A 57671-nucleotide genomic window follows, 5' to 3' on the forward strand; every position below is an offset into this window, starting at 1 on the left:
GGCGATCGCTCGCGCGCTGGCCATCAAGCCCAGCGTGCTGTTGCTCGACGAACCGCTCGCCGCGTTGGACGCGCAGTTGCGTCACTCGATGTTGGGTGAACTGCAAGCTCTGCGAAAAGCGTTGCCCGACACGGCAATGCTGTATGTGACGCACGATCAGGCCGAGGCGCTGGCGCTGGCCGACCGGATCGCGGTGATGCGCGATTCGCGTCTGGTCGACATCGACACTGCCGAAAACCTGTGGCGGCGTCCACCCACCGACTTCACCGCTGGGTTCCTCGGCGGCGCAAACCTGGTGCCCTGCACGGTCAATCACGTCACCGGCACCGCCGCACTGGTCACCGCCGGCGACGCCACCTTGCGTGCGGAAGCTCCGCAACCCGGTGTGGGACTTGCTGATTGGGCACCCGGCGACGACGCCCTGCTCTGCATCCGCCCGCACACGATCACGATCTGCAAGCCCAGCGAACGAGATGCCATGCGCGCCACGGTATCGACTTCGGTGTGGCGTGGTGCCACGACCAGAGTCGAACTCTCGGTCGACGGGCTATCCGATGCGCTCGCCGCCGATGTGGCGGGGCATTTCACGGCGGAGATCGGCGCCGTCGTCGGAGTCAAGCTCCCGGATCCAGCGGGAGTGCTCATCCCGCGCGCAGTCGGTGACACAGCCACCAATTCCGGGAGCGCGGCATCGTGAGTGCCGTCGTTCTCGAACGCCCCGATGCGTCCCAGCCGACCAACGCACCACGGCGTTCGTGGCTGCCGATCCTGTGGACCTTGCCGCCCGTGCTGGTCGTGCTCGGCATCGCCGGCTATCCGATCCTGCGGGTGCTGACCGAGTCCACCCAAACCCCGACCGGCCGCGGCACCGAAGTCTGGACCTCGGTACTCGGCTCGGAAGCATTCCGAGAAGCCTTGTGGCGCACGGTATCCATCGCCGTCTGCGCCACGGCGGGTTGCCTGGTCCTTGGCACCTTCCTGGCGATCGTGTTGGCTTTCGTCCCGTTCCCCGGATCGGGTGTGGTCGGCAGGCTCATCGACACGATCCTGACGCTGCCGTCGTTCCTGATCACCCTCGCCTTCACCTTCCTCTACGGAACAGCGGGCGCGGTGAACGCCCTGATCGCCGAATTGACCGGCGCCACAACACCTGTCATCGACTTCCTCACCACCCCCCTCGGCGTGATCCTGGCCGAGATCACCTACTTCACCCCGTTCGTAGTGCGCCCGGTGCTCGCCGCCTTCGCGCAAATGCCGCGCGAACAACTCGACGTAGCAGCAAGTCTGGGCGCCTCACCCTGGCGAGTCCTGCGCCAGGTGATCCTGCCCGAAGCCTGGCCCGCACTCGCCGCAGGCGGCTCCCTGGTCCTGCTGCTCACCCTCAACGAGTTCGGCATCGTGCTGTTCACCGGCGCCAAGGGCGTCATCACCCTGCCCGCCCTGATCTACACCCGCGGCATCATCACCTTCGACCTCCCCGGCGCGGCCGTGCTCGCCTCGGTCCAGGTCCTGCTGTCGCTGAGCCTGTACCTGGTCTACCGGTTCGTCTTCGCCCGCTTCATCGCCCGCCCGAAGGGGGACTGATCATGCTCGTCTGGACGCCACGCGGAAAAGCCCTGGTACTGGGCGCCTTCGCCCTGGTGGTCACGGTGGTCTTCATCGCCCCCATCGCCACCGTGATCGCCGCCGCCCTGGCAGGCAGCTGGACCGGCCCCCTGCCCTCGGACCTGGGCTTCACCAACATCGGCAACGCCCTGACCGGCGAACAGGCCGCCAGCCTCTCGGTCAGCCTACAAACCGCCCTCCTAGCAGGCGCGATCTCCCTGATCCTGGGCACGTGGGCAGCCCTGGCCTCCCGCGAAGCCCCCACCTGGCTACGCCGCCTCACCGACGCCGTCTTCCACCTCCCCGTAGCCGTCCCCTCGGTAGCAGTAGGCCTAGGCGTCCTCATCGCCTTCAACGAACGCCCCCTGCTCCTCGGCGGCACCAAATGGATCGTCATAGTCGCCCACACCGTCCTGGTCCTGGCCTACGCCTTCAGCGCAGTCTCCGCCGCCCTCGACCGCCTCGACCCCGCCTACCGCCAAGCCGCCGAATCCCTAGGCGCAGGACCCGTTCGAGTCCTCTGTCAAATCACCCTCCCCCTCCTACTCCCTGCCCTAGGCGCCGCCGCAGGCCTGGCAGTAGCCCTGTCCATGGGCGAACTCGGCGCCACCATCATGGTCTACCCCGCCACCTGGAAAACCCTGCCCATCAGCATCTTCGCCCAAACCGACCGCGGCGAAGTCTTCGACGCCGCAGCCGGAACGACGGTGCTCGTGGTGGTCACCTTGATCGTGCTGGTAGTCCTCGGCCGCGTCCGAGGACGTGCCGCCGTCCGCTGATCCGGCTCGATGCGCGGGTCGCGCCAGATCAGCACCGGCCTGCGGGTGCGGCGGCCCAGAGTCGAATGCGCATCGAGTGGGCCACGCTGAGCGCCCACTATTCGCACAAACGGTGCGATTCTCGCCCGAAATTCGAAGTTGTGGGCGCTCAGCGTGGTGTGACTACCCGAACGCCCCAGCACCGACCGCAGCAAGCAAGCCCTACGACGATCCGCAGGCTGTGAGCGCGGCGTCCTTCGCGGTGAAGTAGCGGGTCTGGGCTGTAGTGACCACGGCCGAATCGCCGGACCCCAGCGCCAACTTGTTCAGTTCGGTGCCGAAAGCGTGTGCGGCGGAGGCATATTCGGTCAGGGCGGTGTTGAGACTGGTCGAAACCTTGTTGGCGGCCAATGCGGTGTCGACCTTGTCGCCCGAGTCGTCGAGTGCGGTCGCCGCGTCCTGGGCGGCGGTCCGCGAGGCCGCACGGTCGTCCTTCTCGTCGAGTCGGCGTTTCAACGCGTCGATCTTGAGTTTGACCTGCAGCGCACTGGTCAGAAACGGCCCGCACACCGCCCCCTGCGCGGCCCTCGCCTTCGACGACGACGTAGCCGCCGCAGCGCTGACCGAGGTGACATGCGCCGCCCGATCGGCCTCATTGACAGTGGCCTGCCCGCTCACGGTATCCGCGCATCCGACGGTGATGAGACCGCCGAAAACCGCCACTACCGCCAAGACCAAACCAGCAATACGCCTGTTCACCGAACCCCCACGTCGAGTGCCCACAATCCCGATCCCGTTGTGCGACAAGCACGCCACCGCCGCGCCCGAGCAGAATACAGGCAAGTCCGCGCCCGAACCGCACCGATCACGCCACCGACTACCGCTCCCGTTCGTCACGAGTAGCGAAGTGTTGTGAGTGTGGATAGGGATCCACAGCAGCGCCGCTTCTGCGCGGACACGGTAGCACTGGCGTAATCGACCACTTCGTCGCCGAATTGGCGGAAAACGGGCCGGATGGTGGGCGAAGTGGTCGATTACGCCGGGCTAGGCGTGGGCGGTCGGCGAGGGGTGCCTGGGTAGCTGCAGGAGTTCTAGACTCACGCTATGACAGCGTGGATCGAGGTTCTGACAGCGCTTACTGATGGTCCTGACCTGCCTGTTCATGGCACTATTCGGGAGGTTGCTCCCGCGGATCGGGCTGAGCGGTCCGTCTCGGTCGGGTCGCGAATGCCCATGATGGTCGTTGCCCGGGACGGATGTCGCGTGTGGCGAAACGGGGAACGGCTGCGGGTCGATCAGGAAGATGGGCGGCCGATCTTCATCACCGATGGGGTCAAGGCGTGGGATTTCACCGCAGATCCTGAGCGTCCCCGCGTCGGTCCACCTGACCGCGTTCGTTACCTCGGGCGGAATCAGTTCCTGTTGCGGCGACGCGATGCGGCGGACTGGGCGGGGGAGGATTTCACCCGGCCTGTCGGTCCGGTGGAAGAGGTCGAGTTCGTCGGGAGGGCGTGTTGGACTGTCGAGTTGGCTCCGCCTCCGAACAAGCCGACGCCGCTGCGGATTTGGGTAGACATCGAGTCGGGGCAGATGCTCGGATATCGGTCCGAGGAGGCTGGTGTGGGGGCGCAGTTCGTCGACCTTCACGTGGGCGAGGACATCGACGATGCGCGGTTCGTGTGGAACGGTCCGGTCTACACGCCGGAGCAACACCAGCAGATACAGAGGGAGCAGTTCGAGGCGGTGAAGCGTGCGCAGACTGAATGGTTTGCTGAAACAGTCACTGCTGCACCGATTGTGGTGCGCGTGCCGATCGACTTCACGCCGGATGCCGTGCCGTTCAGTGATCCCGAGTCAGGGGCCTTCGACGCCATGAACCGGAACACGTCGATCTCCCGCCGCCCGCGCAGTGAGGAAGGGTGGGCTCCCCGTTCGGGTGTGCTGCAGTATGTCTGGTCCACCCCGAATTGGGACTGGGCGGCCGCCGCGCACGACGCCGACCTCGACGACGAGGCGATCCGCGATCTCCAACAGACCCTCCATCCCGACGATCCCGTCGACCGGCAGCAACGCATCGATCCACCAGGGCGAGGCAGAGTCGGCTGACCATGTACTGCGCAACCTCCGATCGCATCGAGAAACGAGGAGACCATGAGCACGACAGTGACCGACGAACAGATTCAAGCTTTGGCTGCGACTGCGAAACCGTTCAGTCTGGTGCTGCTTCGGTGGACCGCGGAGCGGACGATGGACGGTGCGGACGCCACTGAACTCGAGCATCAGCGGCGGATGGTTTCGCTGCGCGCCGACGGGGTGATCGTGGTTCTGTGTCCGGTGGGCTCCGATGACCTGGCCGGGGTTGCGATCATGATCGGGCCTGTCGAGGAGGCGGCCGAGATCATGGCCGGGGACCCCTGCGTGCTGGCCGGAATGATGACGTACGAGGTGCATTCGTGCCACGGCTTTCCCGGAGACGCTGTCCCCGCATGAACGCCGTGCTGGGTTGGCGTGCATTGTCGGTGGGGCGGTTTACGCTGGGCGCGTGTCGGTACTTCCACTGATTTTTACCGCGGGCTGGGCTAGCGGGATCAATGCGTATGCGGTGGTGTTTCTGCTCGGGTTGTTCGGGCGGATCGGGTGGGCGGGGGAGGTGCCGCCGGGGTTGCAGCGCACTGATGTGCTCGTGGCCGCTGGGGTGTTGTTCTTGATCGAGGCGGTGGCGGACAAGATTCCGTATCTCGACTCGTTTTGGGACGCGGTGCACACGGTGGTGCGGCCTGCGTCGGGGGCGATCGTGTCGGGTTTGATTGCGGGGCAGGATGATTCGTTACCGACGATGTTTGCCGCGGCGGTGGGTGGGACTACGGCGTTGCTCAGTCACATCGTCAAGGCGGGGACTCGGATGGCGATCAATACTTCGCCGGAGCCGGTGACCAATATTGCGATGAGTACTGCTGAGGACTTCACCGTCGGTGGTGTTATCACCTTGGCGGTGTTCTTTCCGGTGTTGGCGGCGGTGATCGCCGCTGTCCTGCTGGCGATCGGTTTATCGGTGGTCTATCTGTGCGCCAGTCGAATCCGCCGGTACCTCCGACGAAGGAGGGAACGCGACGGTGCGCGGAAGGCCGGCATCGATCCCGCCGTCGAATAATTCCGGGCGTCGGGGACCGATCCCACCACTTCCGCGCAGCGCGCAGGCGACTGTCAGAGCACTGACAGCCGCCTGCGACGAAACACCTGCGGTCGGCGCGAGTTTCACCGCACCTGCGGCGCCACCTTCGTCCCCAACAGGTCGATGCTGTGCAGCACCTGCTCGGGCGGCAGCGTCCCCACGCTGGTGTGCAGCATGAAACGGTCCAGCCCGAGCGTGTCGCGGACCTGCGCGATCTTGTCGGCCACGTAGTCGGCAGTGCCGACGAACAGGGAACCGCTGGGTGAGCGAAGGCCGTCGAACTGTTGGTGCGTCATCGGGCCCCAACCGCGTTCACGGCCGATGGTCGACATGGCCAGGGCGTACGGCTCGTAGAACTCGGCGACAGCCTGCGCCTCGGTGTCGGCCACATAGCCGTGCGCGTGCACCGCCACCGGCTGCTTCTCGTGGCCGCCTTCGGCCAACGCCCGGTGATACAACTCGACCAGCGGCTTGAACCTGGCAGGCTCGCCGCCGATGATCGCGATAGCCAACGGCAAGCCGAGCAACCCGGCGCGAATCACCGATTCGGGACTGCCACCGACCGCGATCCACACCGGTAGCGGCCGGTCGTCGGTGCGCGGGTACACCGTCGCGTCGTGCAGCGGTGCACGGAATCGGCCCGACCACGTGACCGGCGATTCCTCACGCAGACGCAGCAGCAAAGCGAGCTTCTCTTCGAACAGCGCGTCGTAATCGGACAGCTCGTACCCGAACAGCGGGAACGACTCCGTGAACGACCCGCGCCCCGCCATCAACTCCGCGCGCCCGTTCGACAGCCCGTCCAGCGTCGCGAAGTCCTGATACACGCGCACCGGATCGTCGGAGCTGAGCACGGTGACCGCGCTGGTCAGCTGGATGCGCTCGGTGCGCGCGGCGGCCGCGGCCAGTACGACGGCGGGGGAGGAGGCGGCGAAATCCTTGCGGTGGTGTTCGCCGACGCCGTAGACATCCAGACCCGCGGCCTCGGTCGCCACGGCCTCGTCGACCACCTGACGCAGCCGCACGGCGGCGGTCGGCGCGGGCTGGTCGCCGGTGGGGTACAGCTCGGCGAAGGTGGTGAGCCCCAGTTCCATGGTGAACCCTTTCTGCGGTATCCGGTCACCTTCTAAACGGACCGCAGTCCGATAACATTCCCGCGCGCAGTTGTGGATGTATGCGGATTATCTATGACGAAACTATAGTGGGCGGTATGACCGCTCTGGCGCCCACGCGCAACGAACCCGACCTGTCGTTCCTGCTCGACCGCACCAGCCACGTCCTGCGCACGCAGATGGCGGCGGCGCTGGCCGAGATCGGGCTGACGGCCAGGATGCACTGCGTGTTGGTCCACGCGTTGGAAGCCGAGCGCACGCAGGCGCAGCTCGCCGAACTCGGTGACATGGACAAGACGACGATGGTCGTCACCGTCGACGCGCTGGAGAAGGCGGGCCTGGCCGAACGCAAACCGTCGAGCACCGACCGCCGCGCCCGCATCATCTCGGTGACCCCGAAAGGCGCGGAACTCGCCGCCCAGAGCGCGGAAATCGTCGATGACGTCCATCGGGGCGCGCTGGATTCGCTACCGAAGGCGGAGCGCGAAACCCTGCTGCGTGCATTGAATCTCCTGGTGGAAGGCCCTTTGTCGACGCTGGTCGAAGCCGCGCCCGCGCGTCGCGCCCGGCAATAGTCCGTTAGAGATTGTCTGCAACGAAACTATCTAGTAGTGTCACTCTTGTTCGAGACGAGCAGGAGATGACCCATGACGAAGTCCCAGCGCACCGCCCTCGCGGTGCTGTCGGCAGCGATGCTGATGACCATCCTCGACGGCAGCATCGTGACCGTTGCCATGCCGGCGATCCAGGAAGACCTGGGCTTCACGCCCGCCGGTCTGAGCTGGACCGTGAACGCGTACCTGATCGCGTTCGGCGGACTGCTGCTGCTCGCAGGGCGCCTCGGTGACCTGATCGGCCGCAAGACGATGTTCGTCACGGGCAATATCGTCTTCACCGCCGCCTCGGTGCTGGCAGGCGTCGCGACCACTCCCGCCGTGCTCGTCGCGGCACGTTTCCTGCAGGGTGTCGGCAGCGCGATCGCCGCCTCGGTGGTGCTCGGCATTCTGGTGACGATCTTCACCGAACCACGCCAACGCGCAACGGCCATCGGTGTTTTCAGCTTCACCGGCGCCGCGGGCGCCTCGATCGGCCAGGTGCTGGGCGGGGTGCTCACCGACGCGTTGAACTGGCACTGGATCTTCCTGATCAACGTGCCGATCGGCGTGGTGACCGTGCTCGTCGCGCACAAGGCCCTGCCCGCCGATCGTGGTCTGGGCTGGTCCGCCGGTGCTGATGTGTTGGGCGCCGTCCTGGTCACCGCCGGTCTGATGCTGGGCATCTACACCGTGGTCGAGGTCGAACGCTACGGCTGGGTCTCGACGCACACCCTGGGTCTGGGCGCACTGGCCGCCGGGTTGCTCGCCGCGTTCGTCCTGCGTCAGGCCACTGCCGCAAACCCGTTGCTGCCGCTGCGAATCTTCCGCTCCCGCACCGTCTCCGGCGCCAACGTGGTGCAAATGCTCACGCTCGCAGCGATGTTCGCCTTCCAGATCATCGTCGCGCTGTATCTGCAGAAGGTGTTGGGCTACAACGCTTTACAGACCGGCTTGGCCATGCTGCCCGCCGCTATCGCCATCGGCGGAGTGTCGCTGTTCGCTTCGGCTCGCCTGATCACCCGCTTCGGTGAGCGCGCGGTCCTGATTGCCGGTCTCACGCTACTGCTGGCCGGAATGTCCTGGCTGACCCGGCTGCCCGTGGACGCCACCTACCTGACCGACGTGCTGCCGGTCATGGTGGCCATCTCCGGTGGCGGCCTGGTCCTGCCCGCCCTGACCGCGCTGGGCATGTCCGGCGCCGAGGCCGACGACGCGGGCCTGGCATCGGGGCTGTTCAACACCACCCAGCAGGTCGGCATGGCGATCGGTGTCGCGGTCCTGTCGACCCTGGCCGCCGCGCGGACCGGCACCGACCTGCTAGCAGGCGCGTCCAACGCCGAGGCTCTGACCAGCGGTTACCGGCTGGCGTTCACTGTCGCGGCCGGTCTGCTCGCCGCCGCCTTGATCATCAGCGCCACCGTGTTGCGCAAGCAGGAAAGCACCGATAAAGCGCCGACAGTCGAGCCGGTCCCGGCCGTGTGACGCGACGAATCGCGGGGATCCACCCCCACGGTTCACCCCCCGGGTGGATGTCCGCCCGGGGGGTTCGGTGGTGTCCTCGAAGAATGCTGACCGATCGCACGACGTTGACCCAATTCCTCATCGAAGAGCGCCGCCGCTATCCCGGTTCCAGTGGTGAGCTCAATTCCCTGATCCTCGACGTCGCGTTGGCCTGCAAGGCGATCTCCAAGCGCATCGCCTCGGGCGCGCTTACAGGGGTGCTCGGCCATGCCGGGGTGGTGAATGTGCAGGGTGAGCAGCAGCAGAAGCTCGATGTGGTCGCCAACGACCTGTTCCTGCGCGCGAACGAATGGGGCGGCCAGCTGGCGGGGATGGTGTCGGAGGAACTCGACGACCCGTATCCGATCCCGCCGGACTACCCGCGCGGAAAATACCTACTGGCCTTCGATCCCCTGGACGGCTCCTCCAATATCGACGTGAATGTCGCTGTGGGCAGCATCTTTTCGATCTTGCGGGCCCCGACGCCCGGCACCGACGCGACACCGGAGGACTTCCTGCAGCCCGGCACCGAACAGGTCGCCGCGGGCTACGCGATCTACGGTCCCGCAACGCAACTCGTGCTCACCGTCGGCACCGGCGTGCACGCGTTCACCCTCGATCCCGAACTGGGTGAGTTCTTCCTGACCGGCCAGAACCTGCGCCTGTCGGAGTCCACCTCGGAATACGCGGTCAACAGTTCCAACCGGCGCTTCTGGGAACCGGCCGTGCGCCGCTACATCGACGAGTGTCTAGCAGGTGCGACGGGCCCGCGCGAGAAGGATTTCAACATGCGCTGGGTAGCGTCGCTGGTGGTGGAGACGCACCGAATCCTTACGCGCGGTGGCGTTTTCCTGTACCCGCGCGACTCCAAGGACCCGTCCAAGCAGGGTCGGTTGCGGCTGCTGTACGAGGCCAACCCGATCGCGTTCCTGATCGAGCAGGCCGGCGGTCTGGCCTCGACCGGGCGGGAACGGATTCTCGAGATCGCCCCCACCGAACTGCATCAGCGGATCGCGTTCATCTTCGGTTCGCGTGACGAGGTGGCCCGGATCGTGAAGTACCACGCCGAGGCGCCCGAAGAGCCCGACGGCCAGTGGAGTCCGCTGTTCGGTCTGCGCGGTCTCTACCGTTCCACCACCTGAGGAGGAGTTTCATGTCCGCCAAGCACCCCGTCGTCGCCATTACCGGATCATCCGGTGCCGGAACAACTTCGGTGATGCGCACGTTCGATCAGATCTTCCGCAGGGAAGGCATCGATGCCGCGTATGTCGAGGGCGACAGCTTCCACAAGTTCGACCGGGTCGGCATGAAGGAGGAACTGGCTCGGGCCCTGGACGAAGGCGACCACACCTTCAGCCACTTCGGTTCCGAAGCCAACCTGTTCGAGGACCTGGAGAAACTGTTCCGCGGCTATGGCGAGAACGGGACCGGCCGCGTGCGAAAGTACCTGCACGACAAGGAAGAAGCCGCACCGTACAACCAGGAGCCCGGAACGTTCACCCCGTGGGAGGACATCCGTCCCGGCACCGACATGCTGTTCTACGAGGGCTTGCACGGTGCGGTGGCCAACGACCAGGTCGACGTCGCGCAATACGCGGACCTGCTCATCGGGGTGGTGCCGGTGATCAACCTCGAGTGGACCCAGAAGTTGCACCGCGACAAGGACAAACGGGGTTACTCCACCGAGGCGGTGACCGAGACGATCCTGCGCCGCATGCACGACTACGTGAACTTCATGTGCCCGCAGTTCTCCCGCACCCACGTGAATTTTCAGCGGGTCCCCGTGGTGGATACGTCCAATCCGTTTGTTGCACGGACGATCCCGACACCCGATGAATCCATGCTGGTGATCCGGTTCGCCGACCCGCACGGCATCGACTTCCCATACCTGCTGTCGATGCTGCACGACTCGTTCATGTCCCGCCCGAACACGATCGTGTGCCCGGGCGGGAAAATGGACCTCGCTATGCAGTTGATCTTCACGCCGATGCTGTTGCGGCTGATGGAACGCAGCCGCTCCCGCCGTTGATAATTCGACGACCACCTCATGCGAGGTGGTCGTCGAACCATGTCACCAGTTCCGGGTCATCGAGTCCGTCGGCGACCAGGACCGCCGCGGATAGGTCGTCGGTGCGTGTGTAGGCGTTCTGTGCCGCCACGCACCGCAGTCCGGCAGCCACGGCGGATCGAACACCGTTAGCTGAATCCTCCACGGCCACAACCTGATCAGTGGACAGCCCGGTCTGGATCAACACGTCCAGGTACACCGCAGGGCTCGGCTTCAAGATGGGCACTTCGGTTCCCGTGGTGACCGTGTCGAACGGGTCACCGAACGCGTGCTTCAGCAACGGTTCGACCCAGGCTCGGGTGCCGGTGGTCGCGACATGCAACCGGACACCGCGCGCCCGCAGCCGTTCGATCAGTTCCCGCGCGCCCGGACGGGCACGGATGCGCCCGTCCGAAGCCATCTGCCGCATGATCCGAGTCTTGTTGCGGTGCAACTGTTGTGCCAGATGCCGGGCCTGCCCGGCGGGCATACCGTGCTGTTCGAACCAGAAGGTCAGCCGCTGCGCGCCGCCGGCGACCTTCAGCAGGTCCCCGTACTCGTCGACGTCCCAGCGGTCGGGTAGCCCCGCCTCGGCGAAGGCCGTGTTGAAGGCCACCCGATGGCCGTCTCGTTCACTGTCGACCAGCGTGCCGTCGACATCGAAGATCACTGCGCGTAGTTCGGTCATGGTGTGCCGTGCAGGTATTCGCGGATACGGTCGAGCACGGCCGCCACGGTGAAGCCGTGATGGGCCATGACTTCGTCGCCGGGACCGCTGTGGCCGAACTCGTCGATACCGATCGCCAGGTCGACCAGACCCGCCCAGCCTGCCGTGCTGCCGGCTTCGAGGCTGATCGTGTGCGCGGCGGGGTCGGGGGAGAAGCGGGAACGGTCCAGCGCCGACACCACCCGCACGGTGAATCCCTCGGCACGCAACTGCTCGGCGGCGGCCGCTGCCAACGCGACTTCCGAACCGGTAGCGACGATTTCGACAGAGCTGGCACTCGGTGCATCGGTGATGTCGAGCTGAGGCAGTGACTGGCGCGACAGGATCAACGCGGTGGGCCCATCGGTGCGGGTCAGCGCGAGTTCCCACGCGAGGGCGGTCTCGGCATCGTTGGCCGGTCGCAACACCTGCAGACCGGGGATCACCCGCAGCGACTCGACATGCTCGACCGGCTGATGCGTCGGCCCGTCCTCACCGACCGCGATCGAATCGTGCGTGAGCACATAGATCACCGGCTGTTTCATCAACGCCGACAACCGCAGCGCCGGCCGCAGGTAGTCGGCGAACACCAGGAACGTGCTCCCGAACACCCGGAACCCACCGTGCAGGCTCATCCCGTTCAGAATCGCGGCCATCCCGAACTCGCGGATACCGAAAGCGATAGCGCTGGAAGCGAAGTCATCGCGCGAGATCACGTCACCACACACCGTCCCCGTCGACCCGGCGAGATCGGCCGACCCGCCGACCAACTCCGGCATGGTCGACAGTGCCGCGTTCAAACACGCCTGCGACGACTGCCGGGTGGCACGAGGTGCGCCCGCGACGACGGATTCCAGTGCAGGCAACAGTGTTTCAGGCAGCAGTCGTGCATGAGCACGTCGGAACTCCGCGGCTCGTGAAGGCGCAACAGCGTCGAAAGCCGCGAACTCGTCGAGCCAGGTCGCGTGCTCCTCACCGCCCAGAGCCGCCAGCGCCGCACACGTCGCGGCAACCTGCTCGGGTACCGAAAAGGGCGGAAGCGACCATCCCGCAAGCTCTTTGGCCTGCGACAGCCGCTCGGCACCCAACGGCGCACCATGCGCCTTGGACGTCCCCGCGACACCGGGTGCCCCATGACCGATCACCGTGCGCACCGCCAGAAAACTAGGCCGAGGATCACCCTTAGCCCGTGTCAGAGCAGCGTCGATCGCCTCGATATCGGTCCCATCCGAAACCACCTCGGTATGCCACCCATACGCCGCGAACCGCGCCACCTGATCATCACTACACGACCGCCCGACAGCACCGTCGATGGTGATCTCGTTGTCGTCCCACAGCACGACCAACCCGCCAAGACCCAAATGGCCTGCGAAAGAAGCGACTTCGTGACTGACACCCTCCATCAGACACCCGTCACCGACGATCGCATAGGTCCGATGCCCGGTGATCTCGGGATACCGGGCAGCAGTCATCCGCTCCGCCAAAGCCATCCCGACCGCCATCGCCAACCCCTGCCCCAACGGCCCGGTCGTGCATTCGACGCCGGGGGTATCCCCGTACTCCGGGTGCCCCGGCGTCGCCGAACCCAACTGCCGGAACCGCCGCAACTCCGAAACAGGCAAGTCATACCCGAACAGGTGCAGAAGCCCGTACAGCAACGCGGACCCGTGCCCGGCGGACAGCACGAACCGGTCCCGATCAACCCACTGCGGGTCGGCCGGATCATGCCGCAGATGCCGACTCCACAGCGTCCACGCCATCGGCGCCGCCCCCATCGGCATTCCCGGATGCCCGGACTGGGCGGCCTCCACCATGTCGGCGGCGAGGAACCGCAGCGTGTCCACGGCCAGCCGGTCGGTCTGCACCGACGGGACGAAAGCGATATCGGTCATCGGACTGCCTCTCCCGACGTGGTGGCGGCATCGCGCAAACGCTTCACCGCGGCCGCTTTGCCCTCGGAATACCCGTACATCCACGACCCCGAAATGAACACATCAGCCCCCGCCGCAGCCGCGCCACCGATGGTGTCGGCGGTGATCCCGCCGTCGACTTCCAGCTCGATGGACCGCCCCGACTCGTCGATCATCCGCCGCAACTGCGCGATCTTCGGCTCGACAGCCGGAATGTAGGCCTGCCCGCCGAAGCCCGGATTCACGGTCATGGCCAGGATCAGATCGGTCTCGGCCAACACGTGGGCCACGGTTGCGGCGGGCGTGTGCGGGTTCAGCGCGACCCCGCTGCGCGCCCCGAGATCGCGGATCCGCGCCAGGGTGCGATGCAGGTGCGTGCAGGCTTCCGCGTGCACGATGATCAGCTCGCACCCGGCGTCGATGTACTCGGGCAGCAGCTCGTCGGGGTTCACCACCATCAGGTGCGCCTCGAACCCGACGGTGCTGTCCGCGCGCGTGGACGCGATCACCGCGGGGCCGAACGTGAGGTTGGGGACGAACACACCGTCCATCACGTCCCATTGGATCCGGTCGACGCCGGCCGCGCACAGATCACGCACCTCCTCACCCAGTCGAGCGAAATCTGCGGGCAACACCGAGGGCACTATGAGCGGCCGGGGGACTGGGGACTGCGGCATGGCACGGCCTTTCTGATCGGGTCCGTTCATCGGACCGCACCGGCGCACCTTCGGGGCTCCCCCTCGGGGGTGGAGGTCCGGGTGAGATCTCGTCAATGCCGGTAGCGCGGACTCCCGCCCGCCGTAGGGTGGAGGGATGCCGGAGTTACCTCCGACCCCGTTGAAGCTTGTGCTCGTCGACGATCACGAGATGGTGCTGCACGGGCTCGACGCCATGCTCGGCCACTTTCCCGACGAGGTCGTGATAGTCGGCCAGTCCACCACCGACACCGCCGCGTTGCGGATGGTCGCCGAGCATCGACCCGACATCGTGCTGTGCGACGTGCGCATCGGCAAGGCCAGCGGCCTGGATCTGTGCCGGCAGATCACGCTGCAATATCCCGACACCAAAGTCGTGCTGCTGACCGTCTACGACGACGAGCACTACCTGTATCAGGCGCTGCGCGTGGGCGCCTCGGGCTACATTCTCAAACGCGTGGACGGGCGCGAACTCGTCGCCCAGCTGCGGCGCGTGCAGGACGGGGAGACGGTGGTCGACGCGTCGCTGGCCGGTCGGGTGGCGTTGGCGGCGGCCAGGCTCAACGCCGGGCAGTTCTGGTCGGGGGCGCACCTGGGGCTGACGCAGCGTGAGTCGGAAGTGTTGGGGCTGTTGGTTTCCGGTCACTCGAACCGTGCCGTGGCGAGCAAGTTGGTGGTCAGCGAGGACACCGTGAAAACCCATATTCGTGGGCTGTATCGCAAGCTGGGGGTGTCCGATCGCAGTGGGGCGATCGCGGTTGCGTTGCGGGAGGGGCTGTTTCGGTGAGTTACGCCGGTGGGGCGGTTCCTACGGCGGCGGAGCTCGCGCCGCTGCTGGGCGCTGACGGTGTGCTGCTGTACGCGATCGACGGCCAGGATCTCAGCATCGTCGACATGTGGCCGGTGCATCCGTCGGCGAGTTCGCTGCGACTGCAGGTGGGGTTCGGGGTGACCGGGCTGGTCGCTCGTACTCGCAAACCCGTGCTGATCGACAACGATTCGCCGCGAAATGCTCTGCACCGCAGGCTGTTACGACTGGACCCGCACCAGACCCTCGCGCGCATGTGCCTGCCTTTGCCGGGACTGGAAGGCGAGATAGTCGGCGTGCTGGCGGTGCACCGCGATCCGCGAAATCCCTTCGGCCAGCAGGATTTAGACGGCGCGCAGCACTACGCCGCCGTGCTCGGCCTGTGGTTGCACGCGCAGCGCCTGTTCCGCACCGTGCATCGTCAACGCACCGAACGCGACCGTCTCGTCGAGCAGGCGATCACCGCCCAGGAAGCCGAACGCCGGCGCATCGCCTTCGACCTGCACGACGGCGTCACCACCGCCCTGGCCTCGATGTCGTTCCACCTGTCCGCCGCCGATCTCACCGTGTCCGAGCTGGTCGCGCACGTCGACGTCACCGACGAGGCCAGCCTGCGCGACCTCGCCCGCGCCCGCGCCGAACTGGTCAGCGCCCGCGAGCTCGCCGATTTCGCCTACAACGAGACCCGCGCCGCCATCTCCGGCCTGCACAGCCTGGTCCTGGACGACCTCGGACTGGTCGCGGCGATCGAATCGTTGGTGCGCACGGTCAGCGGCGACGGGCCACCGGAGATCGAATTCCTCGTCGACCCCACCGCCGCCATCGACGACATCCCCGACCACGCGGCCGCCACGCTGTACCGCATCGCCCAGGAGTCACTGGCGAACGCGGTGAAACACGCTGGGGCGCAACGAATCGTGGTGTCTCTGCGCCGGGTCGGCGATTCGATCGTGCTCGGATGTTCCGATGACGGCGAAGGTTTCGACCACGCCGAACGTCGCGCGAACCGTGCCGCCGACCTCGACGGCGAACAACACTTCGGCCTGACCTCGATCGCCGAACGCTGCGCCATCATCGAAGCCTCGCTGCGCGTGGAGTCGATGCAGGGGCGCGGCACCACCGTCCTGGTGGAGCTGCCCGTTCGCTCGCCGGGGCTTTTCCCCTAGCGTCCCTAACTCCACCCCTCCGCGCCCCCAATTGCGGTTTTTGGTCGTGACCTGCGGAAAGACCCGTCATACCCTGGAATGAGATCACCGACAGGTCCCCCCGGTCGGACTCCCAGAAAGGGGTAGGTACATGACCGATCCGAGCACCCCGATGCAGCGCCACGCCGCCCGGATGCAACGCGCCCTACCCCAAGGATGGCTGGTCGACATCGTCGAAGAGCCGATCCCCGGGGGAGTAGGCACGCGACCCGTATTGCGGTTACGCCCGCCCAGCGCCTTCGTCGCCCGACTGTTCGGCTATTCCGCCGCAGCCTGAGCCGCGGCTGCGCAGTTGTCGAGCAGAACCCCTTGCGCGGCAGTGACTTCGGCCGGCGAACCGGCCCACGTGTGTAGCGCGGCACTCACGAGCGCGCGACCGAACGAGAACGTCACCGGCCACGGCCGACGATCATCCGCGGCGAGCGCACTGAGAAATGCGCACACGTTCGCGGTCGGATGTCCGCCCGACAGGAACGCGATCCCGGCCACTTCGGCAGGAACGTGTTCGTTCAACACCGCGAACGTGGCCGCCGCGACCTCGGCCGCGGGAACCGGCGTGGCGTCCAGCCCCGGCGTGACGAAGTTCGGCTTCAGCACGATCCCGCTCAACTGCACCCCCGCATCGACCAGCGCCTCGAACACCGCGCCCAACGCCAGCGAGGTGGCCGCCGCCGACGCCGCGAGGTCGTGGTCGCCGGTGCACAGCACCTCGGGCTCCACGATCGGCACGATGCCGTGTTGCTGACACAGCGCCGCGTACCTGGCCAGGGCCTGCCCGTTCGCCCGCGCCGAGTACGGCGTGATCGTGTGCACGTCGAACACCGCCCGCCATTTCGCGAACGCGGCACCGCGCTGCGCGTACGACGCCAACCGCGCACCGAGCCCGTCCAAACCCTCGGTGATCAGCGCCCCACCCTGACCCGGCAGCGGTGACGTGCCGGTATCGACCTTGATGCCCGGCAGGATCCCGAGTTCGCGCGCCGCGATCGGGAACGGTCGCCCGTCGGCGAGATCCTGGCCGAAAGTCTCGTCGCACAGGATGATTCCGCTGATGCACTGCGACAGGTCGGCGGCGGTGAGCAGCAGTGCGCGATAGTCGCGCCGGGCGGTCGCGCTGGCGGCGATCCCCTCCTGTTCCAGGCGCGATGACATGGTTTTGATCGACTCGTCGGCGGCGAGGATGCCGCGGCCGCCGCTGGTCAGCTGTCGGGCGATATCGGCGAGGGCGGTGGCGGAAAGTGTCGTCATGACGACCAGCATCGCGGCACCGGCGCGCGCCGTCCTCACCCCTTCGGGCGAGAGCGGGTGTGAAACGCGGCAGCGCCCACCTGGTCCGGATCGCACAGATGGGCCACGAACAACCGGGTCGCCGAGGTCGGTTCCGGGGTCGTGCAGACGTGCCACGGCCGGTCCAGGGGTGTTCCGGGCAGGTCGTAGGCGACCAGTTCGCCCGAGGCGAGTTGCTCGCGCGCGGCCTCCTCGTGCACGAGGGTGACCCCGAGTCCCTCGCGCGCGGCGGCCACGGCGGCGCCCGAGGTGCCGAGGGTGAGCAGCGGGGGCGCGGCCTGCAGCCGGCTCAGCAACGACAGCGCGGTATCGCGCGTTCCGGACCCGACACCGGTCAGCAGCCAGGGGAGCGTGAGCGGGTCATCGAGCAGTCCCGGCCGCCCGACCAGCAACAACCGGTTCGCCCGCCGCGCCGCCGTGACCAGCCCGGACCCCGTCGGCGGCCGCCCCGCCAACGCGATATCGAAGACATGATCGGCCGCGCGCGCGAACAGCTCCCCGCGCGTGAGCACCGACAGCGACAGCTCGACATGCGGATGCGCCTGTGCGAACGACGCCATCAGCGCGGGCAGCACGTACTCACTGGCCGTGGCCACCGCCCCGATCCGCACCCGCCCCCGGTCCGCATCGTGCACCGCCCCCGCCGCCTCGGCCAGCAGTCCGAGCAGTTTTCGCACATACCCCGCGAAGATCTCACCCGAATCCGTCGCCACGATCCCACGCCCGGACTTCCCGAAAAGCCTTGTGCCCAAAGCCTCTTCCAGCGCGGTGATCGCCGCCGACACCGCAGGCGGCGTGACGTGCAGCGTTTCCGCCGCCGCCCGCACACTGCCGGTCTCGTACACGGCGAGAAACGTGCGCAACCGACCCCAGGTGGCGGCGGCGGGCAGGTCCGGGCTGGCGAACATAGTTCAATTATGCCTTAACAGTTCACAGGAAACATTCCATTGTCGTTGAACAATCGCGCCCACACACTGGAAGAGCTTCTCCAGGCGTGACCGAAAGGAACGGCGATGACCACGATCGAGAACGAGGGACCAGTCACCAAAGAACGCTGGGATCCGGGCGTGCAGAGTTACGCCGGAATGGGTTACTGGAACCCCGATTACGTCCCCAAAGACACCGACGTGCTCGCCGTATTCCGTGTCACCCCGCAGGACGGCGTCGACCCCATCGAGGCCGCCGCCGCCGTAGCAGGCGAATCCTCCACTGCCACTTGGACTGTCGTGTGGACCGACCGGCTCACCGCCAACAGCCACTACCAGGCCAAGGCGTACAAGGTCGACCAGGTTCCCGGCCGTCCCGGCGAGTACTTCGCCTATATCGCTTACGACATCGACCTTTTCGAGGAAGGCTCCATCGCGAACCTGACCTCGTCGATCATCGGCAATGTCTTCGGCTTCAAGCCGCTCAAGGCACTGCGCCTGGAAGACATGCGCATCCCCGTCGCCTACACCAAGACCTTCCAGGGCCCCGCCCACGGCATCGTCATGGAACGCGAAATGCTCAACAAGTACGGTCGACCGCTGCTGGGCGCCACCATCAAACCCAAGCTCGGCCTGTCGGCGCGCAACTACGGGCGCGTGGTCTACGAGGCCTGTCGCGGTGGACTGGACTTCACCAAGGACGACGAGAACATCAACTCCCAGCCGTTCATGCGCTGGCGCGACCGCTTCCTCTACGCGATGGAGGGGGTGAACCGGGCAATGGCCGAAACCGGCGAGATCAAGGGCCATTACCTCAACGTCACCGCCGGCACCATGGAGGAGATGTACCGGCGCGCCAACTTCGCCAAGGAACTCGGCAGCGTCGTGGTGATGATCGACCTCACCATCGGCTACACCGCCATCCAGTCCATGGCGCACTGGGCGCGCGAGAACGGCGTGCTGCTGCACCTGCACCGGGCCGGCCACTCCACCTACACGCGCCAGAAGACCCACGGCGTGAGTTTCCGCGTGATCGCGAAATGGTCGCGGCTGATGGGTGTCGACCACGTGCACGCGGGCACGGTCGTGGGCAAGCTCGAGGGCGACCCGGCCACCACGCGTGGTTTCTATGACACGTTGCGCGACAACGACGTTCCCACCAACCTGGGCAACGGCATCTTCTTCGATCAGGACTGGATCTCCATGCCCGGCGTCATGCCGGTGGCCTCCGGCGGCATCCACGCCGGCCAAATGCACCAGCTGCTCGACCTTTTCGGCGACGACGTGATCCTGCAGTTCGGCGGCGGCACCATCGGCCACCCCTACGGCATCGCCGCGGGCGCCGAAGCCAACCGGGTCGCCCTGGAAGCAATGGTCAAGGCGCGCAACGAAGGTCGCGATCTGCTGCTGGAAGGCCCGGGCGTGCTGCGCAACGCGGCCAAGCACTGCGCACCACTGCAGGCGGCCCTGGACACCTGGGGCGACATCACCTTCGACTACACCAGCACCGACGCGCCCGACGTGGTGGCGACCCCGGTGCCCTCGATCTAAGGGACACCCGATGAAACTGCGCTACGGCACCTTCTCCTACCTGCCCGACCTGACCGACGACGAGATCGCCGCCCAGGTGAAATACGCGCTCGACCACGGCTGGCCGGTCTCGCTGGAATACACCGACGACCCGCACCCCCGCAACGTCTACTGGGAGATGTGGGGACTGCCGATGTTCGACCTGACCGAACCCGACGGCGTGCTCGCCCAGCTCGCGGACTGCCGAGCCACCTTCCCGCAGCACTACATTCGCCTGCTGGCCTACGACGCGACCCTGGGCCGACAGTCCACCGCGATGTCGTTCCTGGTCCAGCGCCCCGCGCACGAACCGGGCTTCTTGCTCGAACGCGTGGAGGGACCCGACCGCACCCAGCGGTACTCGGTGAAGTCCTACGCCACCGCCCGTCCCACCGGCGATCGGTACACGGGCGAGTGAACTGATGGACACACCAAAGGGATTCGGGTTCCACCGGCCGGGCGTGCACGGCGCGACCGACACCGCCGTCGAGGAAGAAGCGCGCGAACCCGCGATTCTCGGCGACGACGAGGTGCTCGATCTCTCGGCCGACGAGGCCGCGGCCAGGGTGACCGACACCCTGGCCGCACTCGACGCCGAGCTGGTCGGCCTGGCCGCGGTGAAACGCCGCGTCCGCGAGATCGCCTCACTGCTGCAGGTCGACCGGGCCCGGCGCCGGTTCGGCCTGACCACCACACGACCCACGCTGCACATGAGTTTCACCGGCGGCCCCGGCACCGGCAAGACCACGGTCGCCCTGCGGATGGCGGCGATCCTGCACGCCCTCGAGTACATCAGGGCGCCGCGCGTGCACACCGTCACCCGCGACGACCTGGTCGGCCAGTTCATCGGCCACACCGCACCCAAGACCAAGGAGGCGATCGCGCGCGCCGCGGGGGGCGTGCTGTTCATCGACGAGGCCTATTACCTGTTCCGGCCGGAGAACGAACGCGACTACGGGCAGGAAGTCATCGAGATCCTGCTCACCGAGATGGAGAACGAACGCGGCGACCTGGTGGTGATCTTCGCCGGCTACCCCGACCGGATGGCCACGTTCTTCTCCGCCAATCCGGGCCTGAGTTCCCGTGTGCCGCACCATCTCACGTTCGAGGACTATGACCATGCGGAGCTGACCCAGATCGCCGGTCTGATGGTGGAGTCGGAGGGGTTCGCCTTCGACGACGACGCGCACAAGGCGTTCGCGGAGTACCTGACGTTGCGGATGCAACAGCCACGGTTCTCCAACGCGCGCAGCGTGCGCAACGCCATCGAACGCTGTCGACTGCGGCAGGCACGACGGCTGGTGGCGCTGGACCGGCCGCTGGGCAAGGCCGACCTGATCACGCTGACCGCCGAAGATGTCTACGGCAGCAGCATTTTCGAGTAATCGCAAGGAAAGTGGGCGGCCCGATAACCTGTACCTATCAGGCGATCGGGCTTTCCACTTTGACATCGGTGAGCATTGTGAGAAGCCTTTGATCACAGATGTCGAACTGAAAAGAAGCTGATACATGACCTCGATCGAGGACCCCGAAGACGATCTGCGCGTGACCCCGCCCAAGACCTGGGCGGTTGGCGTACCCGCGGTAGTGCACGCGATCGAATACTCGCTGTCGCAGAACTCCCCGGCCCGCACGGCGCTGACCCTGCTGAACATCAATCAGACCAAGGGATTCGACTGTCCGGGGTGCGCGTGGCCGGAGCCGAAGAACCGGCACCTGAACGAGTACTGCGAAAACGGTGCCAAGCACATCAACGACGAGGCCACCACCCGTCGCGTGACCCGGCAGTTCTTCGCCGAGCATCCCGTGGCCGAGCTCGACACCATGTCGGACTACTGGCTCAACCAGCAGGGCAGGCTCACCGAGCCGATGGTGAAGCGCCCCGGCGCCACCCATTACGAGCCCATCGGCTGGGACGAAGCCCTCGATCTGATGGCCCGCGAACTGCGCTCCCTGGACACCCCCGACCAGGCGCTGTTGTACACCTCGGGTCGGCTCAACAACGAGGCCGCGTTCCTGCTGCAACTGTTCGCGCGCGCGTACGGCACCAACAACCTGCCCGACTGCTCGAACATGTGCCACGAGTCCAGCGGGTCCGCGCTGCAGCAGACCATCGGTGTCGGCAAAGGCACTGTATCGCTTGACGATATCTACGAAGCGGACCTGATCTTCGTCGTCGGCCAGAACCCCGGCACCAACCATCCGCGGATGCTGTCGGCGTTGGAACAGACCAAACGCAACGGCGGCAAGATCGTGGCGGTGAACCCGCTGCCCGAGGCCGGGCTGATCCGGTTCAAGAACCCGCAGAAGGCGCGCGGGGTGATCGGGCGCGGCACCGAGATCGCGGACATCTTCCTCAAGATCCGGCCCGGCGGCGACCTCGCGCTGTTCCAGATGCTGAACAAGCTGCTGCTGGAAGCCGAGGACGCCGCGCCGGGCACCGTGCTTGACCACGAGTTCATCGCTTCGCAGACAACAGGTTTCGACGAGTTCTCCGCGTATGCCAGGCAGGTGAGTTGGGAACACACGCTCACCGCGACCGGTTTGACCCGCGAAGAGATCGAGGCCGTGCACCAGCAGGTGCTGGGCAGCAAGAAGATCATCGTGTGTTGGGCGATGGGTTTGACCCAGCACAAGCACGGTGTGCCGACCATTCGCGAAGTGGTCGACTTCCTGCTGCTGCGCGGCAACCTCGGCCGACCCGGCGCCGGGGTGTGTCCGGTGCGCGGACACAGCAATGTGCAGGGCGACCGCACCATGGGTATTTGGGAGCGGGTGCCGCAGTCGTTCCTGGACGCGCTGGGCAAGGAGTTCGACTTCACCCCGCCCGCCGAGCACGGGCTGGACGCGGTGGATTCGATTCGGGCCATGCGCGACGGTACGGCGAAGGTATTCGTCGGTGTCGCAGGCAATTTCGCGCGCGCCACGCCCGATAGCGACGTCACCGAGGCCGCTTTGCGGAAGTGCTCGCTGACGGTGCAGATCTCCACCAAGCTCAACCGCTCACACACGGTGTGCGGGGAGACGGCTCTGATCCTGCCCACGTTGGGTCGCAGCGACCGCGACATCCAGGCGACCGGTGAGCAGTTCTACACCGTCGAGGATTCGATGAGCCAGGTCCGCACGTCGCGAGGACGTCTGGATCCGGCCTCGCCCGACCTGCTCAGCGAGGTCGCGATCATCTCGCGGCTGGCGCGCGCCACGCTGGGGGAGCAGTCCACGATTCCGTGGGAGGAGTTCATCGCCGACTACGGCACCGTGCGCGACCGGATCTCGCGGGTCGTGCCGGGGTTCGAAGATTTCAATGCCCGCGTCGGACAGCCGGGCGGAATGCTGTTGACCAATCCGGTCAACGAGGGCATCTACAACACTGCCAGCGGTAAGGCCGAGTTCACCTGCAACGGGTTCGACATGATCGAGCCGCCGCCGGGATATCTTGTGCTGCAGTCACTTCGGTCGCACGACCAGTGGAACACCATTCCGTACGCCGCCAACGATCGCTACCGCGGCATTCACGATGCGCGTCGGGTGGTGATGGTCAACCCGGACGATCTCGCCGAACGTGGCATCGCCGACGGGGATGTCGTCGACATCGTGAGCATCTGGGAGGACGGGACCGAGCGGCGGGCGGAGAAGTTCGTCGCGGTGGGGTATCCGGCCAGTCGCGGATCGGCGGCTGCCTACTACCCGGAGACCAACGTGCTGGTACCCCTGGACAGTGTGGCCGACATCAGTAACACGCCGACCTCCAAGGGCATCATCGTGCGCTTGGAACCGGTTGTCTGATACCGCATTTCGGCCCGATCGCCATTGATCGGGCCGAAACGGTGGCCTACATGACCGCGTGCTGCGCCAGGCGCATCGCGCCCGTGTAGACATTCATGGACGAGCCGCGCAGGAAACCCACCAGCGTCAACCCGTTGTCGTGTGCCAGATCCACGGCCAGCGACGACGGCGCGGACACCGCGGCCAGCATCGGAATGCCCGCCATCAGCGCCTTCTGCACCAGCTCGAACGAGGCCCGACCGCTCACCATCAGGATCGTGCCGCGCAACGGCAGCATCCCCGACTGCAGCGCGTACCCGATCACCTTGTCCACGGCATTGTGTCGGCCGACATCCTCACGCAGGCACAGCAATTCGCCGTACCCGGTGAACAGCCCGGCCGCGTGCAAGCCGCCGGTGGTGTCGAAGACCCGCTGCGCGCCGCGCAACTGTTCGGGCAGGGTCGACAACACCCCGGCGGTGCTCTGCATCGGATCGTCGGCGACCGACCAGGTCGTGTGGGTGCGCACCGCGTCCAGGCTGGCCTTACCGCACAGCCCGCACGAGGACGTGGTGTAGAAATTGCGTTCCAACGAGGCATCGGGCGGGGCCACGCCGGGCGCGAGCACCACGTCGACGATGTTGTAGGTGTTGCTGCCGTCGTCGGTGGCGCCCGCGCAGTACCGGATGGTGGCGATGTCGTCGGGCGACCGCACCACCCCTTCGCTGACCAGGAAACCCGCCGCCAGATCGAAATCCGCACCGGGCGTGCGCATCGTGATCGTCAACGGTGTGCCGCCGACCCTGATCTCGAGGGGTTCCTCGGCGACCAGGGTGTCGGGCCGTTCGGAGTACTGACCGTCTCTGATGCGCAGCACCCGTCGCCGCGCGGTCACTCGCCCCACTGTGTACTCCATTCTCCCGAAGCCGGCTCCGGACGTGCGGTGCTCGTCAGCGGACGGGCACTTCGAGCAGTTCGGCGGTGGCCCGCACGTGTGCGTCGCAGGTCGCGCCCGCACGGATCACCTGGTCGCGCAACTGGTCTCGCATCCGCGGGTCCCAGTACTTGCGAATATGGGTGGCCATCACCGACGCCGCCTCCTGCTGCGGCAGGTCACGGAACTGGGCGGCGATCTCGGTGGCCAGCCGCATCGCCTCGGGCAGGTGCTCGCGATGCGAGGCGTCGCGCAACGGCGAACCCAGGGCCACCTGCACGGCGGTCACCTTGTATTCGGGGCAGTTGGTGGCCCAGTCGGAGTTGTCGGTGGTCACGACATTGGCCCCGGTGGTGGGGTAGTGGAACGTCGTGTACACCACGCCCGGCGGCATTCGATCGGAAATCACCGCGTGCAAACGGGTTTCGCCTGCCCGGCTGGCCAGGCTCACCTGAGCGCCGTCGGTGATGCCGCGGACCTCGGCGTCGTGCGGGTGGATTTCGAGGATGTCCTCGGCGTGCCACACCACATTGGCGGTGCGGCGAGTTTGCGCACCCACGTTGTACTGGCTCAGGATTCGGCCCGTGGTCAGGATCAGCGGGAACCGGCGGGTAGCCCGTTCGCTGGTCGGCACGAACGTGGTGGTGACGAATCTGCCCTTGCCACGCACGAATTCGTCGACATGCATGATCGGTGTTCCGTCGGGCGCGGTCGCGGTGACCGGCCACTGCAGACTGCCCACCTGATCCAGCTTCGCGAACGACACTCCAGCGAAAGTCGGTGTCAGCGCCGCGATCTCGTCCATGATCTGACTGGGATGGTCGTAATCCATCGGGTAACCCATGGCCTTGGCGATCTCGCACGGAATCTGCCACTCGTGCTTGCCGGTGGCGGGCGCCATCACCGGACGCACCCGGTTGATCCGCCGCTCGGCATTGGTGAAGGTGCCGTCCTCCTCCAAAAACGAAGTGCCCGGCAGGAATACGTGCGCGAACTTCGCGGTCTCGTTGAGGAACAGGTCCTGCACCACCAGCAGATCCAGTGCCGCCAGGGCCGCGAACACGTGCTTGGTGTTCGGGTCGGACTGGGCGATGTCCTCGCCCTGCACATACAGGCCACGGAACGTGCCGTCGATGGCCGCGTCGAACATGTTCGGAATCCGCAGGCCCGGTTCGGCGGAAATCGGTCGCCGCCACAGGCTTTCGAACACCTCGCGCACCGCATCGTCGGACACGTGCCGGTAGCCGGGCAGTTCGTGCGGGAACGACCCCATATCGCACGAGCCCTGCACATTGTTCTGCCCGCGCAGCGGGTTCACGCCCACCCCGTCGCGGCCGATATTGCCGGTGGCCATGGCCAGGTTCGCCATGCCCATCACCATCGTGGAACCCTGGCTGTGCTCGGTGACACCCAGGCCGTAGTAGATCGCGGCATTGCCGCCGGTGGCGTACAGGCGGGCGACCGCGCGCAGGTCCGCGGCGGGGATGCCGGTGAGGTCGGCGACGGCTTCGGGACTGTGTTCGGGCTGGGCGATGAACCGCGCCCATTCCTCGAAGTCCTCGCAGCGGCTGTTCACGAACTCGGTGTCGACGAGGCCCTCGGTGACCACCACGTGCGCCAGGGCGTTCACCACCGCGACATTGGTGCCCGGCCGCAACGGCAGGTGGTACGCGGCCTCGATATGCGGCGAGCGCACCAGGTCGATGCGACGCGGATCGATTACCACCAGCTTCGCGCCCTCGCGCAACCGTCGCTTCATCCGCGACGCGAACACCGGGTGCCCGTCGGTGGGGTTGGCGCCGATCACCACGATCACATCGGCCTTCGCGACCGACCGGAAGTCCTGCGTGCCCGCGGACTCACCGAAGGTCTGCTTGAGCCCATATCCGGTGGGGGAGTGGCACACTCGCGCACACGTGTCGATGTTGTTGTTGCCGAACGCCGCGCGCACCATCTTCTGCACGACATACACGTCCTCGTTGGTGCAGCGCGAGGAGCTGATCCCGCCGATCGCACCCGCACCGTGACGATCCTGGATGGCGCGCATCCTCTCGGCGACGTAGCCGATCGCGGTGTCCCAGTCCACGACTCGCCACTCGTCGGTGATCTTTTCGCGGATCATCGGCTCGAGCATCCGGTCGGGGTGCGTGGCGTAACCGAACGCGAAGCGGCCCTTCACGCAGGCGTGGCCCTCGTTGGCGCCGCCGTTCTTGTCCGGGACCATGCGCACCAGTTCGGTGCCGCGCAGTTCGGCCTTGAACGAGCAGCCCACACCGCAGTACGCGCAGGTCGTCGACACGGTGCGCGTCGGAATACCCAGCTGCACTACGGATTTCTCCTGCAGCGTCGACGTCGGGCATGCCTGCACGCACGCGCCACACGAAACACATTCGGAGTCCACGAACGACTCGCCCACTCCCGCGGACACTTTGGAGTCGAACCCGCGGCCCTCGATAGTCAGCGCGAAGGTGCCCTGGATGTCACCGCACGCGCGCACACAGCGCGAACACGCGATGCACTTGGACGGATCGAAGTCGAAATACGGGTTGCTGGTGTCCTTTTCGAGGTCGAGGTGGTTCTCACCCTCGTACCCGTAGCGGACCTGACGTAGCCCCACCACGCCTGCCATGTCCTGCAGCTCGCAATCGCCGTTCGCGGGGCAGGTCAGACAGTCGAGAGGATGGTCGGAGATGTAGAGCTCCATGACACCCTGACGCAGCTTCTCCAGCTGCGGTGTCTGGGTGCGCACCCGCATCCCCTCGGTGACCGGGGTCGTGCACGACGCGGGCGTGCCACGTCGGCCGTCGACCTCCACCAGACACAGCCGACACGAGCCGAACGCGTCGAGACTGTCGGTGGCACACAGTTTCGGAATGTCGATACCGGCCAGGGCGGCGGCGCGCATCACCGAGGTGCCCTCGCCGACTGTCACCGGCAGGCCGTCGATTTCGACTGTTATTGGCGTGGCATCGACTGGTGGAGCCGGCGTGCCGAGATCTCTGTCTGGTAGGAGTGTCATCAGGTCTCCTCGGGTGGTGCGGGGGTGAAGTCCTCCGGGAAATGCAGCAGCGCGCTGCGTACCGGGTTGGGGGTGAGTCCGCCCATCGCGCACAGGGATCCACTCACCATGAGGTCACACAGGTCGTTGAGCAGGGCGAGGTTGCCGTCGGTATCGACACCGCCGGTGATGCGGTCGATCACCTCGACCCCGCGCACCGCGCCGACCCGGCACGGGGTGCACTTGCCGCACGACTCCTCGGCACAGAACTGCATCGCGAAACGCGCCATCCCGGCCATGTCGACGGTGTCGTCGAACACCACGATCCCGCCGTGCCCCAGCATCGCGTCAGCCGCGCCGAACGCCTCGTAATCCGTTGGCAGGTCCAGTTTGTCGGCCGGCAGGTAGGAGCCCAGCGGCCCGCCGACCTGCACCGCGCGCACCGGCCGACCCGAACGGGTGCCGTTGCCGTACCTGTAAACCAGATCGTGCAGCGAGATACCGAACGCGGACTCGAAAACCCCGCCGCGCGCGACGTTTCCGGCCAGCTGGAACACTTGGGTGCCACGCGAACGGTCGACACCCAGTGCCGCGTAAGCCTTTCCGCCGTCGGCGAGGATCGCGGGCACGCTCACCAGGGTGAGCACATTGTTGACCGCGCTCGGCTTGCCGAACAAGCCGCTGATCGCGGGGATCGGCGGTTTCGGGCGCACCATGCCGCGTTTGCCCTCGAGGCTTTCCAGCATCGAGGTCTCCTCGCCGCAGATGTAGGCGCCGCCGCCGATCCGCAGGTGGATGTCGAAAGCGAAACCGGTGCCGAGAATGTCGGTGCCCAACCAGCCCTGGTTGCGGGCGATCTCGATGGCCTGTTCGAGCACCGAGGCCGCGTCCGGGTATTCCGACCGCAGGTAGATGTAGCCTTCGCTCGCGCCGACCGCGTACGCGGCGATGGTCATGCCTTCCAGCAGGCTGAAGGGGTCGCCCTCCATCACCACCCGGTCGGCGAAGGTGCCGCTGTCGCCCTCATCGGCGTTGCAGCACACGAACTTCAGCGGACCCTCGGCGTCGGCCACGGTCTGCCACTTGATCCCCGCCGGGAACCCGGCGCCGCCGCGCCCACGCAACCCGGACTCGGTGACTTCCTCGATCACCTGTGCGGGGGTGAGCTCGAACGCGCGGCGCAGCCCGGCCAGGCCGCCGTGTGCCACATAGTCGGAAGGCGACAGCGGATCGGTGACGCCGACGCGAGCCAGGCACAGCCGCTGCTGCTCGCGCATCCACGGAAGATCTTCCACCACACCGTGATTGAGCTCATGTGGCAGCCCGTCGAGCATGCCCAGTTCGACCAGGTCGTCGATGTCCTGGGGCCGCACCGGCCCGAAACCCACACGCCCACGGTCGGTTTCGATCTCGACCAAAGGTTCCAGCCACAGCATCCCGCGGGTGCCGGTGCGCACCACCGTGATCTCCCGGCCGATCCGCGACGCCGCCGAGTACAACCCGATCACGACCTCGTCGGCCCCGACCGAGGCGGCGGCGGAGTCGCGCGAGACATAGACCTTGGTGACCTTGCTCATTCTTCCTCCGCCAGCACGATCTGCGCGACGCGGTCTCGGTCGAGCCGGCCGTATACCTGTCCGTTGATCAACGCCGACGGCCCCAGCGCGCAATTGCCCACGCAGAACACCTGATCCAAGGTGATCCGGCCGTCGGGAGTGGTCTGCCCGGTCTTGGTGCCCAGCCACTGCTCCAGGTCACCGGCCAGCTGTTCCGAACCCACCGACCGGCAGGCCTCGGCCCGGCACACCTGCACACAGACCCGACCCACCGGCTCGGCGCGGAAGTCCTTGTAGAACGTCACCACGCCGTGCACGTCGGCCCGCGAGAGATTGAGTTCGGTCGCGACCAGACCGACGACCTCGGGCGGGATATAGCCGAGCAGATACTGCAGGTCGTGCAGGATCGGTAGCAGCGGCCCGCGTTCGTCGCGGTGCTTGTCGGCCACCGTGCTGACCAGGTCGGCCAGCTGTCCGGTCGTGTCTTGCATCGGGTCCCCTCTATCCGCTGAAGAGTTTGAGTGCGGCTTTCACCGCGTTGAAAATCCCGTAGGCCAGCGGTATTCCGACCGCGAGCCAGGAGATGACCAGCTGCGTGCGGTAGCTGTGCGGTGCGGGAGTGTGTGTTTCGGTCATGATCGGAGCTCCTTACGTGCGCGCCAAGGGATTTCAGGTGCGAACCGCGGCCGGCGGGGCGGCACCATCGGCGGCGTCGGTGACCGGCTGCTTCTCGTGCCAGCGCGCGGCGACCGGGCGGACCAGCAGGTTCGCGCAGAACCCGACGGCCAACACACCGACCATGATGAACAGTGCGGGTCGGTAGTCGCGGGCCATCAGATGACCCGGTTCGCCCTGGGCGTCCAGCACCCGGTTCACGATCAGCGGCCCGAGCACACCCGCGGTCGACCAGGCGGTGAGCAGTCGACCGTGGATCGCGCCGACCTGGAAGGTGCCGAACAGATCGCGCAGATACGCGGGCACCGTGGCGAAACCGCCGCCGTAGAAGGAAATGATGATCACGCACAGGATCACGAACAGCGCGGTCGCGTTCGAACCGATCAGCGCCAGCGTCAGATACGCGGCCATGCCCACACCCAGGTACATCATGTACGTGGGTTTGCGGCCCAGATAGTCCGAGGTGCTCGACCACACGAACCGGCCCGCCATGTTCGCCACCGACAGCAAGCCAACGAACCCGGCCGCCACCGACACGCTCACCGTGGACACGCCGTCGCCGTTGCGGAAGAAGTCCTGGATCATGTCCGCGGCCTGCTCGAGAATGCCGATGCCCGCGGTCACGTTGCACAGCAACACCACCCACAGCAACCAGAACTGCGGCGTCTTGATCGCATTGGCCGCGGACACATTCGCGGTGGTCACCATCGGCTTCGCCGCGATCGACTTCGGATCGAAGCCGTCGGGCTTCCAGCCCGGCGCGGGCACCCGAACGGTGAACACACCCAGCATCATCACGATGAAGTACGCGATGCCCAACGTGATGAACAGTTTCATCACCGCGTCGCCACCGGCCGCGGCACCGCCGAAGCGCGCCAACAGTTCCCGCGACAACGGCGCGGCGACCATCGCGCCACCACCGAAGCCCATGATCGCCATACCCGTTGCCAGACCCGGCCGGTCGGGGAACCACTTGATCAGTGTGGATACCGGCGAGATGTAACCAAGGCCCAAACCGATACCGCCGATGAAGCCGTAACCGAGATAGACCAGCCACAACTGTTCGGTGGCGATACCGGCCGCGGCGACCAGGAAGCCCGACGACCAACAACACGCCGAGGCGAACATGGTCTTGCGCGGGCCCACCCGGTCCACCCAGGTGCCGAAGATCGCCGCCGACAGCCCCAGCATCACGATCGCGATCGAGAAGATCAGGCCGATCGCGGTGAGACTGGAATCGAAATGCTTGACCAACGCGTCCTTATAGACGCTGGTCGCATAGGCCTGACCGATGCACAGATGGATGGCCAACGCGGCCGGTGGAATCAGCCACCGGCTGTAGCCGAGGGGAGCGATCGTGTGCTCCCGGTCCAGAAAAGTAAGCGCAGGCACTGCGCACCTCCTCGAGGTGTCCCTCAGTAATGGGTCACCGGTGCGGTGGCTGTGGCGAGGCGGCACAAAACACCGACGGCGTTGCGGCCATCGGTGTTTCGACGTCGAACCCTGCTCATGATCACCTGCCGGTCAGCGGGCCGCGCTGCGCCGCTGATCGCGCCGCGCCGTCCCGTGCTGTGAATAGTGCGGCCGCAGTGTGATCAGCGTCAAAGTTTCATTTTCGATGAATTGATAAGCGTCAGTTATCAGAAATCGTGTGTGAGCACGCGCGCCAGACCGCGGTCCAGCTCACCGGCGATATCGAGTTCGCCGACCGTGTCCACCAGCGTGCGCGCCAGGATCGACCGGGGGTCCTTACCGGCCAGTACCAGTCCCACATGGAAGGATCGGCGCGGCTGCGGCATCGACAGCAGCTTGGCTCCCCGCGGGATGTCGAAACTGTGCAACCACGCGTGTGGGATGACACTGGACAGTCCCATCGACTCTAGATGAGCGTAGATCGCGGAAACAGTGTCTGTCTCGACCACCGGTTCGATCCGGGCGCCCGCCTCGGCGAAATGCCCGTCCAGGATCCGCCGGTTCTGCATCACCGGCGTGAGCAGACACAGCGGCGCGGTCGCGGCATCGGCCCAGCTGATCGACTCGCGGCCGCCGAACTCACCGTCGGCGGGAGTCAGGAACAGGTAGCGCTCGCGATACAGCGGCACCACCCGCACCCGGCCCAACGGATCACCGTCGACATAGGTCATCCCGATATCGATATCGAAGTCGTTGAGCCGGGTCGCGATCTCCCGCGACGACATCGACTCCAGCGAGAACCGCACCATCGGATGCCGCAGATGCAGGGGCGTGGTCACCAGCGACGCCGCGGTCAACGCCGTGGGGATCGCGCCGATCCGCAACACACCCGTCAGGCCACCGCGCATCCCCGACAGCGTCGAATGCAACTGTTCCTGCTCGGCGATCATCCGCTGCGCCCACTCCAACACTTCGGTGCCCTCCGCGGTGAAGCCGCCGAATCGCTGCCCACGCTGCACGATCTGCACCCGCAATTCGCTTTCCAACTTGCGGATGCCCGCCGACAGCGCGGGCTGCGACACATGACACGCCTCGGCCGCGCGACCGAAGTGCTGCTCGTGGGCCAACGCGATCAAGTACTCCATCTGACGCAGCAGCATGAGCCCATAGATACACTGCAGGCATGTCCGTTCGCACCCGTCAGCCACTAGTTCCCGGTACCCAGTCGCCGATCCGGGACGTCCCGCGCTCCATCGAGCGCCCCGAATACGTGTGGAAGAAGACGGCGAACGAGGGCAACGAGCCCTGGGTGCAGACCGCCGAGACCATCGAGAAGATGCGGATCGCGGGCAAGATCGCGGCGCAGGCCCTCGACGAAGCGGGCAAGGCGGTAGCGCCCGGCGTCACCACCGACGAACTCGACCGCATCGCCCACGAGTACATGTGCGACCACGGCGCCTACCCCTCCACGCTGGGCTACAAGGGCTTTCCCAAGTCCTGCTGCACCTCGCTGAACGAGGTCATCTGCCACGGCATCCCCGACTCCACGGTGATCGAAGACGGCGACATCGTCAACATCGACGTCACCGCGTTCATCCACGGCGTGCACGGCGACACCAACCGGACCTTCCTGGCCGGCGATGTCGACGAGGAAGTGCGGCTGCTGGTCGAACGCACCGAAGAGGCCACCAACCGGGCGATCAAAGCTGTCAAGCCGGGTCGCGCCCTGAACGTGGTCGGCCGCGTCATCGAGGCGTACGCCAACCGCTTCGGATACGGGGTGGTGCGTGACTTCACCGGGCACGGTGTGGGGCCCACTTTCCACAGTGGTCTGGTGGTGTTGCACTACGACCAGCCCAATATCGAGTCGGTGATCGAGCCCGGCATGACGTTCACGATCGAGCCGATGATCAACCTCGGTGGGATCGATTACGACATCTGGGATGACGGTTGGACCGTGGTGACTGCGGACCGCAAATGGACGGCGCAGTTCGAGCACACGTTGGTTGTCACCGAGACGGGCGCTGAGATTCTCACCCTGCCGTGAGCACGCCCCTGCGTGGCGCACTGCTGATCGCGGGCACTACCTCCGACGCCGGGAAAAGCGTTGTGGTGGCGGGTATTTGTCGGATGCTCGCGCGGCGCGGGGTGCGGGTGGCGCCGTTCAAGGCGCAGAACATGTCCAACAACTCGGTGGTCACCCTCGATGGTGGGGAGATCGGGCGGGCGCAGGCGTTGCAGGCTCGGGCGTGTGGGTTGGAGCCGAGTGTGCGGTTCAACCCGGTGCTGTTGAAGCCCGGTAGTGATCGGCGCTCGCAGTTGGTGGTTCGGGGCAAGGCGGTCGGAACTGTCGGCGCGCGTGACTATTTCACGCGTCGACAAGAGTTACGCGAAGTCGTTGCTGCTGAATTATCCTCTCTGCGGGCCGAATTCGATGTGGTGATATGCGAGGGCGCGGGCTCGCCTGCCGAAATCAACCTCCGCGCAACCGATCTGGCGAACATGGGCCTGGCCCGCACCGCCGACATCCCCGTCCTCGTCGTCGGCGACATCGACCGGGGCGGGGTTCTGGCGCACCTGTTCGGCACCGTCGCCGTCCTGGAACCCGAAGACCAGCAACTCATCTCGGGTTTCATCATCAACAAATTCCGCGGCGACGTATCGCTGCTGCAACCAGGCCTGGACCAACTGACGGCGTTGACCGGCCGCCCCACCCTCGGCGTCCTCCCGTTCGCCGAAGACCTCTGGCTCGACGCCGAAGACTCCCTCGGCACCATCTCCGGCGCCACCGTCGGCCGCCCGTCCCCACCGCACGGCACCGACTGGCTCACCGTCGCCGCCATCCGCCTACCCCGCATCTCCAACTCCACCGACATCGAAGCCCTCGCCTGCGAACCCGGCGTCTCGGTCCGCTGGGCCGACAGCCCCCACCAGATCACCACCGCCGACCTCGTGGTGATCCCCGGCAGCAAGTCCACGATCTCGGATCTGGAATGGTTGCGCGCCAACGGTTTAGGCGAGGCCATCCGAGCCCGCGCGGCAGCAGGCCGCCCCATCCTGGGCATCTGCGGCGGCTACCAAATGCTGGGCACCCGCATCGTCGACGGCGTCGAGCACAGCGCGGCGCAAACCCTGACCGCATTCGCTGACACGCCACCCCACACCGCGGCCGGCCTCGGCATCCTCGACCTCGACATCGAATTCGCGAACCCGAAAATCGCCCGCCAGGTACACGGCACCGCAGCCTCGATTCCCGTGCACGGCTACGAAATCCACCACGGCAGAGTCACCCGCACCGCCGACCCCGCCTGGCTGACCATCGACGGCACCCCCGAAGGCAGTGCACGCGAAGCAATCTGGGGAACCCACGTCCACGGCCTCCTGGAATCCGACGAGTTCCGCCGAACCTGGCTCGCCGAAGTAGCCACCCGAGCAGCCCGCCCCGGCTTCACCCCCGCCCCCGACACCTCGGTAACCGCCACCCGCACAACCCAACTCGACCTACTGGCCGACCTGATAGAAACCCACCTAGACCTCCCCGCCCTGGAATCCCTGATCAACCAAGGCGCCCCCACCACCCTCCCCACCATCGCCACCGCCCTCCTCGACCCACGGCAACCCTGACCGGCTCACTCCCGAAGCGCCGCCGAGCCCCTGGCGGAAAATGGGGCGACTGGGTCGGATCGTGCCTGGTAGAACGTAGTCGGCAGTTGCCACGTCGATGACATCGAAAGGCGCGGAGCGTGAATGACTGGGAACGGCTCACCCCGGCTCGGATCGTTTGTGCGGGGGACTGGCATGGCAACAGCTTTTGGGCTGATCGGGCGATTCGGTACGCGGCTGAGCAGGGGGCTCGAGCGATCCTGCACGTCGGTGATCTCGGATATAAGTTCGCGCCGAACTTCCTTGCGCGGGTGCAGCGGGCGCTCGAGGACACCGGGCTGTTGATGGGGTTCGTGCCGGGTAATCACGACTCCTACGACTACCTCGACCCGCGCGAACACGAGCATGGATGTACAGCGATTGCGTTGCGCCCGAACATCTTCTACCTGCCGCGCACTTATCGATGGTCGTGGTCGGGGGTGACGTTTCTCGCGCTGGGCGGCGCGCATTCGGTGGATCGGTTGTGGCGGGCTCGGGGTGAGTGGTGGGAACGGGAAACCATCACGCTGTTCGAGGCGGCGAAAGCGGCGAACGGTGGGCCTGCGGATGTGATGCTTTGTCATGACGTCCCGGACGGCGTCCACATTCCCTGTATCGACGGCAATCCGCATGGGTTCCCTGACTCGGAAATCGCTGCGGCGCAACAGCATCGCGAGCTTCTGCGGCGGGTCGTCGATGTCGTTGCGCCGGGGAGCCTGTTCGCCGGGCACTATCACTGCCGCCTCGACACAACCCTTGATGATCCGGCGCACGGGTACCGGACCGATGTGCACGTTCTGGACATGGACGGTGGTCAGCTGACCGAGAATCTGATGGTTGTCGACCTGGCGGACCTACCGGTAGCGCGAGGGCGTCGGCTCTGACCTGTCGGAAGCCGGGGTCCTGCCAGCTCCTCGCGTGCGGTCCGTCGCTACCAGCGTGTGGTGTGCGGGCCGTCTCGCCTCACCGTGTGCAGCGGCGGGTTGTGACAGGTCTGTCAATTCTTGTGTCCGGGGCGGTGAAAGGCCAGTACACGGGGGTGTCGGGGCTGGCCGGTCGCAGCGGAACAACCTGTGCGGTTCAGCGGGGCCGTGTACCGTAACCCGGCATGAAATCTCGGCAGATCACGGTCGGTGACCAGGCCTGGACAGTGCGGGTCGACGGCCCAACTTCGCGGCACAATGTGCTGCTGCTTCCCGATGCGGACGACCCTGCCGACGTGTTCGACAAGGTGTGCGCGCGGCTGCACGAATCCGAGTTGCAGACCGTGGTCGTGGAGTCCGCGGGCGGCCTGGATCCCCAGGGTGTGCTGGCGATTCTCGACGAGCTCGAGATGCCCTATGTGAACGTCGCCGGACGCGGCACGGGCGCGGAGTTGGCTTGGAGGGTATGCGCGGGACGATTCGGCCGGTTCATGAGCCTGGTCGTGGCGGACCACGGCCACCCGGCCGTCCCCGGCGCCGACGGCACCATCCCCGACGCGACCTGCCCGCCCCTGGAGCTCCCGGTCACCATGCTGGTCACCAAGAGCGTCCCGCGCGCCACCGCCGACGCGTCGGGCCGCTACGTCTACGGCGAATTCCGCGTAGTCCCACTCGAAGTCGACAACATCGCCACCGAAGCAGGCCACGAACTCGCCACCGAGATCGTGCTGCGCACCAGCCTCTGGTAGCCGACCAAGATCACCACGCTGTGGTGGCGCAGGCCTCTCGGGCGATGCCGCCACCACAGCGTGGTGATCAACGGTCCAGGACTAGGACTTGCGGAAGGCCGCTAGCCAGTCGAGCCAGTTGTCGGTTTCTTGGAAGGCGTTGGCGCGTACGGACTCCGAGGACAGGAAGACGTCGTGGCGGGCGCCGTCGATGGGGACGATCGAGGTGCGTTCGCCCAGGCAGCCTGCCCAGCGTTGGATCTGTTTGACATCGAGTACGGCGTCGGCCACGTCGACGGCGGGGGAGTGTGCGCGGGCGAACTTGGTGATCCGGGAGCGCAGGATCAGCGCGGGCACGCCGATGGTCAGGCCCTGGTGCAGGCGGGCCTGGCCGTGGCGGATCGCGCGCAGCCAGCCCAGACGCACGGGTTCGCCGTTGAGCGGCTTCCAATCCAGGTTGTAATCCCACTCACCCGAACGGGTGTTGTGCAGGCTGTCGCCGTACGCGGTACTGACCCCGCCGGGCAGTTGGGCGAACGCGCGGAATCGGCCGACCGCGTTGATCACCGGCGTGCCGATGGTGCGGTAGAACGACGGACCCTGCAGGTCGAACCAGGGGCTGTTGAGCACGACACCGGCCACCCCGGCCGCCGCGCTGCCGCCCGCGGATTCGAGCCGATCCAGCCACAGCGGCACGATCAGACCGCCGGTCGAATGCGCGAGGATCAGCACATCGTTGCCGGTTTCCTCGCGGGCGATCCGCAGCGCTTCGTTGAGTTCCGCGTCGTACAGCGCGAGGTCGCTGACGTAGTGCGCGCTCTGTCCTTCGCGTCGCGAGCGCCCGCATTTGCGCAGGTCGAGGGCATAAAATCGGTGCCCACGAGAAGCGAAGTGCTCGGCCAGGTGCTCCTGGAAGAAGTAGTCGGTGAACCCGTGCACGTACAGCACGGTCGGCTCGACCGCGGGGGCCGCGGCGTCGGGCAGGTAGCGCACCAGCGTGGCCACCACGTCGCCCTCACCGTCGGGGTCCACACCCAGCGGCAGGGTCCGCTGCTGATAGGCGGTACCGAGGACATCGGGCTGCCACTGCTGCCCGGCGAGGGTTTCGTTCGTCACACCGCTCAATCTAACGCGCGGTCGCGGGCACGCGCAGGGTTGGTTTGCGTCACATAAGTGACCTCCGTTGCAGAAGTCCGCCGCACGCAGGTGCACAATTGGCGTCAGGTGAACGACGGGTAACCTACCTCCCGGCGATTCACCGCGAGTCGCCGCAACACCGCCAAAGCGCCCGCGCCAAGCGAACTCACCCGCCGGTGAGTAGCTGAGAAGGACAAGGAAGTCGATCTACCCGTGTCGAACGCTGCGAAGATGGAAAAGACCGATGTAGTTCTCATCGGCGCAGGCATCATGAGTGCCACGCTGGGCGCGCTGCTGCGGCAGCTGCAGCCCGACTGGACGATCTCGGTGTTCGAGCGCCTCGACGCCGCCGCCGCGGAGAGCAGTGACCCGTGGAACAACGCGGGCACCGGCCACTCGGCGCTGTGCGAGCTCAACTACAGCCCGCAGAACCCGGACGGTTCGGTCGACGTGAGCAAGGCCGTCGACATCAACGAGCGCTTCCAGGTCTCGCGCCAGTTCTGGGCGTCCGCGGTCGACACCGGTGTGCTGGACGACCCCAGCGGCTTCATCAACCCCATCCCGCACGTCAGCTTCGTGCACGGTGCCGACAACGTCGACTACCTGCGCAAGCGCTACGAGGCCCTGGCCCCGCACCCGCTGTTCCGCGGCATGGAGTACATCGACACCCCCGACGAGTTCGCCGCGCGCCTGCCGCTGATGGCCAAGGGCCGCGACTTCAGCGACCCGATCGCGCTGAACTGGACCGACGGCGGCACCGACATCGACTTCGGCGCGCTGACCAAGCAGCTGCTGGCCTACATCGGCTACTCCGGCGGCGAGATCGCCTTCGGCACCGAGGTCCGCAACCTGGACAAGCAGGCCGACGGTTCCTGGAACGTCACCGTGCGCAACCTGCGCACCTACCAGTCGCGCACGATCAACGCGAAGTTCGTGTTCGTCGGTGCCGGTGGTGGCGCGCTGCCGCTGCTGCAGAAGGCCGGCATCGCCGAGGCCAAGGGCTTCGGTGGCTTCCCGATCAGCGGCCAGTTCCTGCGCTGCACCAACCCCGACCTGATCGCCGCGCACGAGGCCAAGGTCTACGGCAAGGCCGCCGTCGGCGCGCCGCCCATGTCGGTGCCGCACCTGGACACCCGCGTCATCAACGGCCGCAAGGGCCTGCTGTTCGGCCCGTACGCCGGCTGGACGCCCAAGTTCCTCAAGGACGGCTCCAACGCCGACCTGTTCAAGTCGATCAAGCCCAACAACATCGCCTCGCTGGTCGGCGTCGGCCTCACCGAGATGGGCCTGACCAAGTACCTGGTCGAGGAACTGCTCAAGTCGCAGAACGGCAAGGTCGGCGTGCTCGAGGAGTTCCTGCCGCGTGCGCAGGGTCGCGACTGGGAGCTGATCACCGCTGGTCAGCGTGTGCAGGTGATTCGTCGTAAGGGTGCCGGTGGGGTGCTCGAGTTCGGCACCGCGGTCATCTCCGCCGAAGACGGTTCGATCGCGGGTCTGCTGGGTGCGTCGCCGGGCGCGTCGACCTGTGTGACCGCGATGCTGGATGTGATGCAGCGTTGCTTCCCGCAGCAGTACGCGGGCTGGGAGCCGCAGCTGCAGACGATGATCCCGTCGCTGGGGCAGAAGCTGTCGGAGAACCAGGCGCTGTTCCAGGAAGTGTGGGACTGGACCAACTCCACGTTGAAGCTGGACCGCAACCACGCGCCCGCGGCTGCTCCGAGCTTCGCGCAGGTGTGAATGTCTCGCTGAGGCGGTCGTGGGCGGCGGATCTGGATGCCGCCACCCTCTACCGGCTGCTGCGGTTGCGGGTGGATGTGTTCGTCGTGGAGCAGGAATGCGCCTATCCGGAATTGGATGGGCGTGACCTGCTGCCTTCGACGCGGCATTTCTGGCTCGATGACGGGTCGGTGCTGGGCACTTTGCGGCTGCTCGAAGAGGTTGTCGACGGTGTGTCGAGTTTCCGCATCGGTCGGGTTTGTGTGGCGTCGGACGCTCGCAAGCATGGGTACACCACGCGGTTGATGCAGGCCGCTTTGGCTGAAACCGGTTCTGCCACTGTGCGATTGGATGCGCAGTCGCATTTGGTGGGGATGTACGCGAAGTTCGGGTTCGTTGTCGACGGGGCGGAATTCGATGACGACGGGATCATGCATACGCCGATGCGGCGCGGGTAGTCCGGTTTGTGCGAAGGACCGGCGTAATCACGCACTTCGCCTCGTTTCAGTCAGAATTCTGATTCTGCGGGCACCGTTTGTGCGTTTACGCCGGTCCGCGCCGCTGATGCCCGAGGGTTGGCGGCGATCGCAGCACGCATAGAGTTGAGGCGTGCCTGGTTTTGCTGATGTTGCCGCTGGTCCGCACATTCCCGCGCGTGTGGGGGGTGAGGCGGGGTTTCCGTTCTCGGCTGTGGTGGGGCAGGAGCGGTTGCAGTTGGCGTTGATCTTGTCCGCTGTGCATCCGGGGATCGGTGGGGTGTTGGTGCGCGGGGAGAAGGGGACCGCGAAGTCGACTGTGGTGCGGGCGTTGGCGCAGTTGCTGCCGCCGGTGGTGGACGAGACGGGGGCGCGGCCCGCGAAGCTGGTGGAGTTGCCGGTGGGGGCGACCGAGGATCGGGTGGTCGGGTCGCTGGATCTCGAGCGGGTGTTGCGGGATGGGGAGCAGGCGTTTCGGCCTGGGTTGTTGGCTGCGGCTCACCATGGGGTGTTGTACGTCGACGAAGTGAACTTGCTGCACGATCACCTGGTCGATGTGCTGCTCGACGCGGCTGCCATGGGGCGGGTGCATGTCGAGCGGGATGGGGTGTCGCATTCGCATCCGGCGCGGTTCGTGCTGGTCGGGACGATGAATCCCGAAGAGGGGGAGTTGCGGCCGCAGCTGTTGGACCGGTTCGGGCTCACTGTCGATGTGGCTGCCTCGCGTGAGGTGAATGTGCGGATGGCGGTGGTGCGGCGGCGGCTCGACTACGAGGCCGACCCCGACGCGTTCGCCGCACGGTATGTGGACGCGGATCAGGTTGTGGCGGAACGGATTCTGACCGCACGGGATCGGCTGCCCGAAGTGGCGCTGGACAATGCGGAGTTGCGGCGGATCGCGGCGCTGTGCGCGTCCTTCGATGTGGACGGGATGCGGGCGGATCTCGTTGTCGCGCGGACCGCTACCGCGCACGCGGCGTGGCGTGGGCGGGATCGGGTTACCGAGGATGATGTGCGGATCGCGGCGGAGTTGGCGTTGCCGCATCGGCGGCGGCGGGATCCGTTCGACGAGCCGGGGATCAGTGAGCAGCAGCTCGACGAGGCGATGGAGTCTGCTGCTGCTGAGGTCGAAAAGGCTTCGGGGGATGAGGAATTCGATGGGCCGGGGGGAAACGGGCGTCATCGGGCTGAGGACGAGTCCGCACTCGGTGATGATGGGGCGGGTGGTGATTCTCGTGGGCGCACTGGGCGCACTGGGGGCGATGGTCGCGAGTCGGATGATCGGGGTCTCGACGGGGGGCGGGATCGCCGGTTCGATGGTGGGCCGGATGGCCGGGGGCCTGAGGATGGGCCCGACGGTGATGGCCCGGATGGTGGTGGTCCCGAGGGCGACGGTCCGGATGACGGAGGCCCGGATGGTGGTCCGGCCGGTGGTTCCGATCGCGGTGGTCCAGACGGCAGTGGACCTGACGACGGTGGTCCTGACGGTGGAGGCCCTGACGGTGGAGGACCGGGTGGTGGTGGATCGAATGGCGGTGGGCCGAACAGCGGTGGTTCCGGCGGCGACCGCTCGGATGGTTCTGACCGCGACGGTTCGCGGCCGGGGCCCAAAAGGCTGACGGGCACACCGACTTCGACCGGAAAAGCGATCCCGCGCTGGGAAGTCCCCGGCATCGGCGAAGGCGCACCCGGCCGACGTTCACGCGCCCGCACCAGAACCGGCCGCACCGTGCGCCCCGACGCCGACCCCACCACCGGCCTGCACCTACTCGGCACCGTCTTCGCCGCTGCGCCAAAACAATTCGAGCGTGGCCGACTCAGTGGCCCCCTCGCACTGGCCGCCGAAGACCTGCGCGGCGCGTATCGCGAAGGGCGAGAAGGCAATCTGGTCGTGTTCGTGGTCGACGCGTCGGGCTCGATGGCCGCGCGTGATCGTCTCACCGCGGTGACCGGCGCCATCGTCACCCTGCTGCGCGACGCCTACCAGCGCCGCGACAAGGTAGCCGTGATCAGCGTCCGCGGTAGCGTTGCCGAACTGGTCCTGCCGCCGACATCCTCGGTCGACATCGCCGTCCGACGTTTGGCGGGAATGCGCACCGGCGGCAAGACCCCCCTGGCCGCGGGTTTGCTGAAGGCCCGCGAAGTGATCGCCCGCGAACACGTCCGCGACCCGCGCCGCCGCCCCATGCTCGTGCTGCTCACCGACGGCCGAGCCACCGGAGGCACCGACCCCCTCCCACGCGCCCGCACCGCCGCCCGGCTGCTGGCTGCCGAAGGCCACACGGCGATGGTCATCGACTGCGAACGCGGCATGATCCGCCTCGGCCTGGCCGGCGAACTGGCCCGCGACCTGCACGCCCGCTACCTGCGCTTGAACGAACTCACCGGCGACACGGTCGCCGACGTAGTCCGCGCCACCGGGCTGCCCGCTCGCGCCGCGTAGGCCGCCGAGACGGTCGTCGGCGTGGTCCGGTGCGACCGGGCTGCCCGCTCGCGCGGCGTTGACCGGTGACACGGTCGTCGGCGTGGTCCGGTGCCACCGGGCTGCCAGCCCGTGCGGCGTTGACCGGTGACACGGTCGTTGACGTAGTCCGCGCCACCGGGCCGCCCGCTCGCGCCGCGTAGGCCGCCGACACGGTCGTCGGCGCGGTCCTCGCCACCGGCCCCGCCGCCCGCGCGGCATGGACCGGCGTAATCGACCAATCGGTGCGCTCGGAGTCGGTTTTCGGGGCTTCGGGGCATCGAAATGGTCGATTACGCCGGTGCAGCGCGCACTCGGGGCCCGGCGTAGGTTCCTACCTGCTCACGGCGTCGAGGTCGCCGGGTGCGCCCTGATAGAAATGGTGGATCGGCGGCCGGAGATCGACCGGCGAGGTTGCGAGGAATGCGCACAGCGCGTGCGTCGAGAAGAGGAGTTTCTGTGCCCAAAGGTGTTCCGGACAGCGTCCCCGAGGACGGTCTGACCACTCGGCAGCGGCGTAATCTGCCGGTGCTGGCCGTGCACACCGGGCCGGGCAAGGGGAAGTCCACCGCGGCGTTCGGAATGGCGTTGCGGGCCTGGAATCAGGGCTTCGACGTGGCGGTTTTCCAGTTCGTGAAAAGTGCCAAGTGGAAGGTCGGCGAGGAAGCCGCGTTCCGCACGCTGGGCACCCTGCATGACGAGACCGGGGTGGGCGGCTCGGTCGAATGGCACAAGATGGGCGAAGGCTGGTCCTGGACTCGCAAGCACGGCACCGAGGAAGACCACGCGGCCGCCGCGCTGTCGGGCTGGCAGGAGATCTCCCGCCGCCTGGCCGCCGAACAGCACCGGTTCTACGTTCTCGACGAGTTCACCTACCCGCTGAAGTGGGGTTGGGTCGACATCGACGAGGTTGTGGAAACCCTCACCAACCGCCCCGGCAACCAGCACGTGGTCATTACCGGCCGCGACGCACCGCCCGCGCTGATCGAGGCTGCCGATCTGGTCACCGAGATGACCAAGGTCAAGCACCCCATGGACGCGGGTCGCAAGGGCCAGCGCGGCATCGAATGGTGATGTCCTTCGTGACCGGTGACCGGCCGGCCGGGCTCGCCATGGCCAACGGTGCCGCGCTGCGGCGCGCAGCGGGCTGCGGTGCCGCGGTCGCTGCGCCGATCGCCGCCGGGCAGAACGCGCCGGGAGATCGGCGTCGGCGTGGGGTCGAGGACGGATGTCAGTGGTGAGCGCGCCCGCGGTGGTGATCGCCGCTCCTGCGTCGGGCAGTGGGAAGACCACCCTTGCCACCGGGTTGATCGGTGCGCTGCGGCGCGCGGGCCATCAGGTGGCGCCGTTCAAGGTGGGGCCGGACTACATCGACCCCGGCTATCACGGGCTCGCCGCCGGGCGGCCGGGGCGAAATCTGGATCCTGTTCTGGTGGGCGAGGATCGGGTGGTGCCGCTGTATCGGCACGGCGCGCAGGGGTGCGATATCGCGATCGTAGAGGGCGTGATGGGCCTGTTCGACGGGCGCATCGACGAGAACCGCACCGACGCGATCGCCGAGGGTTCCACCGCGCAAGTGGCGGGGCTGCTCGGTGCGCCGGTGGTGCTGGTGGTCGACGCTCGCGGACATTCCCAGAGCCTGGCCGCCCTGCTGCACGGTTTCGCCACCTACGACTCCTCGGTTCGCCTCGGCGGCGTGATTCTCAACCGCGTGGGTAGCGAACGCCACGAACAGGTTTTGCGCGCGGCGTGCGACCGGGTGGGTCTTCCGGTTCTCGGCGCGCTGCCACGCATGGCCGAATTGGAAGTTCCCTCACGGCATCTCGGCCTCATCCCCGCCGTCGAACACGGAGCCGCTGCCACGGCTGCGGTCGACGCGATGACGGAACTCGTTGCGGCACATGTGGATCTGCGCGCGATCGTCGATCTCGCGGGTGGTTCGGTGCAGGGTGCCGCGTGGGATCCGGTGGCGGAGTTGGCCGCAGCCGCTGAACACCGTGCGAGTGGAACAGAATCGGTGCGCACACCAGTCGAGTTCGAAGGCGGTACCTCGGGACAGGGGCCGTTGATCGCGATGGCGGGTGGGCCTGCCTTTACCTTCGGGTATGCCGAGCATCGGGAACTGCTGATCGCGGCCGGTGCGCAGGTGGTGGTGTTCGATCCGCTGTCCGATGAACTGCCGGACGGCACAGCGGGATTGGTGCTTCCGGGTGGTTTTCCTGAGGAGCACGCCGGGCAGCTATCGGCCAATGAGCGGTTGCGCGTCGCGGTGGCCGCTGGTGCGGCGAATGGGTTGCCGATTCATGCCGAGTGCGCGGGTTTGCTCTATCTCACTCGTTCGTTGGACGGTCACCAGATGTCGGGTGTGATCGATGCCGATGCGGAGTTCGGTCCTCGTCTGACGCTGGGTTATCGGGATGCCGTGGCGTTGCATGATTCCGTGCTGTGGCGGGCTGGGGCGCGGGTGCGCGGCCACGAGTTCCATCGCACGCGATTGGTTCGCGCGGGTGCCGAGACTGCTGCATGGGGTTGGCGGGCAACGGGTTCCATGACCGAGGGTGCTGTGGTTCGTCAGGTGCACGCCTCCTACCTGCATACCCACCCTGCTGGGAATCCCGACGCGATCGCCCGATTCGTCACGGCGGCAAGCAGATTCGACGCTTGATGGGAGACCAGCACCCGGCGGTGGCGGTCGGAGTCGGTGTTCGGCCTGGCGCCGATGCGGAGCGGATCATTCGTGCCGTCAGCGCGGTGGCTGGCACGGCCGGAATCGCTTGCCTGGCAACGCTGGATCGTCGCGCCGACGAACCCGGCATCCGTGCCGCCGCGCGAACCCTCGGCGTGCCCGTGGTGGCATTCACCGCCGAGCAATTGGCAGCGGTGGACGTGCGGCACACTTCGGATCGGGTGTCGGCGGCCGTGGGCACCCCCAGTGTCGCGGAGGCCGCAGCTCTGCTCGCCGGTGGCGGTGAAATCGTCTGCGGCAGAACCATTGTCGAGGGCATCGTCGTCGCCTCGGCCTCAGCCCCAGCCTGAGCCTCGGCTAATGCCTCAGCCCCGGCCCCGGCGCCTGCCTCGGCTTATGGTCCAGCCCAGCCTGAGCCTCGGATTCGGCCCCAGCGTCGGATACGGCCCGAGCGTCGGATACGGCCCGAGCGTCGGAGACGGCCCGAGCGTCGGAGACGGCCCGAGCGTCGGATACGGCCCGAGCGTCGGATACGGCCCGAGCGTCGGAGACGGCCCGAGCGTCGGAGACGGCCCGAGCGTCGGAGACGGCCCGAGCGTCGGAGACGGCCCGAGCGTCGGAGACGGCCCGAGCGTCGGCGACGGCCCCACCTCGGCCCCGGTATCTGCCTCGGCCTGGCGCCTGGCGTCCCCGAGCATCCTTGGCAGCAATAGGTTTCACCGAAAACCAAGAAATCGGAGCCGCCGCGACCTCGTTGTCGCGGCGGCGCCTTTCCTCTCGCGCGAGAGTTCCGTCAAGGGGCGACGGAGGACCAATCGGCGAAACCTGTGGGGTCGTGGCGGCCCATGGAGGCGTGTTCGAACAGGCCCCAGCCTTCGGCGTCGCCGCAGCGGGCGTGGCCGATGTGGTCGATCACGCCATAGGGGGTGCGGGCGATGATCGACGGGTCGGTGAGATCGTACGTTGTTGACAGCGACCAGTTCTCGCCCATCCAGCGACCGTGAGTCCAGTCGGGGTCGGCTCCGTACCCGCAGCCCACGTGCAGGGCGATGCCGGGGCGCGATTCGATCTCGACCTCGAGGGGTTTGCCGTCGGGGGTGGTCATGTCAAGGCGCACCGACTGCGGGTGTCGGGTGCCGGGTTCGTAGGTCCACTGCATGCGCGGCCAGCCCAGTTGTTCTTTGCGGCCGTCGTTCCAGATCCGGACCGCGTTGTTGAGCGTGCGGGTGCCGTCGGGTTCTTCCTGCACGATCACGATGATCGAGAAGTCGGCGAACCGCAGCGGTGCGTACAGCCACCAGAAACCGTCCATGCCGGTGGGGCGACCGGCCGGTTCGGGCTCGCCGGAGGGTCGGATGCCCCACGAGCGGTCGCGACTGCCGGTCCATGCCGTCGGGTCGACCGTGAAGTCGATGCCGTCGATGGCGAGAGTGCCTTCCCACGAACCCAATTGGGCGAAACGGGAGGCCTCGATGATCGGCCGGGTGCCGGACAGGATCAGGTGCGGCTGCTCCTGCACGGCCGGTTGCGCACCGGTCCAGGTGAGGTCGAAACCGAGGTCGTCGTGCTCGCACACCACCCGCAGTTTTCGCAGCGGCTCGAGCACTTCGATCCGATAGCCGCCCACGGCGGTGTTCAGGTCGCGGGAGGTCAGCGCGTCGGAGAACCGGACGCTGCGCTGGGTCCGGCCGTGCCGCACCGTCGCGAACGCGTCGACCACGCCGAGGTTCGGGTAGACGCCGAAGCCGGTGATCAGCATGGTGTCGCCGGAGGGATCGAAGGCGTTGAAGTAGTAGCGGTCGTAGAAGTTTCGGTCGCTGGTGGCCACGCGGGCCAGCGACAGCGGCGTCTGGTGGACCGGGTATTCGTCAAGGGGGACGGGCATGATCGCGGGCATGGTCAGTCCCATTCGTAGGTGCCGTGCAGCAGCGCTTCGAGGCTGAGGCGGTGCATCACGTAGTCGTCGAGGTCGTCGGGCACGGTGTCTTCGCCGAAGTGGATCATCCGGCATTTGATCCGCGCCATCACGATCGCGTGCCGCAGCGCCGCGTAGACGATGTAGAAGTCCAGGTCGCGGACCGAATGTCCGGTCAGCTCTTCGTATTTCGCCACTACCGCGTCGCGGCGCATGAAGTCCGGCAGGCCGGGCTGGTCGAAGCGGGTGGCCAGATCCTGGAAGAACCGGTGGATGAAGATGGTCCAACCCAGATCCAGTTCGCGCGGCGCGAACGTCGCCATCTCCCAGTCCAACACCGCTGTCGGGACGAACCCGTCGAACAGGATGTTGCCGGGACGCGCGTCGCCCCAGTTCAGCACCTCGGGGCCCGGATCGGCGGGCCAGTGGGCCTCGAGCCAGTCGAAGGCCCGCTCGATCAGCGGTACTTCGACGTCGTGGTCCAGCAGCGCCCACTTGTACCAGTCGCGCTGCGCCTGAAAGTGCCTGCGCAGCGCGGTATCCGGACCGTCGAGCAGCGGAAAACGGTGGGCCACATCGTCGATCGCGTGCACCGCGGCGATCACCTCGACAGTCGCGTCGGCGATCAGCGCACGCTCGGAAGCGGTGGCATCGAACAGCCAGCCGAAGAACACGTACGGCGGGTTGTCCGTGGGCGCGCGGCCCCGCACCTGTTCCATCACCAGAAACGGTGAACCGAACACCGACTCGTCGAGTTCGAGCCACCGCACCGGCGGCACCGCGACCGCCGACGCCGCACCGACCCCCGCCATCACCTGATACTGCATCGCCAGGTCATAGGACTCGAACACCGGAAACGAACTGTCCTCCGGCGCCATTCGAATGACGAAAGACCCCTGCTCGGCGTCCGACCAAAAAGCGTCGAAAAGGATTGTGGTGCTGGACATTCCGCCACTGGATGGTTTGCTCAGATTGCTGACCGTGGCATCGGCACCGACCTTGTCCGACAGCCACCGCGCCAACTTCCCCGCCAGCTCGTCCAGATCGCGCTCATTGACCGTGAGCGCCATCTGAACGGCCGGATCCAGATCTTCGGACATCTGCGGGGTACCCCTGTCAGCAAACTGTAACGTGTGTCACTACTGGGTACCGGAAGACCGCTCGGAATGTAAGTCCGGCGTCGGTGAGTGGGATTGCGGGTTGACAGGACGCAGATCGTAGAGCGCGAGCGTCAGGCGGCAGGCGCGTTCGGGCCGCGTGGACGCACGAACTAGGCTCGGACACTGTGCCGAACACCTCTGACACCGCATCGACCCCGCCCGTAGGCGACCCGAACTACCTGGTCGGGCTCGATCTGCGAGGACGCAGAGTGGTTGTGGTCGGCGGTGGGACCGTCGCGCAGCGCAGGCTCGGGCTGCTCGTGGCCGCCGGTGCGGATGTGCACGTGGTGAGTCGGGTGGTCACGCCGGCCGTGGAAGGGATGGCGACCGCGGGGCAGATCAGTGTCGAATTGCGTGCCTACGCCGACGGCGATCTCGACGACGCCTGGTACGCGATGGCTTGCACCGACGAGCCCGAGACCAACGCCGCCGTGGTGGCCGAGGCGACCGCCAAGCGCATCTTCTGCGTGCGCGCCGACATCGCGCGCGACGGCACCGCGGTCACCCCCGCGACCGCCCGCTACGACGGATTGTCCCTCGGCGTGCTCGCGGGCGGCGCGCATCGTCGCTCGGCAGCCGTACGCAACGGACTGCTGGAAGCACTGCAATCCGGTGTGGTGACCGATGATTCGGAACCGGTGCCCCCCGGCGTCGCCCTCGTCGGCGGTGGCCCCGGTGACCCCGACCTGATCACCGTGCGCGGTCGCAGGCTGCTGGCGCGCGCCGATCTGGTTGTCGCCGACCGCCTCGCACCGCCGGAACTGCTCGCCGAACTCGGCCCGCACGTGGAGGTCATCGACGCCGCGAAGATCCCGTACGGCCGGTCGATGGCGCAGGAAGCGATCAACCTCGCGCTCATCGAGGGGTACAAGGCGGGCAAGTTCGTGGTCCGGCTCAAAGGCGGCGACCCGTATGTGTTCGGGCGCGGCTACGAGGAACTCGAGGCGTGCACCGAAGCGGGCATCCCCGTCACGGTCGTGCCCGGCATCACCAGCCCGATCTCGGTGCCCGGCGCGGCGGGCATCCCGGTGACCCATCGCGGCGTCACCCACGAATTCGTCGTGGTCAGCGGCCACGTCGCCCCCGACCATCCCGATTCGCTGGTCGACTGGTCGGCGCTGGCCAAGCTGCGCGGCACCATCGTGCTGATGATGGCGGTCGAACGCATCGACAAGTTCGCCACCGCCCTACTGGAAGGCGGCCGCCCGGCCGACACCCCCGCCACGGTCATCCAGGAGGGCACGCTGCGCACCCAGCGCGTGGTGCGCGCGGACCTGGCCACCGTGGCCGCACGGGTCAAGGAAGAGGGCATCCGCCCGCCCGCGATCATCGTCATCGGCCCCACCGCGGGCTTCGGAGCCGCGTTCGACCCCCAGCCCTGAGATCGTCGGCCGCACGATCTGGACCTGCGCCCTTATCGGCGTCGTTTACAGTGTTCGACTGTGCTCGAAAACCCCGCTGCCTCGCCGCAGTCCCCCGTGAAGCAGTCGGCCTTCGGGCTAGCCATCATCGTGCTCAGCGGTTTGCAGTTCATGGTCGTACTCGACGGCACGGTGGTGATCTTCGCGTTGCCCCGGTTGCAGGAGGAATTGGGGCTGTCCACGTCCGGCGGCGCCTGGACCGTGACCGCCTACGGCCTCACGTTCGCGGGATTGATGCTGCTGGGCGGGCGACTGGGTGACGTCTTCGGACGCAAACGCACCCTGATCGCGGGCGTCGGACTGTTCACGGTGGCCTCGCTGGCGTGCGGTCTGGCCCAGGGCGAGTTGACCCTGCTGATCGCTCGAGCCTTCCAAGGCGCCGGTGCGGCGATCGCGGCACCGACAGCCTTCGCGCTGGTGGCCACCACTTTCGCCCCGGGCAAGGCACGCAACCAGGCGATCGCCGTGGTGGGGTCGATGGCAGGCATCGGCTCGGTCAGCGGCCTGGTGATCGGTGGTCTGCTCACCGAACTGTCGTGGCGGTTGATCTTCCTGATCAATGTGCCGATCGGCGCGCTCATCGTGGTCGGCGCGATCTACACCCTGTCCGACACCGCCCACCACCGGGCGCCGCTGGACATCAAGGGCGCGATCCTGGGAACCCTGGCCTGTGCGCTGGTGGTTTTCGGTGCGACCGAGGGGCCGTCGTGGGGCTGGGGCAGCCCGGTCATCGTGGCGTCGCTGATCGCCGGTGTGGTGCTGCTGATCGTGTTCGTGTTCGTCGAACGCAACGAGGCCGACCCGCTGCTGCCGTGGTCGCTGTTCAACAGCCGCGACCGCAACGCGACCTTCCTGCTGATCTTCCTGGCCGGCGCCATCCTGGGTTCGATGACGTTCTTCGTCGCGCAGATGCTGCAGAACTCGATCGGCTACAGCCCGCTGCAAGCCGGTATCGCCTGCATCCCGTTCACCATCGGCATCGGCGTGGGCGGCGCACTGGCGTCGAAGGCGGCGCTGCTGGTCTCGCCGCGCTGGCTGCTCACCGGTGCCTCGGTGGTCCTGGCCGCCGGGCTGCTGTTCGGCTCCACCCTGGACCGGCACATCGGCTACTTCACCACCCTGCTGCCGCTGCTGATCGTGATCGGCTTCGGCGTCGGCATGGCGATGGTCCTGGCACCACTGTGCGTGCTCGTGGACGTGCCGCCGTCGGATATCGGCCCGCTGGCCGCGGTCGGCCAGATGTTCATGAACCTGGCCACCCCGATCGCCATCGGCCTGCTCACCCCCGTGGCGGCCTCGCGCACGCTGTCGCTGGGCGGAGACACCGACATCAAGGTCTCGATGATGAACGGCTCGCAACTGGACGCCCTCACCAGCGGGTACACCACCGTGCTGCTGGTGTGCTTCGGCATGGCGGTGCTCACCGGGGTGGTGGCGTTGACGCTGCGCTTCACTCCCGGACAGCTGGCGCAGGCCCAGCATGTCCAGGAGGAAGCCCAGAACGTCTGAGGGCGGCCGTCAGCGGCTGCGGAAGATCAGCTGGTGCCAGGACTTGTCGGCGACACCGGTGAGTTCGGCCATCACGTGCTTGACGTTGGTGTACTCCTCGAACGAGTAGGCCGACATGTCCTTGCCGAAACCGGAGGCGCCGAAGCCGCCGTGCGGCATTTCGCTCACGATCGGGATGTGGTCGTTGAGCCACACGCACCCCGCGCGGATTTCGCGGGCGGCGCGCTGGGTGCGAAAGACATCGCGCGACCAGGCGGACGCGGCAAGGCCGTAGGGGGTGTCGTTGGCCAGGGCGATGGCTTCGTCGTCGGTGTCGAACGGCAGACACACCAGCACCGGGCCGAAAACCTCGTGCTGGACGATCTCCGAATCCTGGGTCGCGCCGGTGATCAGGGTCGGCTCGTAGTAGGCGCCCGCAGTCGGCATGTGGTGCGGAATGCGGCCGCCCCGAACAACTTTCGCGCCTGCGGTGCGCGCGCGGTCGACCATGGCGGCGACTCGGTCACGGTGGGCGGGTGAGATGAGTGAACCGAGGTCGGTGTCGGGATCGTGGACCGGGCCGATCCGCACGCCGTCCATGAGATCGGCTACGCGAGAAACGAATTCGTCGAAGCGAGGCCGTTGAATGTAGGCGCGGGTGGCCGCGGTGCAGTCCTGTCCGGCGTTGATCAGCGCGCCCGCGACCGCGCCTCGGGCGGCGGCCTCGAGGTCGGCATCGTCGAACACCACGAACGGTGCCTTGCCGCCCAACTCGAGGTGTACCCGTTTGACCGCGCCCGCCGCGGTGGCCGCGACCTGCTTGCCGACGGCGGTCGACCCGGTGAACGACACCATCGCGACGTCCGGGTGCGCGACCAATGCGGCGCCCGCCTCGCCGCCCGTGCCGGTCACCACATTGATCACGCCCGCCGGAATCCCTGCCTCGACAGCGGTTTCCGCGAAAACGAGCGAGGTCAACGGTGTCAGCTCGGAAGGCTTGAGCACCACGGTGTTTCCCGCCGTGACCGCGGGCAGGACTTTCCACGCGGCCATCTGTAAGGGGTAGTTCCACGGGGCGATCGAACCGACCACACCGATCGGCTCGCGCCGCACCGATGAGGTGTGTTCACCCGAATACTCCGCTGCCGCACGGCCTTCCAGGTTGCGGGCCGCACCGGCGAAGAAGGCGATGTTGTCGATGACGCCGGGCAGGTCGAAACCCTTCGCCAAGGAGATCGGCTTGCCACCGCCACGACTCTCCATAGCGGCCAGTTCGTCTGCGCGCGAGGACAATACATCTGCCCAGCGGTACAGGGCGGCCGACCGTTCGGCAGGCGTCGAACCTGACCAGGCAGGAAATGCCGCTCGTGCCGCAGCCACGGCATCGTCGACATCGGCGGTGGACGCGGCCGCACCGGTCGCGATCAGGTCACCGGTGGCAGGCTCGGTGATCGTCAACTGTTCGCCGCGTCCGGGGCGTCGTTCGCCGCCGATGTACTGCAACATCACGTCGTTCATGAATCGGGACTCCACTGAGAAGGCCGCCGAACCTGCTCGGCGACAACGAAGTTGGATGCGCGAAGCCGGGCTCGGCGACTGTCACCGAGCCCGGCAGTGCCGGGGCACGCGGATCAGCTCGACGCCCCCTCGACGGTGTGCGCGTCGGCCACCGTCAGCGCCTGATCGAGAATGGCCAGTCCTTCCTTGGCCTCGGCCTCGGTGATCACGCAGGGCGGGACCACGTGCAGGCGGTTGAAGTTCACGAACGGCAGCATCCCGCCGGCGCGGCAGGCGCCGATCAGTTCGTTCATCGCGGGGCTGGTGCCGCCGTAGGGCGCCAGGGGTTCGCGGGTGGTGCGGTCGCGGACCAGCTCCAGGGCCCAGAACACGCCGAGACCGCGGACTTCGCCGATGCTGGGATGGCGTTGGGCCAGTTCGCGCAGGCCGGGGCCGATGACGTTCGCGCCGATGTCCGCGGCGTTGTCGACGATGCCTTCTTCGGTCATCGCGTTGATCGTCGCGACGGCCGCGGCGGTGGCGAGCGGATGGCCCGAATAGGTGAGCCCGCCGGGGTAGGGGCGGTCGGCGAAGGTGGCCGCGATCGCCGCACTGATGGCCACACCGCCGAGCGGGACATAGCCCGAGTTCACGCCCTTGGCGAAGGTGATCAGATCGGGGACGACATCGAAATGCTCGATGGCGAACCACTTTCCGGTCCGGCCGAAGCCCGACATCACCTCGTCGGCGATGAACACGATGCCGTGCTTGTCGCACAGTTCGCGCACCCCGCGCATGTACCCCGGGGTCGGCACCATGATGCCGGCGGTGCCAGGCACGGATTCCAGGACGATCGCGGCGATGGTGGCCGGACCCTCCATTTCGATGGTGCGCTGCAGGTGGGCCAACGCCCGTTCGGTTTCCTGGGCCTCGTCGGTGGCGTGGAATTCCGAGCGATACAGGAACGGGCCGAAGAAGTGCACGGTCCCGGTGTTGCCGCGGTCGTTGGGCCAGCGACGCGGGTCGCCGGTGACGTTCACCGCGGTCTCGGTGCCGCCATGGTACGAGCGGTAGCGCGACAGCACCTTGTAGCGGCCGGTGTGCAGGCGCGCCATGCGCACGGCGTGCTCGATCGCGTCGGCGCCACCATTGGTGAAGAAGATGGTGTCCAGGTCGCCGGGGGTGCGTTCGCTGATCAGGCGAGCCGCTTCCGAACGGGCGTCATTGACGAATTGCGGTGCGACCGTACACAGTTTGGCCGCCTGCTCCTGGATCGCGGCCACGACCTTCGGATGCTGATGGCCGATATTGGTGTTCACCATCATCGACGAGAAGTCGAGCAGGCGGTTGCCCTCGCCGTCCCACACGTAGCAACCCTCAGCCGCGGTGAGCACTGTCGGCGTCAAAGCCGCTTGCGCGGACCAGGAATGGAAGACATGGCGGCGGTCGAGCTCGTAAGCCCGAGCGGCTTCTTCAGAAAGCATTGATGTCTCCTCGAGTCACTTGTTCTGCGGGAAGCCGAGTTCCAGGCCGCCGTGGCTGGGGTCGAGCCAGCGCGTGGTGACGGCCTTGGTGCGGGTGAAGAAGTGCACGCCGTCGGTGCCGTGCGCGTGCGAGTCGCCGAACAGCGAGTTCTTCCAACCACCGAAACTGAAGTAGGCCATGGGAACTGGGATCGGCACGTTGATGCCGACCATGCCGACCTCGACCTCGTGCTGGAATCTACGTCCCGCGCCGCCGTCGTTGGTGAAGATGGCGGTGCCGTTGCCGTAACGGTTCGCGTTGATCAGCGCCACGGCCTCCTCGTAGGTGTCCACGCGCACGACCGACAGCACGGGGCCGAAGATTTCGTCGGTGTACACGCTCATCGTGGGGGTGACATTGTCGAGAATCGTTGGGCCGAGCCAGAATCCGTCCGGCGCACCTTCCACGGTCAGACCGCGGCCGTCGAGAACCACACTCGCACCGGCGGTTTCGCCCGCGTCGATGTATTCCGCCACGCGATCACGGTGGGCGAGGGTGATCAGCGGGCCCATCTCGGCGCCGCTGGTGCCGTCACCGGTGACAATGCTCGACGCCCGCTCGCTGATCTTGGCTACGAGCTCGTCGGCCACCCCGCCCACGGCGACGACCACACTGATCGCCATGCACCGCTCGCCCGCCGACCCGAAACCGGCGTTCACGGCGGCATCGGCGGCCAGATCCAGATCGGCGTCGGGCAGCACCACCATGTGGTTCTTAGCCCCGCCCAGCGCCTGCACGCGCTTACCCGCCGCGGTGCCGCGCTGGTAGACGTACTTGGCGATCGGGGTCGAGCCCACGAACGAGATCGCCTTGATCCCCGGGTTGTCCAGGAGTTCGTCGACGGCGACCTTGTCACCCTGCACCACATTGAACACACCGTCGGGCAGGCCTGCCTCCTGCCACAGCCGAGCCAACCACAGCGCCGCCGACGGATCCTTCTCGCTCGGCTTGAGCACCACCGTGTTGCCCGCGCCGATGGCCAGCGGGAAGAACCACATCGGCACCATCGCCGGGAAGTTGAACGGTGCGATGATCGCGACCGGGCCCAGCGGCTGGTGGATCGAGTAGATGTCGACGTCGGTCGAGGCGTTCTCGGTGAACCCGCCCTTGAGCAGATGCGGGATCCCACAGGCGAATTCGACCACCTCGAGACCGCGGGTCACCTCACCCAGCGCGTCGGAGGCGACCTTGCCGTGCTCGGCGGTGATGATCGCGGCCAGCGCGGCCTTGCGCTCGGCCAGCAGCTCGCGGAAGCGGAACAGCACCTGCGTGCGGCGGGTGAGCGAGGTGTCACGCCAGGACGCGAACGCCATCGTCGCGGCGTCGATGGCGGCGCGGGTGTCGGCCACGTTCGCCAGGGCCAGCTCGCCGGTGACGACGCCGGTGGCCGGGTTCGTCACCGGCGCGGTGGACTCACTGGTGCCGTTGACCGACTTGCCGTCGATCCAGTGGCCGATGGACTGCATGAGTGCCTCGTTTCGCTCCGGGTGATGTGGTGCTTCCACCATGGACTATCGGAGGGCGCACAGTGTCGGACGATCTGTACATAATTCCGAGTTCCATATTACGATTCGTCGGGTGTTGTTGACTGTGGCCGATGTACTCGCGATGCCGGTGGTGCAAGCCGGACAACCCGAGGTCATCTGTGCCGCGAACCTCGGACGGGCGGTGCGCTGGGTGCACGTCAGCGACCAGGCCGCGGTCGCCGATGTGCTGGTCGGTGCCGAGCTGATCCTGACCACCGGGCAGGCGCTGGCCGCACCGGAACAGGCGCGGATCACCTACCTGCGATCGTTGGCGGCAGCGGGAGTGTCGGGACTGGTCGTCGAACTCGGCAGCTATGTGAGCGAGCTCGGTCCGGTCGTGGCCGCCACGGCCGCCGAACTCGGGATGCCGGTGATCGCGCTGCATCGGGTGACCCGTTTCGTGGAGATCACCGAAGCCGTGCACCGTGCGATCGTGGCCGATCAATACGCCGAGCTCGAATTCGCGCGCACCGTGCACGAGACCTTCACCGAGCTGAGCGTGCGCCGGGCCGCGTTGGCCGAGATCGTGAAGACCGCGGCGAGCATGCTAGATGCCTCGGTGGTGCTGGAGGATCTCGCGCACCGGGTGCTGGCCGCCACCGCACGTCACACGAGTTCGGCTGCGCTGCTGGATAATTGGGAGTCCCTCTCGCGGATGCTCGCGGGTGGGCCTGGAGTCGTCGCTGTCGGCCCGCACACCCAACGGTGGGGCAGGTTGATCCTGCGCTCGGAACGAGTCCAGACACCGCGCGCGACCATGGTGCTCGAACGCGCCGCGCAGACCCTGACCCTGCACCGGATGATCGACAAGGACCGCTTCGGACTGCATCGCCAAGCCCAGACCGGGCTCATCGACGACCTGGTCGACGGCCGCGTGATCGACGAGAACGACGCTCAGGCGCGCGCCGCCGCGTTGGGACTGGCGCGTCGGGCCCGCTACGTTCCGCTGTCGATCGAGCTCGAGACCACTGCCGAAGACGACCCGGTGTCGGCGCAACGGCGCAGCGCCTCGATCGTGGAAGCGGTGACGCACGGGCTCGGGCTCGCGGACGCGTCGGCGCTCAGTGCGCTGGAACATCGGCCCGCCGTGCGCCCCGCGCCTGCCGTCGGGCGGCCGGCGAACCGCAGGATCGTCGCGGACGGCGATCGGGTCGCGGTGATCCTCGCTGTCGCGCGCGGTGCGAACCTCGACGAGCACCTGCGATCCGTCTGTGCCACGGTGCTGGCGGAGGTCCTGCGCGTGGACGGCGTGCGCCGGGCGGTGGTCGGTCTCGGCGCCGACTCGGATTCACTGCTGGACACCGCGCACCAGCTCGCGCACGCGGCCGGGGTCGCGGCCGTCGCCCTGTCGATGCGCGGGGTGGTGGTCCGCCCGTTCTATCGCAGCGCCGACATCCGATTGCGTGGCCTGCTCTCGCTGATCCGCGACGAACCCGGCGTGCAGAGCTTCGCCGAAACCGAACTCAGCGCGCTGCTGCGCTACGACATCCGCCACGCCGCCGACCTCACCGGCACCCTGCGCCGCTTCCTCGAACTGGCAGGCAACAAAACCGAACTCGCCAAAACCCTCAACATCAGCCGCCCCACCCTCTACGACCGTCTCGCCCGCATCGAACGGATCCTGGCAGTGGACCTCGACGACGGTGAATCCCGCACCTCGCTGCACACCGCCCTACTGATCCGCGAGCTCACCGCAGGCGACAAACTGTAAGTAGCAAGGGCTTTCGGCCCGCAGTCCGTCAAGAATGTGATGTGGATCATATTGTTGGTGCGTCTCGGTAACCCCGTTTCATATCCGCGCAATATTCCCGGACCCACAATCCTCACCAGGTCAATTGACCAGTGATGAGGGAGTTTTCAGATGGAATCGACATCGCCATCCACCGCCACCGAGCCCACCGAGAAGGCGGTTTCGCGGCTCAAACCGAACGCGATCGGCCTGCTCGGCGTGGTCTTCATGGCCGTGGCCACCGCCGCGCCGATCACCGCGATGACCGGCAATGTGCCGTTCATGGTGTCGTCGGGCAGCGGAATCGGCACGCCCGCAGCGTTTCTCATCGCCATGGTGGTGCTGGCGATCTTCTCGGTCGGCTTCACCGCCATGTCGCGGCACATCACCGCGACCGGCGCGTTC

52 protein-coding genes (2 of these 52 running past the window's edge) are annotated in these 57671 nt (G+C 66.9%); 32 read left to right on the forward strand and 20 right to left on the reverse strand.

Annotated elements, in window-relative coordinates; translation table 11 throughout:
• The 3 genes in view from ACFWVD_RS05550 to ACFWVD_RS05560 are tightly spaced (at most 2 nt apart) and all read left to right on the forward strand, a layout consistent with a single transcriptional unit that may run on beyond the window.
• Positions 1 to 697 carry the 3' portion of an ABC transporter ATP-binding protein gene (locus ACFWVD_RS05550; protein ID WP_379240738.1) on the forward strand. It extends 491 nt beyond the left edge of the window, so the window shows 697 of its 1188 coding nt (coding positions 492–1188); its start codon lies off the left edge, out of view; the stop codon is at positions 695 to 697.
• Positions 694 to 1584, forward strand: a complete 891-nt coding sequence (locus tag ACFWVD_RS05555; RefSeq protein WP_379240739.1) for a 2-aminoethylphosphonate ABC transporter permease subunit — start codon at positions 694 to 696, stop codon at positions 1582 to 1584. Before ACFWVD_RS05550 ends, ACFWVD_RS05555 begins: the two co-directional genes overlap by 4 nt.
• Positions 1585 to 1586: 2 nt before the next feature.
• Positions 1587 to 2384 carry an ABC transporter permease gene (locus ACFWVD_RS05560; protein ID WP_379240740.1) on the forward strand — a complete coding sequence of 266 codons (798 nt, stop codon included), beginning with the start codon at positions 1587 to 1589 and terminating at the stop codon, positions 2382 to 2384.
• Between the two features lie 201 nt (positions 2385 to 2585).
• Here ACFWVD_RS05560 and ACFWVD_RS05565 read toward each other — a convergent pair whose 3' ends face one another.
• Positions 2586 to 3095 carry a hypothetical protein gene (locus tag ACFWVD_RS05565; RefSeq protein WP_379240741.1) on the reverse strand — a complete coding sequence of 170 codons (510 nt, stop codon included), beginning with the start codon at positions 3093 to 3095 and terminating at the stop codon, positions 2586 to 2588.
• Between the two features lie 888 nt (positions 3096 to 3983).
• Between ACFWVD_RS05565 and ACFWVD_RS05570 the strand changes: the two genes are divergently transcribed.
• From ACFWVD_RS05570 to ACFWVD_RS05580, 3 genes are read left to right on the forward strand one after another with little or no spacing between them, the layout of a single operon-like run.
• Positions 3984 to 4469, forward strand: a complete 486-nt coding sequence (locus ACFWVD_RS05570) for a hypothetical protein (RefSeq protein WP_379240742.1) — start codon at positions 3984 to 3986, stop codon at positions 4467 to 4469.
• Between the two features lie 45 nt (positions 4470 to 4514).
• Positions 4515 to 4853, forward strand: coding sequence for a hypothetical protein (locus tag ACFWVD_RS05575; RefSeq protein ID WP_379240743.1), 339 nt, complete (start codon positions 4515 to 4517; stop codon positions 4851 to 4853).
• Positions 4854 to 4905: 52 nt separating this feature from the next.
• Positions 4906 to 5514 (forward strand): DUF4126 domain-containing protein, encoded by a 609-nt coding sequence (locus tag ACFWVD_RS05580; RefSeq protein WP_379240744.1) that lies wholly within the window; start codon positions 4906 to 4908, stop codon positions 5512 to 5514.
• 104 nt (positions 5515 to 5618) lie between these two features.
• On the opposite strand, the gene ACFWVD_RS05585 is transcribed toward ACFWVD_RS05580, so the two are convergent.
• On the reverse strand, positions 5619 to 6629 hold the full coding sequence (locus tag ACFWVD_RS05585) for an LLM class flavin-dependent oxidoreductase (RefSeq protein ID WP_379240745.1): 1011 nt from the start codon (positions 6627 to 6629) through the stop codon (positions 5619 to 5621).
• Between the two features lie 116 nt (positions 6630 to 6745).
• Between ACFWVD_RS05585 and ACFWVD_RS05590 the strand changes: the two genes are divergently transcribed.
• From ACFWVD_RS05590 to ACFWVD_RS05605, 4 genes are all read left to right on the forward strand, one after another.
• Positions 6746 to 7222 carry a MarR family winged helix-turn-helix transcriptional regulator gene (locus ACFWVD_RS05590; RefSeq protein WP_379240746.1) on the forward strand — a complete coding sequence of 159 codons (477 nt, stop codon included), beginning with the start codon at positions 6746 to 6748 and terminating at the stop codon, positions 7220 to 7222.
• A 72-nt stretch (positions 7223 to 7294) separates the two neighbouring features.
• Positions 7295 to 8725, forward strand: a complete 1431-nt coding sequence (locus tag ACFWVD_RS05595; protein ID WP_379240747.1) for an MFS transporter — start codon at positions 7295 to 7297, stop codon at positions 8723 to 8725.
• Between the two features lie 83 nt (positions 8726 to 8808).
• Positions 8809 to 9885, forward strand: coding sequence for a class 1 fructose-bisphosphatase (locus ACFWVD_RS05600; RefSeq protein WP_379240748.1), 1077 nt, complete (start codon positions 8809 to 8811; stop codon positions 9883 to 9885).
• A gap of 11 nt (positions 9886 to 9896) precedes the next feature.
• Positions 9897 to 10772, forward strand: a complete 876-nt coding sequence (locus ACFWVD_RS05605) for a phosphoribulokinase (RefSeq protein WP_379240749.1) — start codon at positions 9897 to 9899, stop codon at positions 10770 to 10772.
• A gap of 16 nt (positions 10773 to 10788) precedes the next feature.
• On the opposite strand, the gene ACFWVD_RS05610 is transcribed toward ACFWVD_RS05605, so the two are convergent.
• From ACFWVD_RS05610 to rpe, 3 genes are read right to left on the reverse strand one after another with little or no spacing between them, the layout of a single operon-like run.
• Positions 10789 to 11478: an HAD-IA family hydrolase gene (locus ACFWVD_RS05610; protein ID WP_379240750.1), complete on the reverse strand. Its 690-nt coding sequence runs from the start codon at positions 11476 to 11478 to the stop codon at positions 10789 to 10791.
• A complete protein-coding gene (gene tkt, locus ACFWVD_RS05615; RefSeq protein WP_379240751.1) occupies positions 11475 to 13388 on the reverse strand; it encodes a transketolase in 1914 nt (637 codons plus the stop codon). Before tkt ends, ACFWVD_RS05610 begins: the two co-directional genes overlap by 4 nt.
• Positions 13385 to 14113 carry a ribulose-phosphate 3-epimerase gene (rpe, locus tag ACFWVD_RS05620; protein ID WP_379240752.1) on the reverse strand — a complete coding sequence of 243 codons (729 nt, stop codon included), beginning with the start codon at positions 14111 to 14113 and terminating at the stop codon, positions 13385 to 13387. Before rpe ends, tkt begins: the two co-directional genes overlap by 4 nt.
• A gap of 106 nt (positions 14114 to 14219) precedes the next feature.
• On the opposite strand from rpe, the gene ACFWVD_RS05625 reads away from it, so the two are divergent.
• From ACFWVD_RS05625 to ACFWVD_RS05635, 3 genes are all read left to right on the forward strand, one after another.
• Positions 14220 to 14888 (forward strand): response regulator, encoded by a 669-nt coding sequence (locus tag ACFWVD_RS05625; RefSeq protein ID WP_379240753.1) that lies wholly within the window; start codon positions 14220 to 14222, stop codon positions 14886 to 14888.
• Positions 14885 to 16075: a GAF domain-containing sensor histidine kinase gene (locus tag ACFWVD_RS05630; protein ID WP_379240754.1), complete on the forward strand. Its 1191-nt coding sequence runs from the start codon at positions 14885 to 14887 to the stop codon at positions 16073 to 16075. The genes ACFWVD_RS05625 and ACFWVD_RS05630 overlap by 4 nt, the downstream gene beginning before the upstream one ends.
• A gap of 130 nt (positions 16076 to 16205) precedes the next feature.
• Positions 16206 to 16391, forward strand: coding sequence for a hypothetical protein (locus ACFWVD_RS05635; protein WP_379240755.1), 186 nt, complete (start codon positions 16206 to 16208; stop codon positions 16389 to 16391).
• On the opposite strand, the gene ACFWVD_RS05640 is transcribed toward ACFWVD_RS05635, so the two are convergent.
• Together ACFWVD_RS05640 and ACFWVD_RS05645 are read right to left on the reverse strand one after the other, a co-directional pair.
• Positions 16373 to 17362, reverse strand: coding sequence for a class I fructose-bisphosphate aldolase (locus ACFWVD_RS05640; RefSeq protein ID WP_379240756.1), 990 nt, complete (start codon positions 17360 to 17362; stop codon positions 16373 to 16375). The genes ACFWVD_RS05635 and ACFWVD_RS05640 overlap by 19 nt on opposite strands.
• Positions 17363 to 17397: 35 nt before the next feature.
• Positions 17398 to 18309, reverse strand: a complete 912-nt coding sequence (locus tag ACFWVD_RS05645) for a LysR family transcriptional regulator (protein ID WP_379240757.1) — start codon at positions 18307 to 18309, stop codon at positions 17398 to 17400.
• Between the two features lie 105 nt (positions 18310 to 18414).
• Here ACFWVD_RS05645 and ACFWVD_RS05650 point away from each other — a divergent pair, with 105 nt between their 5' ends.
• The 4 genes from ACFWVD_RS05650 to ACFWVD_RS05665 all read left to right on the forward strand — a co-directional run bounded on the left by ACFWVD_RS05650 (position 18415) and on the right by ACFWVD_RS05665 (position 23682).
• Positions 18415 to 19878 carry a form I ribulose bisphosphate carboxylase large subunit gene (locus ACFWVD_RS05650; protein WP_379240758.1) on the forward strand — a complete coding sequence of 488 codons (1464 nt, stop codon included), beginning with the start codon at positions 18415 to 18417 and terminating at the stop codon, positions 19876 to 19878.
• Positions 19879 to 19888: 10 nt separating this feature from the next.
• On the forward strand, positions 19889 to 20314 hold the full coding sequence (locus tag ACFWVD_RS05655) for a ribulose bisphosphate carboxylase small subunit (protein ID WP_379240759.1): 426 nt from the start codon (positions 19889 to 19891) through the stop codon (positions 20312 to 20314).
• Between the two features lie 4 nt (positions 20315 to 20318).
• Positions 20319 to 21281: an AAA family ATPase gene (locus tag ACFWVD_RS05660; protein ID WP_379240760.1), complete on the forward strand. Its 963-nt coding sequence runs from the start codon at positions 20319 to 20321 to the stop codon at positions 21279 to 21281.
• A gap of 124 nt (positions 21282 to 21405) precedes the next feature.
• Positions 21406 to 23682: an FdhF/YdeP family oxidoreductase gene (locus tag ACFWVD_RS05665; protein ID WP_379240761.1), complete on the forward strand. Its 2277-nt coding sequence runs from the start codon at positions 21406 to 21408 to the stop codon at positions 23680 to 23682.
• 46 nt (positions 23683 to 23728) lie between these two features.
• On the opposite strand, the gene fdhD is transcribed toward ACFWVD_RS05665, so the two are convergent.
• The 7 genes from fdhD to ACFWVD_RS05700 all read right to left on the reverse strand — a co-directional run bounded on the left by fdhD (position 23729) and on the right by ACFWVD_RS05700 (position 32397).
• A complete protein-coding gene (gene fdhD, locus ACFWVD_RS05670; protein WP_379240762.1) occupies positions 23729 to 24565 on the reverse strand; it encodes a formate dehydrogenase accessory sulfurtransferase FdhD in 837 nt (278 codons plus the stop codon).
• A gap of 46 nt (positions 24566 to 24611) precedes the next feature.
• Positions 24612 to 27614, reverse strand: coding sequence for a formate dehydrogenase subunit alpha (gene fdhF, locus ACFWVD_RS05675; RefSeq protein WP_379240763.1), 3003 nt, complete (start codon positions 27612 to 27614; stop codon positions 24612 to 24614).
• On the reverse strand, positions 27614 to 29170 hold the full coding sequence (locus ACFWVD_RS05680) for a formate dehydrogenase beta subunit (protein ID WP_379240764.1): 1557 nt from the start codon (positions 29168 to 29170) through the stop codon (positions 27614 to 27616). Before ACFWVD_RS05680 ends, fdhF begins: the two co-directional genes overlap by 1 nt.
• Positions 29167 to 29640 carry an NAD(P)H-dependent oxidoreductase subunit E gene (locus ACFWVD_RS05685; protein ID WP_379240765.1) on the reverse strand — a complete coding sequence of 158 codons (474 nt, stop codon included), beginning with the start codon at positions 29638 to 29640 and terminating at the stop codon, positions 29167 to 29169. The genes ACFWVD_RS05680 and ACFWVD_RS05685 overlap by 4 nt, the downstream gene beginning before the upstream one ends.
• 10 nt (positions 29641 to 29650) lie before the next feature.
• Positions 29651 to 29785, reverse strand: coding sequence for a hypothetical protein (locus tag ACFWVD_RS05690; protein WP_379240766.1), 135 nt, complete (start codon positions 29783 to 29785; stop codon positions 29651 to 29653).
• Positions 29786 to 29818: 33 nt separating this feature from the next.
• Positions 29819 to 31216: an OFA family MFS transporter gene (locus ACFWVD_RS05695; RefSeq protein WP_379240767.1), complete on the reverse strand. Its 1398-nt coding sequence runs from the start codon at positions 31214 to 31216 to the stop codon at positions 29819 to 29821.
• A gap of 248 nt (positions 31217 to 31464) precedes the next feature.
• Positions 31465 to 32397, reverse strand: a complete 933-nt coding sequence (locus ACFWVD_RS05700) for a LysR substrate-binding domain-containing protein (protein ID WP_379240768.1) — start codon at positions 32395 to 32397, stop codon at positions 31465 to 31467.
• Between the two features lie 23 nt (positions 32398 to 32420).
• Between ACFWVD_RS05700 and map the strand changes: the two genes are divergently transcribed.
• The 4 genes from map to ACFWVD_RS05720 all read left to right on the forward strand — a co-directional run bounded on the left by map (position 32421) and on the right by ACFWVD_RS05720 (position 36551).
• On the forward strand, positions 32421 to 33284 hold the full coding sequence (gene map, locus ACFWVD_RS05705) for a type I methionyl aminopeptidase (protein ID WP_379240769.1): 864 nt from the start codon (positions 32421 to 32423) through the stop codon (positions 33282 to 33284).
• Positions 33285 to 33292: 8 nt separating this feature from the next.
• A complete protein-coding gene (locus tag ACFWVD_RS05710) occupies positions 33293 to 34861 on the forward strand; it encodes a cobyric acid synthase (protein ID WP_379240981.1) in 1569 nt (522 codons plus the stop codon).
• A 119-nt stretch (positions 34862 to 34980) separates the two neighbouring features.
• Positions 34981 to 35763 (forward strand): metallophosphoesterase, encoded by a 783-nt coding sequence (locus ACFWVD_RS05715; RefSeq protein ID WP_379240770.1) that lies wholly within the window; start codon positions 34981 to 34983, stop codon positions 35761 to 35763.
• A 224-nt stretch (positions 35764 to 35987) separates the two neighbouring features.
• On the forward strand, positions 35988 to 36551 hold the full coding sequence (locus ACFWVD_RS05720; protein ID WP_379240771.1) for an alpha/beta hydrolase: 564 nt from the start codon (positions 35988 to 35990) through the stop codon (positions 36549 to 36551).
• An 81-nt stretch (positions 36552 to 36632) separates the two neighbouring features.
• Here the strand turns inward: ACFWVD_RS05720 and ACFWVD_RS05725 are convergent, their stop codons facing one another.
• Positions 36633 to 37646 carry an alpha/beta hydrolase gene (locus tag ACFWVD_RS05725; RefSeq protein WP_379240772.1) on the reverse strand — a complete coding sequence of 338 codons (1014 nt, stop codon included), beginning with the start codon at positions 37644 to 37646 and terminating at the stop codon, positions 36633 to 36635.
• 234 nt (positions 37647 to 37880) lie between these two features.
• Between ACFWVD_RS05725 and mqo the strand changes: the two genes are divergently transcribed.
• From mqo to ACFWVD_RS05760, 7 genes are all read left to right on the forward strand, one after another.
• Complete coding sequence (mqo, locus tag ACFWVD_RS05730) at positions 37881 to 39404, forward strand: malate dehydrogenase (quinone) (RefSeq protein WP_379240773.1); 1524 nt, start codon at positions 37881 to 37883, stop codon at positions 39402 to 39404.
• Entirely contained in the window at positions 39401 to 39841 is a 441-nt protein-coding gene (locus tag ACFWVD_RS05735; RefSeq protein ID WP_379240774.1) for a GNAT family N-acetyltransferase, read from the forward strand. The genes mqo and ACFWVD_RS05735 overlap by 4 nt, the downstream gene beginning before the upstream one ends.
• A 199-nt stretch (positions 39842 to 40040) precedes the next feature.
• Positions 40041 to 42302 (forward strand): VWA domain-containing protein, encoded by a 2262-nt coding sequence (locus ACFWVD_RS05740; protein ID WP_379240982.1) that lies wholly within the window; start codon positions 40041 to 40043, stop codon positions 42300 to 42302.
• A 477-nt stretch (positions 42303 to 42779) separates the two neighbouring features.
• Entirely contained in the window at positions 42780 to 43394 is a 615-nt protein-coding gene (cobO, locus tag ACFWVD_RS05745) for a cob(I)yrinic acid a,c-diamide adenosyltransferase (protein ID WP_379240775.1), read from the forward strand.
• Between the two features lie 8 nt (positions 43395 to 43402).
• On the forward strand, positions 43403 to 43561 hold the full coding sequence (locus ACFWVD_RS05750; protein WP_379240776.1) for a hypothetical protein: 159 nt from the start codon (positions 43403 to 43405) through the stop codon (positions 43559 to 43561).
• On the forward strand, positions 43549 to 44985 hold the full coding sequence (locus tag ACFWVD_RS05755) for a cobyrinate a,c-diamide synthase (protein WP_379240777.1): 1437 nt from the start codon (positions 43549 to 43551) through the stop codon (positions 44983 to 44985). Before ACFWVD_RS05750 ends, ACFWVD_RS05755 begins: the two co-directional genes overlap by 13 nt.
• Entirely contained in the window at positions 44985 to 45356 is a 372-nt protein-coding gene (locus ACFWVD_RS05760) for a cobalamin biosynthesis protein (protein WP_379240778.1), read from the forward strand. Before ACFWVD_RS05755 ends, ACFWVD_RS05760 begins: the two co-directional genes overlap by 1 nt.
• 443 nt (positions 45357 to 45799) lie before the next feature.
• On the opposite strand, the gene ACFWVD_RS05765 is transcribed toward ACFWVD_RS05760, so the two are convergent.
• On the reverse strand, positions 45800 to 46915 hold the full coding sequence (locus ACFWVD_RS05765; RefSeq protein WP_379240779.1) for a hypothetical protein: 1116 nt from the start codon (positions 46913 to 46915) through the stop codon (positions 45800 to 45802).
• Entirely contained in the window at positions 46906 to 48021 is a 1116-nt protein-coding gene (locus ACFWVD_RS05770; protein ID WP_379240780.1) for a phosphotransferase family protein, read from the reverse strand. The genes ACFWVD_RS05765 and ACFWVD_RS05770 overlap by 10 nt, the downstream gene beginning before the upstream one ends.
• 185 nt (positions 48022 to 48206) lie before the next feature.
• On the opposite strand from ACFWVD_RS05770, the gene cobA reads away from it, so the two are divergent.
• The gene (cobA, locus tag ACFWVD_RS05775; RefSeq protein ID WP_379240781.1) at positions 48207 to 49463 is read left to right on the forward strand and encodes a uroporphyrinogen-III C-methyltransferase; all 1257 of its coding nucleotides are present in this window, start codon (positions 48207 to 48209) and stop codon (positions 49461 to 49463) included.
• A 60-nt stretch (positions 49464 to 49523) separates the two neighbouring features.
• Positions 49524 to 51011 carry an MFS transporter gene (locus ACFWVD_RS05780; protein ID WP_379240782.1) on the forward strand — a complete coding sequence of 496 codons (1488 nt, stop codon included), beginning with the start codon at positions 49524 to 49526 and terminating at the stop codon, positions 51009 to 51011.
• A gap of 9 nt (positions 51012 to 51020) precedes the next feature.
• Here the strand turns inward: ACFWVD_RS05780 and ACFWVD_RS05785 are convergent, their stop codons facing one another.
• The 3 genes from ACFWVD_RS05785 to ACFWVD_RS05795 form a co-directional block, all read right to left on the reverse strand.
• Complete coding sequence (locus tag ACFWVD_RS05785) at positions 51021 to 52508, reverse strand: gamma-aminobutyraldehyde dehydrogenase (protein ID WP_379240783.1); 1488 nt, start codon at positions 52506 to 52508, stop codon at positions 51021 to 51023.
• A 113-nt stretch (positions 52509 to 52621) separates the two neighbouring features.
• Positions 52622 to 53971, reverse strand: a complete 1350-nt coding sequence (locus ACFWVD_RS05790) for an aspartate aminotransferase family protein (RefSeq protein ID WP_379240784.1) — start codon at positions 53969 to 53971, stop codon at positions 52622 to 52624.
• Positions 53972 to 53986: 15 nt separating this feature from the next.
• On the reverse strand, positions 53987 to 55477 hold the full coding sequence (locus tag ACFWVD_RS05795) for a CoA-acylating methylmalonate-semialdehyde dehydrogenase (protein WP_379240785.1): 1491 nt from the start codon (positions 55475 to 55477) through the stop codon (positions 53987 to 53989).
• Between the two features lie 112 nt (positions 55478 to 55589).
• Here ACFWVD_RS05795 and ACFWVD_RS05800 point away from each other — a divergent pair, with 112 nt between their 5' ends.
• Together ACFWVD_RS05800 and ACFWVD_RS05805 are read left to right on the forward strand one after the other, a co-directional pair.
• Positions 55590 to 57248 carry a PucR family transcriptional regulator gene (locus ACFWVD_RS05800; RefSeq protein ID WP_379240786.1) on the forward strand — a complete coding sequence of 553 codons (1659 nt, stop codon included), beginning with the start codon at positions 55590 to 55592 and terminating at the stop codon, positions 57246 to 57248.
• Positions 57249 to 57398: 150 nt separating this feature from the next.
• On the forward strand, positions 57399 to 57671 hold the start of the coding sequence (locus ACFWVD_RS05805) for an APC family permease (RefSeq protein ID WP_379240787.1). It continues 1233 nt past the right edge of the window; only the first 273 of its 1506 coding nucleotides appear in the window; it begins with the start codon at positions 57399 to 57401; the stop codon falls past the right edge of the window.

The organism is Nocardia sp. NPDC058666 (assembly GCF_042714895.1).
In the GTDB taxonomy this organism is placed as follows: domain Bacteria; phylum Actinomycetota; class Actinomycetes; order Mycobacteriales; family Mycobacteriaceae; genus Nocardia.

What these genes read in the sequence shown, in the direction of transcription:
- ACFWVD_RS05660 (WP_379240760.1), top strand. Translation starts at nt 20,319, where the DNA reads ATGGACACACCAAAGGGATTCGGGTTCCACCGGCCGGGCGTGCACGGC.
- ACFWVD_RS05795 (WP_379240785.1), bottom strand. Translation starts at nt 55,477, where the DNA reads ATGCAGTCCATCGGCCACTGGATCGACGGCAAGTCGGTCAACGGCACC.
- ACFWVD_RS05595 (WP_379240747.1), top strand. Translation starts at nt 7,295, where the DNA reads ATGACGAAGTCCCAGCGCACCGCCCTCGCGGTGCTGTCGGCAGCGATG.
- ACFWVD_RS05575 (WP_379240743.1), top strand. Translation starts at nt 4,515, where the DNA reads ATGAGCACGACAGTGACCGACGAACAGATTCAAGCTTTGGCTGCGACT.
- ACFWVD_RS05645 (WP_379240757.1), bottom strand. Translation starts at nt 18,309, where the DNA reads ATGTTCGCCAGCCCGGACCTGCCCGCCGCCGCCACCTGGGGTCGGTTG.
- ACFWVD_RS05650 (WP_379240758.1), top strand. Translation starts at nt 18,415, where the DNA reads ATGACCACGATCGAGAACGAGGGACCAGTCACCAAAGAACGCTGGGAT.
- ACFWVD_RS05600 (WP_379240748.1), top strand. Translation starts at nt 8,809, where the DNA reads ATGCTGACCGATCGCACGACGTTGACCCAATTCCTCATCGAAGAGCGC.
- ACFWVD_RS05755 (WP_379240777.1), top strand. Translation starts at nt 43,549, where the DNA reads ATGTCAGTGGTGAGCGCGCCCGCGGTGGTGATCGCCGCTCCTGCGTCG.
- ACFWVD_RS05700 (WP_379240768.1), bottom strand. Translation starts at nt 32,397, where the DNA reads ATGCTGCTGCGTCAGATGGAGTACTTGATCGCGTTGGCCCACGAGCAG.
- ACFWVD_RS05635 (WP_379240755.1), top strand. Translation starts at nt 16,206, where the DNA reads ATGACCGATCCGAGCACCCCGATGCAGCGCCACGCCGCCCGGATGCAA.
- tkt (WP_379240751.1), bottom strand. Translation starts at nt 13,388, where the DNA reads ATGACCGATATCGCTTTCGTCCCGTCGGTGCAGACCGACCGGCTGGCC.
- ACFWVD_RS05640 (WP_379240756.1), bottom strand. Translation starts at nt 17,362, where the DNA reads ATGACGACACTTTCCGCCACCGCCCTCGCCGATATCGCCCGACAGCTG.
- ACFWVD_RS05560 (WP_379240740.1), top strand. Translation starts at nt 1,587, where the DNA reads ATGCTCGTCTGGACGCCACGCGGAAAAGCCCTGGTACTGGGCGCCTTC.
- ACFWVD_RS05590 (WP_379240746.1), top strand. Translation starts at nt 6,746, where the DNA reads ATGACCGCTCTGGCGCCCACGCGCAACGAACCCGACCTGTCGTTCCTG.
- ACFWVD_RS05765 (WP_379240779.1), bottom strand. Translation starts at nt 46,915, where the DNA reads ATGGGACTGACCATGCCCGCGATCATGCCCGTCCCCCTTGACGAATAC.
- fdhF (WP_379240763.1), bottom strand. Translation starts at nt 27,614, where the DNA reads ATGACACTCCTACCAGACAGAGATCTCGGCACGCCGGCTCCACCAGTC.
- ACFWVD_RS05685 (WP_379240765.1), bottom strand. Translation starts at nt 29,640, where the DNA reads ATGCAAGACACGACCGGACAGCTGGCCGACCTGGTCAGCACGGTGGCC.
- ACFWVD_RS05690 (WP_379240766.1), bottom strand. Translation starts at nt 29,785, where the DNA reads ATGACCGAAACACACACTCCCGCACCGCACAGCTACCGCACGCAGCTG.
- ACFWVD_RS05785 (WP_379240783.1), bottom strand. Translation starts at nt 52,508, where the DNA reads ATGAACGACGTGATGTTGCAGTACATCGGCGGCGAACGACGCCCCGGA.
- map (WP_379240769.1), top strand. Translation starts at nt 32,421, where the DNA reads ATGTCCGTTCGCACCCGTCAGCCACTAGTTCCCGGTACCCAGTCGCCG.
- ACFWVD_RS05625 (WP_379240753.1), top strand. Translation starts at nt 14,220, where the DNA reads ATGCCGGAGTTACCTCCGACCCCGTTGAAGCTTGTGCTCGTCGACGAT.
- rpe (WP_379240752.1), bottom strand. Translation starts at nt 14,113, where the DNA reads ATGAACGGACCCGATCAGAAAGGCCGTGCCATGCCGCAGTCCCCAGTC.
- ACFWVD_RS05585 (WP_379240745.1), bottom strand. Translation starts at nt 6,629, where the DNA reads ATGGAACTGGGGCTCACCACCTTCGCCGAGCTGTACCCCACCGGCGAC.
- ACFWVD_RS05720 (WP_379240771.1), top strand. Translation starts at nt 35,988, where the DNA reads ATGAAATCTCGGCAGATCACGGTCGGTGACCAGGCCTGGACAGTGCGG.
- ACFWVD_RS05665 (WP_379240761.1), top strand. Translation starts at nt 21,406, where the DNA reads ATGACCTCGATCGAGGACCCCGAAGACGATCTGCGCGTGACCCCGCCC.
- ACFWVD_RS05610 (WP_379240750.1), bottom strand. Translation starts at nt 11,478, where the DNA reads ATGACCGAACTACGCGCAGTGATCTTCGATGTCGACGGCACGCTGGTC.
- ACFWVD_RS05790 (WP_379240784.1), bottom strand. Translation starts at nt 53,971, where the DNA reads ATGCTTTCTGAAGAAGCCGCTCGGGCTTACGAGCTCGACCGCCGCCAT.
- ACFWVD_RS05655 (WP_379240759.1), top strand. Translation starts at nt 19,889, where the DNA reads ATGAAACTGCGCTACGGCACCTTCTCCTACCTGCCCGACCTGACCGAC.
- ACFWVD_RS05760 (WP_379240778.1), top strand. Translation starts at nt 44,985, where the DNA reads ATGGGAGACCAGCACCCGGCGGTGGCGGTCGGAGTCGGTGTTCGGCCT.
- ACFWVD_RS05605 (WP_379240749.1), top strand. Translation starts at nt 9,897, where the DNA reads ATGTCCGCCAAGCACCCCGTCGTCGCCATTACCGGATCATCCGGTGCC.
- ACFWVD_RS05770 (WP_379240780.1), bottom strand. Translation starts at nt 48,021, where the DNA reads ATGTCCGAAGATCTGGATCCGGCCGTTCAGATGGCGCTCACGGTCAAT.
- ACFWVD_RS05680 (WP_379240764.1), bottom strand. Translation starts at nt 29,170, where the DNA reads ATGAGCAAGGTCACCAAGGTCTATGTCTCGCGCGACTCCGCCGCCGCC.